This is a genomic window from Fructilactobacillus myrtifloralis (assembly GCF_024029335.1).
Classification (GTDB): domain Bacteria; phylum Bacillota; class Bacilli; order Lactobacillales; family Lactobacillaceae; genus Fructilactobacillus; species Fructilactobacillus myrtifloralis.
In genome coordinates this window covers 1,210,368-1,268,038 of record NZ_CP097116.1, presented here as the reverse complement: position 1 = coordinate 1,268,038, position 57,671 = coordinate 1,210,368, and the positions used below count along the sequence as shown (strand labels likewise).

General features: G+C 49.2%; 50 protein-coding genes, 3 tRNA genes and 5 rRNA genes (1 of these 58 only partly in view). 7 read left to right on the top strand and 51 right to left on the bottom strand.

Annotation, left to right across the window (positions count from 1 at the left end):
* Nucleotides 1-6: 6 nt before the first annotated feature.
* The 26 genes from M3M35_RS06260 to M3M35_RS06135 form a co-directional block, all read right to left on the bottom strand.
* Entirely contained in the window at nt 7-1,485 is a 1,479-nt protein-coding gene (locus tag M3M35_RS06260) for a peptide MFS transporter (protein WP_252750711.1), read from the bottom strand.
* An 81-nt stretch (nt 1,486-1,566) separates the two neighbouring features.
* Nucleotides 1,567-2,913: a type I glutamate--ammonia ligase gene (glnA, locus tag M3M35_RS06255; RefSeq protein ID WP_252749797.1), complete on the bottom strand. Its 1,347-nt coding sequence runs from the start codon at nt 2,911-2,913 to the stop codon at nt 1,567-1,569.
* Between the two features lie 13 nt (nt 2,914-2,926).
* Nucleotides 2,927-3,313, bottom strand: coding sequence for a MerR family transcriptional regulator (locus tag M3M35_RS06250; RefSeq protein WP_252749796.1), 387 nt, complete (start codon nt 3,311-3,313; stop codon nt 2,927-2,929).
* 129 nt (nt 3,314-3,442) lie between these two features.
* Nucleotides 3,443-3,515 (bottom strand) — tRNA-Thr (locus tag M3M35_RS06245).
* A gap of 58 nt (nt 3,516-3,573) precedes the next feature.
* Nucleotides 3,574-3,646 (bottom strand) — tRNA-Asn (locus M3M35_RS06240).
* A 7-nt stretch (nt 3,647-3,653) separates the two neighbouring features.
* Nucleotides 3,654-3,770 (bottom strand): 5S ribosomal RNA (gene rrf, locus M3M35_RS06235).
* 69 nt (nt 3,771-3,839) lie between these two features.
* Nucleotides 3,840-6,755: ribosomal RNA gene (locus M3M35_RS06230) — 23S ribosomal RNA — on the bottom strand.
* A 212-nt stretch (nt 6,756-6,967) separates the two neighbouring features.
* Nucleotides 6,968-8,543, bottom strand: a 16S ribosomal RNA gene (locus tag M3M35_RS06225).
* Together the 16S, 23S and 5S rRNA genes with 2 tRNA genes alongside form the textbook arrangement of a ribosomal RNA operon.
* Before the next feature lie 244 nt (nt 8,544-8,787).
* Complete coding sequence (gene pnuC / locus M3M35_RS06220; RefSeq protein ID WP_252749795.1) at nt 8,788-9,525, bottom strand: nicotinamide riboside transporter PnuC; 738 nt, start codon at nt 9,523-9,525, stop codon at nt 8,788-8,790.
* Nucleotides 9,526-9,607: 82 nt separating this feature from the next.
* The gene (lysS, locus tag M3M35_RS06215) at nt 9,608-11,092 is read right to left on the bottom strand and encodes a lysine--tRNA ligase (RefSeq protein WP_252750710.1); all 1,485 of its coding nucleotides are present in this window, start codon (nt 11,090-11,092) and stop codon (nt 9,608-9,610) included.
* Nucleotides 11,093-11,189: 97 nt separating this feature from the next.
* The gene (dusB, locus tag M3M35_RS06210) at nt 11,190-12,206 is read right to left on the bottom strand and encodes a tRNA dihydrouridine synthase DusB (protein ID WP_252749794.1); all 1,017 of its coding nucleotides are present in this window, start codon (nt 12,204-12,206) and stop codon (nt 11,190-11,192) included.
* On the bottom strand, nt 12,199-13,110 hold the full coding sequence (gene hslO / locus M3M35_RS06205; RefSeq protein WP_252749793.1) for an Hsp33 family molecular chaperone HslO: 912 nt from the start codon (nt 13,108-13,110) through the stop codon (nt 12,199-12,201). The genes dusB and hslO overlap by 8 nt, the downstream gene beginning before the upstream one ends.
* 72 nt (nt 13,111-13,182) lie before the next feature.
* Entirely contained in the window at nt 13,183-15,261 is a 2,079-nt protein-coding gene (ftsH, locus tag M3M35_RS06200; RefSeq protein WP_252749792.1) for an ATP-dependent zinc metalloprotease FtsH, read from the bottom strand.
* 68 nt (nt 15,262-15,329) lie between these two features.
* Nucleotides 15,330-15,872: a hypoxanthine phosphoribosyltransferase gene (hpt, locus tag M3M35_RS06195; RefSeq protein ID WP_252749791.1), complete on the bottom strand. Its 543-nt coding sequence runs from the start codon at nt 15,870-15,872 to the stop codon at nt 15,330-15,332.
* A complete protein-coding gene (tilS, locus tag M3M35_RS06190) occupies nt 15,841-17,238 on the bottom strand; it encodes a tRNA lysidine(34) synthetase TilS (RefSeq protein ID WP_252749790.1) in 1,398 nt (465 codons plus the stop codon). The genes hpt and tilS overlap by 32 nt, the downstream gene beginning before the upstream one ends.
* Before the next feature lie 56 nt (nt 17,239-17,294).
* Complete coding sequence (locus tag M3M35_RS06185) at nt 17,295-17,750, bottom strand: S1 domain-containing RNA-binding protein (RefSeq protein WP_252749789.1); 456 nt, start codon at nt 17,748-17,750, stop codon at nt 17,295-17,297.
* 92 nt (nt 17,751-17,842) lie between these two features.
* Nucleotides 17,843-18,208, bottom strand: coding sequence for an FtsB family cell division protein (locus M3M35_RS06180; protein WP_252749788.1), 366 nt, complete (start codon nt 18,206-18,208; stop codon nt 17,843-17,845).
* A 63-nt stretch (nt 18,209-18,271) separates the two neighbouring features.
* Entirely contained in the window at nt 18,272-18,559 is a 288-nt protein-coding gene (locus tag M3M35_RS06175) for an RNA-binding S4 domain-containing protein (RefSeq protein ID WP_252749787.1), read from the bottom strand.
* Nucleotides 18,549-22,085 carry a transcription-repair coupling factor gene (gene mfd, locus M3M35_RS06170; RefSeq protein ID WP_476729705.1) on the bottom strand — a complete coding sequence of 1,179 codons (3,537 nt, stop codon included), beginning with the start codon at nt 22,083-22,085 and terminating at the stop codon, nt 18,549-18,551. Before mfd ends, M3M35_RS06175 begins: the two co-directional genes overlap by 11 nt.
* 25 nt (nt 22,086-22,110) lie before the next feature.
* The gene (gene pth, locus M3M35_RS06165; protein ID WP_252749786.1) at nt 22,111-22,668 is read right to left on the bottom strand and encodes an aminoacyl-tRNA hydrolase; all 558 of its coding nucleotides are present in this window, start codon (nt 22,666-22,668) and stop codon (nt 22,111-22,113) included.
* An 82-nt stretch (nt 22,669-22,750) separates the two neighbouring features.
* On the bottom strand, nt 22,751-23,104 hold the full coding sequence (locus tag M3M35_RS06160; protein WP_252749785.1) for a type II toxin-antitoxin system PemK/MazF family toxin: 354 nt from the start codon (nt 23,102-23,104) through the stop codon (nt 22,751-22,753).
* A gap of 32 nt (nt 23,105-23,136) precedes the next feature.
* Complete coding sequence (locus tag M3M35_RS06155; protein ID WP_252749784.1) at nt 23,137-23,373, bottom strand: hypothetical protein; 237 nt, start codon at nt 23,371-23,373, stop codon at nt 23,137-23,139.
* 6 nt (nt 23,374-23,379) lie between these two features.
* Entirely contained in the window at nt 23,380-24,534 is a 1,155-nt protein-coding gene (alr, locus tag M3M35_RS06150) for an alanine racemase (protein ID WP_252749783.1), read from the bottom strand.
* Between the two features lie 162 nt (nt 24,535-24,696).
* Nucleotides 24,697-26,169 (bottom strand): degradosome RNA helicase CshA, encoded by a 1,473-nt coding sequence (cshA, locus tag M3M35_RS06145; protein ID WP_252749782.1) that lies wholly within the window; start codon nt 26,167-26,169, stop codon nt 24,697-24,699.
* A 170-nt stretch (nt 26,170-26,339) separates the two neighbouring features.
* Nucleotides 26,340-27,740 (bottom strand): UDP-N-acetylmuramoyl-tripeptide--D-alanyl-D-alanine ligase, encoded by a 1,401-nt coding sequence (locus M3M35_RS06140; RefSeq protein ID WP_252749781.1) that lies wholly within the window; start codon nt 27,738-27,740, stop codon nt 26,340-26,342.
* A gap of 85 nt (nt 27,741-27,825) precedes the next feature.
* Nucleotides 27,826-28,623, bottom strand: coding sequence for a hypothetical protein (locus M3M35_RS06135; protein ID WP_252749780.1), 798 nt, complete (start codon nt 28,621-28,623; stop codon nt 27,826-27,828).
* 180 nt (nt 28,624-28,803) lie between these two features.
* Here M3M35_RS06135 and M3M35_RS06130 point away from each other — a divergent pair, with 180 nt between their 5' ends.
* Together M3M35_RS06130 and M3M35_RS06125 are read left to right on the top strand one after the other, a co-directional pair.
* Complete coding sequence (locus tag M3M35_RS06130; RefSeq protein ID WP_274706350.1) at nt 28,804-29,289, top strand: low molecular weight protein-tyrosine-phosphatase; 486 nt, start codon at nt 28,804-28,806, stop codon at nt 29,287-29,289.
* The gene (locus M3M35_RS06125) at nt 29,286-30,536 is read left to right on the top strand and encodes a multidrug efflux MFS transporter (protein WP_252749778.1); all 1,251 of its coding nucleotides are present in this window, start codon (nt 29,286-29,288) and stop codon (nt 30,534-30,536) included. The genes M3M35_RS06130 and M3M35_RS06125 overlap by 4 nt, the downstream gene beginning before the upstream one ends.
* 55 nt (nt 30,537-30,591) lie before the next feature.
* Here M3M35_RS06125 and M3M35_RS06120 read toward each other — a convergent pair whose 3' ends face one another.
* The 5 genes from M3M35_RS06120 to M3M35_RS06100 form a co-directional block, all read right to left on the bottom strand.
* Nucleotides 30,592-30,840 (bottom strand): type B 50S ribosomal protein L31, encoded by a 249-nt coding sequence (locus tag M3M35_RS06120; RefSeq protein ID WP_252749777.1) that lies wholly within the window; start codon nt 30,838-30,840, stop codon nt 30,592-30,594.
* Nucleotides 30,841-30,943: 103 nt separating this feature from the next.
* Nucleotides 30,944-32,215 (bottom strand): UDP-N-acetylglucosamine 1-carboxyvinyltransferase, encoded by a 1,272-nt coding sequence (locus tag M3M35_RS06115; RefSeq protein ID WP_252749776.1) that lies wholly within the window; start codon nt 32,213-32,215, stop codon nt 30,944-30,946.
* A 98-nt stretch (nt 32,216-32,313) separates the two neighbouring features.
* Nucleotides 32,314-33,933, bottom strand: a complete 1,620-nt coding sequence (locus tag M3M35_RS06110) for a CTP synthase (RefSeq protein ID WP_252749775.1) — start codon at nt 33,931-33,933, stop codon at nt 32,314-32,316.
* Nucleotides 33,934-34,082: 149 nt separating this feature from the next.
* Nucleotides 34,083-34,640: a DNA-directed RNA polymerase subunit delta gene (gene rpoE, locus M3M35_RS06105; RefSeq protein WP_420842381.1), complete on the bottom strand. Its 558-nt coding sequence runs from the start codon at nt 34,638-34,640 to the stop codon at nt 34,083-34,085.
* Between the two features lie 48 nt (nt 34,641-34,688).
* Nucleotides 34,689-35,123, bottom strand: a complete 435-nt coding sequence (locus tag M3M35_RS06100; protein ID WP_252749773.1) for a YwiB family protein — start codon at nt 35,121-35,123, stop codon at nt 34,689-34,691.
* A 121-nt stretch (nt 35,124-35,244) separates the two neighbouring features.
* On the opposite strand from M3M35_RS06100, the gene M3M35_RS06095 reads away from it, so the two are divergent.
* Nucleotides 35,245-36,621: an HD domain-containing protein gene (locus M3M35_RS06095; RefSeq protein WP_252749772.1), complete on the top strand. Its 1,377-nt coding sequence runs from the start codon at nt 35,245-35,247 to the stop codon at nt 36,619-36,621.
* Nucleotides 36,614-37,432: a sugar-phosphatase gene (gene yidA / locus M3M35_RS06090; protein ID WP_252749771.1), complete on the top strand. Its 819-nt coding sequence runs from the start codon at nt 36,614-36,616 to the stop codon at nt 37,430-37,432. Before M3M35_RS06095 ends, yidA begins: the two co-directional genes overlap by 8 nt.
* Before the next feature lie 48 nt (nt 37,433-37,480).
* Here yidA and M3M35_RS06085 read toward each other — a convergent pair whose 3' ends face one another.
* From M3M35_RS06085 to purR, 3 genes are all read right to left on the bottom strand, one after another.
* Nucleotides 37,481-38,476 (bottom strand): ribose-phosphate diphosphokinase, encoded by a 996-nt coding sequence (locus M3M35_RS06085; protein ID WP_252750708.1) that lies wholly within the window; start codon nt 38,474-38,476, stop codon nt 37,481-37,483.
* 67 nt (nt 38,477-38,543) lie between these two features.
* Nucleotides 38,544-39,923 carry a bifunctional UDP-N-acetylglucosamine diphosphorylase/glucosamine-1-phosphate N-acetyltransferase GlmU gene (gene glmU, locus M3M35_RS06080; protein ID WP_252749770.1) on the bottom strand — a complete coding sequence of 460 codons (1,380 nt, stop codon included), beginning with the start codon at nt 39,921-39,923 and terminating at the stop codon, nt 38,544-38,546.
* Nucleotides 39,924-39,935: 12 nt separating this feature from the next.
* Nucleotides 39,936-40,766, bottom strand: coding sequence for a pur operon repressor (purR, locus tag M3M35_RS06075; protein ID WP_252749769.1), 831 nt, complete (start codon nt 40,764-40,766; stop codon nt 39,936-39,938).
* 205 nt (nt 40,767-40,971) lie between these two features.
* On the opposite strand from purR, the gene M3M35_RS06070 reads away from it, so the two are divergent.
* Nucleotides 40,972-41,181, top strand: coding sequence for a DUF3923 family protein (locus M3M35_RS06070; protein WP_252749768.1), 210 nt, complete (start codon nt 40,972-40,974; stop codon nt 41,179-41,181).
* A gap of 45 nt (nt 41,182-41,226) precedes the next feature.
* On the opposite strand, the gene M3M35_RS06065 is transcribed toward M3M35_RS06070, so the two are convergent.
* The 13 genes from M3M35_RS06065 to trpS all read right to left on the bottom strand — a co-directional run bounded on the left by M3M35_RS06065 (nt 41,227) and on the right by trpS (nt 53,271).
* Complete coding sequence (locus M3M35_RS06065) at nt 41,227-42,021, bottom strand: metal ABC transporter permease (protein ID WP_252749767.1); 795 nt, start codon at nt 42,019-42,021, stop codon at nt 41,227-41,229.
* Nucleotides 42,014-42,712 (bottom strand): metal ABC transporter ATP-binding protein, encoded by a 699-nt coding sequence (locus M3M35_RS06060; RefSeq protein WP_252749766.1) that lies wholly within the window; start codon nt 42,710-42,712, stop codon nt 42,014-42,016. Before M3M35_RS06060 ends, M3M35_RS06065 begins: the two co-directional genes overlap by 8 nt.
* 101 nt (nt 42,713-42,813) lie before the next feature.
* The gene (locus M3M35_RS06055) at nt 42,814-43,044 is read right to left on the bottom strand and encodes a Veg family protein (RefSeq protein WP_252749765.1); all 231 of its coding nucleotides are present in this window, start codon (nt 43,042-43,044) and stop codon (nt 42,814-42,816) included.
* A 60-nt stretch (nt 43,045-43,104) separates the two neighbouring features.
* Nucleotides 43,105-43,992 carry a 16S rRNA (adenine(1518)-N(6)/adenine(1519)-N(6))-dimethyltransferase RsmA gene (gene rsmA, locus M3M35_RS06050; RefSeq protein WP_252749764.1) on the bottom strand — a complete coding sequence of 296 codons (888 nt, stop codon included), beginning with the start codon at nt 43,990-43,992 and terminating at the stop codon, nt 43,105-43,107.
* Nucleotides 43,967-44,551, bottom strand: a complete 585-nt coding sequence (gene rnmV, locus M3M35_RS06045; RefSeq protein ID WP_252749763.1) for a ribonuclease M5 — start codon at nt 44,549-44,551, stop codon at nt 43,967-43,969. Before rnmV ends, rsmA begins: the two co-directional genes overlap by 26 nt.
* Complete coding sequence (locus M3M35_RS06040) at nt 44,552-45,325, bottom strand: TatD family hydrolase (RefSeq protein WP_252749762.1); 774 nt, start codon at nt 45,323-45,325, stop codon at nt 44,552-44,554.
* 72 nt (nt 45,326-45,397) lie between these two features.
* Nucleotides 45,398-47,434 (bottom strand): methionine--tRNA ligase, encoded by a 2,037-nt coding sequence (gene metG / locus M3M35_RS06035; protein WP_252749761.1) that lies wholly within the window; start codon nt 47,432-47,434, stop codon nt 45,398-45,400.
* 48 nt (nt 47,435-47,482) lie between these two features.
* Nucleotides 47,483-48,319, bottom strand: a complete 837-nt coding sequence (locus M3M35_RS06030; RefSeq protein WP_252749760.1) for a DUF72 domain-containing protein — start codon at nt 48,317-48,319, stop codon at nt 47,483-47,485.
* Entirely contained in the window at nt 48,312-49,040 is a 729-nt protein-coding gene (locus M3M35_RS06025) for an NAD-dependent protein deacylase (RefSeq protein ID WP_274706349.1), read from the bottom strand. The genes M3M35_RS06030 and M3M35_RS06025 overlap by 8 nt, the downstream gene beginning before the upstream one ends.
* Before the next feature lie 17 nt (nt 49,041-49,057).
* Entirely contained in the window at nt 49,058-50,020 is a 963-nt protein-coding gene (locus tag M3M35_RS06020) for an IpaB/EvcA family protein (RefSeq protein ID WP_252749759.1), read from the bottom strand.
* Nucleotides 50,010-51,278 (bottom strand): hydroxymethylglutaryl-CoA reductase, degradative, encoded by a 1,269-nt coding sequence (locus M3M35_RS06015; RefSeq protein WP_252749758.1) that lies wholly within the window; start codon nt 51,276-51,278, stop codon nt 50,010-50,012. Before M3M35_RS06015 ends, M3M35_RS06020 begins: the two co-directional genes overlap by 11 nt.
* A gap of 19 nt (nt 51,279-51,297) precedes the next feature.
* Complete coding sequence (locus tag M3M35_RS06010) at nt 51,298-52,227, bottom strand: Ppx/GppA family phosphatase (protein ID WP_252749757.1); 930 nt, start codon at nt 52,225-52,227, stop codon at nt 51,298-51,300.
* A 27-nt stretch (nt 52,228-52,254) separates the two neighbouring features.
* Entirely contained in the window at nt 52,255-53,271 is a 1,017-nt protein-coding gene (gene trpS, locus M3M35_RS06005; protein WP_252749756.1) for a tryptophan--tRNA ligase, read from the bottom strand.
* A 293-nt stretch (nt 53,272-53,564) separates the two neighbouring features.
* On the opposite strand from trpS, the gene helD reads away from it, so the two are divergent.
* Nucleotides 53,565-55,856: an RNA polymerase recycling motor HelD gene (gene helD / locus M3M35_RS06000; RefSeq protein WP_252749755.1), complete on the top strand. Its 2,292-nt coding sequence runs from the start codon at nt 53,565-53,567 to the stop codon at nt 55,854-55,856.
* A 218-nt stretch (nt 55,857-56,074) separates the two neighbouring features.
* On the opposite strand, the gene mscL is transcribed toward helD, so the two are convergent.
* Both mscL and M3M35_RS05990 read right to left on the bottom strand, forming a co-directional pair.
* Nucleotides 56,075-56,482 (bottom strand): large-conductance mechanosensitive channel protein MscL, encoded by a 408-nt coding sequence (gene mscL, locus M3M35_RS05995; protein WP_252749754.1) that lies wholly within the window; start codon nt 56,480-56,482, stop codon nt 56,075-56,077.
* A 28-nt stretch (nt 56,483-56,510) separates the two neighbouring features.
* Nucleotides 56,511-56,583, bottom strand: a tRNA-Thr gene (locus M3M35_RS05990).
* Between the two features lie 99 nt (nt 56,584-56,682).
* Here M3M35_RS05990 and M3M35_RS05985 point away from each other — a divergent pair.
* On the top strand, nt 56,683-56,823 hold the full coding sequence (locus M3M35_RS05985) for a hypothetical protein (RefSeq protein ID WP_252749753.1): 141 nt from the start codon (nt 56,683-56,685) through the stop codon (nt 56,821-56,823).
* Between the two features lie 90 nt (nt 56,824-56,913).
* On the opposite strand, the gene rrf (M3M35_RS05980) is transcribed toward M3M35_RS05985, so the two are convergent.
* Both rrf (M3M35_RS05980) and M3M35_RS05975 read right to left on the bottom strand, forming a co-directional pair.
* Nucleotides 56,914-57,030: ribosomal RNA gene (gene rrf / locus M3M35_RS05980) — 5S ribosomal RNA — on the bottom strand.
* A 69-nt stretch (nt 57,031-57,099) separates the two neighbouring features.
* Nucleotides 57,100-57,671, bottom strand: a 23S ribosomal RNA gene (locus M3M35_RS05975) (it continues 2,344 nt past the right edge of the window).

The following is a 57,671-nucleotide window of genomic DNA, read 5'->3' as shown; positions in this document are numbered from 1 at the left end:
TCATCATTATCGTACTCCATCCATGAGTTTTTCAACGGGATTTACGAAGAACAGCAGAATAATACTTGCCAGTACTGCCACTGCTCCCACCACCGCAAAGTATCCAATTTCGTTCCCTGGAGTATAGAAACGAGCAATTTGCGAGTTCACAGCCTGCCCCGCGGCATCAGCCAGGAACCACAAACTAAGCATCTGGGAGGCAAAGGCCTTCGGTGCTAACCGGGTCGTTACCGATAACCCAATCGGAGAAATTAACATTTCCCCAATTTCGATGATGGCCCAACTGCCGACCAACCAGAGGGGGTTGATCTTGGCGTGGGTGCCAAACAAAAGCAACGGAATTACCATGAAAAGGAAGGAAGCTCCGGCAAAGAAGAGACCGTACGCAAACTTCTTCGGTGTACTAGGTTGCCGGGTCCCTAGTTTGGTCCATAACCAGACAAACAAGGGCGTGTACAGCATGATGAAGAGTGGGTTTAACGATTGGTACCAACTCGGGTCAATTTTCAACCATCCAAGGTTATTGTTCGTTTGCTGTAAGGCAAAACTAGCTAAGATACTCGAGCCTGACTCTTCAATGGCCCAAAAGATTAACGCCCCGATAAAGAGCGGGATGTAGGCCCACACCCGTGAGCGTTCCACCTTCGTGATTTTGGTGCTCCGTAACATCACTACGAAGTATACAACCGGCGTTACCAGCGCAATGATACTAAGAACACTCACAAAACTATCTAGGGTTAAGGCGTGCAAGACGTGCATTACGATTAAAACAATCACAAATGCCCCTAAGCCCAATCCGACCCAGGTCAAAATCCGGTTTAATTCCGTCCGCTGAATTGGATCGGTTGGCAACAATCCATCGTTGCCAAGGTACTTCTTGCCACCGTAGTAGTAGAAGATTAATCCAATTAACATTCCTACCGCTGCAAACGAAAAGCCTAAGTGGTAGCTAAACGAATTGGCTCCCCAACCACACACAAACGGAGCAATAAAGGCCCCAAAGTTAATGGCAAAGGTAAAAATCGTAAAGGCACTTTCCCGCCGCGGATCAGTTTCTGAATAGAGGTTCCCCACCATATCAGAGATGTTCGGCTTTAAAAATCCAGTTCCCGTGGTAATGAGGGCAATTGAAGTAAACAGCCCAACGATTCCAATTGGGAGCGCCAGAGCGATGTGCCCAAGCATGATGAGCACTCCACCCCAGAAAACCGTTTTCCGACTCCCTAACAGGCGGTCACTAATGTAACCACCCGAGACCGAGGCCAGATATACCAGCGCCCCGTAGATCGACATGATGGATAAACCCGTGGTTTGCGATAAGCCTAACCCACCGTGGGTCGCGGCAGAAACCATGTAGTACAAGAGAATGGCTCGCATCCCGTAGTAACTAAATCTTTCCCAAAATTCAGTTCCCGCTAGATACTGCAATCCCTTTGGTTGACCAAAGAATGCATGGTCAACGTCACGTTGCTTTTCCAAATTGATAACCTCCTCATTAGTAACTTATTGTAAGTGCTAATTAAGAGAAAATTATACGCTAACCCAATTTAATTTTCAACGAGCAGTTTACAACATGTCTAAGTAACGGTTCCGTTCCCACTGCGATACATTTTGACTGTAAGCCGACCATTCCATGTTCTTAGCATCTAAGAAGTTTTGGTAGATGTGGGGACCCATGGCGTCTTTCATCAGGTCATCGGCAGCGTAACTTTGCAAGGCATCGTGCAAGGTAGAAGGAAGCTTCTGAATGTGATCCAGCTTCAATTCTTCCCCATCCATACTGTAGATGTTGCGATCAATCGGATCGTCTGGCGTGATCTTGTTTTTAATTCCGTCTAAGCCGGCAGCTAGAATGGCCGCAATTGCTAGGTACGGGTTAGCTGACGGGTCAACGCTTCGTAACTCCAACCGCGTCCCTTTGCCTCGAGCAATTGGAACCCGGACCATTGGGGACCGGTTTGCTCCAGACCATGCAATGTATACGGGGGCTTCAAACCCAGGAACAAGTCGTTTGTAAGAGTTAACCGTTGGATCACAAACGGCGGTGAGGGCCTTCGCGTGCTTCAATAGCCCCCCTAAGAAGTAGTAAGCCGTTTGGGATAGTTGTTCCGGACCATTTTCGTCAAAGAAGGCGTTCTTTCCGTCTTGATCAAAGAGCGACATGTTCATGTGCATCCCCGATCCATTAACTCCATTCAACGGTTTTGGCATGAAAGTAGCGTATAAGCCGTACCGCCGTGCTACTGTTTTTACCACCATTTTGAAGGTTTGAATGTGATCGGCAGCCCGAATGGCGTCATCGTATTCAAAGTCAATTTCATGTTGACCAGGTGCAACTTCGTGGTGGGAAGCTTCGACGTTAAAGCCCATTTTTTCTAACTCAAGTACCATGTCCCGCCGCACGTTAGCCGCTAAGTCCATGGGAGCAAGGTCAAAGTAACTCCCGTGGTCATTCAGTTTTTTCGTTGGTTGGCCGTTTTCGTCCATTTCAAACAAGAAGAATTCTGGTTCCGGTCCAATGTTAAAGTCGCTAAATCCGAGTTCTTTCATTTCGTCTAAGACCCGCATTAAATTGTTCCGGGGATCACCAGCAAACTGTTCACCATCAGCGGTGTGCACACTACAAGTTAGGCGTGCGACTTTACCGTGCTCATCTCCCCAGGGAAAGACCATCCACGTAGATAAATCAGGTTGAAGGTACATATCACTCTCTTCAATTCGCACGAATCCATCGATTGAAGAGCCATCAAACATTAACTTACCGGCAAGGAGTTGGTCTAACTGACTAATCGGCACTTCAACATTCTTGACCGTTCCTAATAAATCGGTAAACATCAACCGTAAAAAGCGGACGTCTTCGTCCTTAACCATTTTGCGAATGTCATCCGGGGTGTATTCTGTTGTCTTATCCATACCTTACTCCTTCTTATAATTGTCCTGGTCTAAATTGTGAATCGCTGTTTGAATCTAAGCCACCAGCTTTTAAAATGTCTTTGCGCAAATACTGTCGAACCTTTTGGTCGCTGACACTTTGCTGCTTGGCCGCCCTCTTTTTCAATGACCGTTGGCGTTGCTTCTCGTAGACTCGTTTCACCTGTTCAAGGTTCATCCCTTCATCTAGGTAATCTTTAACCTCTAGAATCCGGTCAATATCATTTAACGAGTATAGCCGGCGATTACTTTCCGTCCGCTGCGAGTTAACTAAGCCACTGTCATCATAATAGCGAATCTGACGAGCCGTGAGCGAAGTCAGCTTCATAACCGTTCCCATCGGTAGGACCGCTAAAGATCGTCTTAATTCCTTTTCACTCATATCCAACAGCTCCTCATTGTCTGTTATCTTAAGCGTTAATTCCAACCTGGTCAACGACTGATGTTACATTTCGTAACACAAAGTAAAAAAGCAGCCTAACAATAACTGTTAGACTGCTTTTTAGAAAAATGCCGACTAGAGGATTCGAACCTCCGACCTCCGGTTTACGATGCCGATGCTCTACCAACTGAGCTAAGTCGGCGCAATTAAAATTGCTCATTTAATTATAATAGCACTAACCAACTGGTTAGTCCTAATAACTCCGACAGGCGGGCTCGAACCGTCGACAACCTGATTAACAGTCAGGTGCTCTACCAACTGAGCTATGTCGGAATAATTGGCGTGGCAACGTCCTATCCTCGCAGGGGGCGATCCCCCAACTACTTTTGGCGTGCTAAAGCTTAACTGCTGTGTTCGGCATGGGAACAGGTGTATCCTTTAGGCTATCGCCACCACACTTCTGAGTGAACTTCGTTCCCTCAAAACTAGCTAATATTATTTTCTGCTGAGTCACCATTGTTCTTCCTTGGTTAAGTCCTCGACTGATTAGTATTAGTCCGCTTCACGTATCACTACGCTTCCACTTCTAACCTATCGACCTGATCATCTTTCAGGAGTCTTACTTCCATATAGGAATGGGAAATCTCATCTTGAGGCGAGTTTCACACTTAGATGCTTTCAGCGTTTATCTCATCCATACATAGCTACTCAGCAATGCGCCTGGCGGCGCAACTGATACACCAGCGGTATGTCCATCCCGGTCCTCTCGTACTAGGGACAGCTCCTCTCAAATTTCCTGCGCCCGCGACGGATAGGGACCGAACTGTCTCACGACGTTCTGAACCCAGCTCGCGTACCGCTTTAATGGGCGAACAGCCCAACCCTTGGGACCAACTACAGCCCCAGGATGCGATGAGCCGACATCGAGGTGCCAAACCTCCCCGTCGATGTGAACTCTTGGGGGAGATAAGCCTGTTATCCCCAGGGTAGCTTTTATCCGTTGAGCGATGGCCCTTCCATACGGTACCACCGGATCACTAAGTCCGACTTTCGTCCCTGCTCGACTAGTCAGTCTCGCAGTCAAGCTTGCTTCTGCCTTTACACTTACAGAATGATTTCCAACCATTCTAAGCAAACCTTTGAGCGCCTCCGTTACTATTTAGGAGGCGACCGCCCCAGTCAAACTGCCAACCAGACACTGTCTCCGAGCACGCTAAGTGCTCAGGGTTAGAGTGTTCACATAGCAAGGGTAGTATCCCACGGGTGCCTCCACCGAGACTAGCGTCCCGGTTTCAATGGCTCCTACCTATCCTGTACAAGCTATGTAAACACCCAATATCAAGCTACAGTAAAGCTCCATGGGGTCTTTCCGTCCTGTCGCGGGTAACCTGCTTCTTCACAGGTATCTTAATTTCACCGAGTCTCTCGTTGAGACAGTACTCAAATCGTTACGCCTTTCGTGCGGGTCGGAACTTACCCGACAAGGAATTTCGCTACCTTAGGACCGTTATAGTTACGGCCGCCGTTTACTGGGGCTTCATTTCGAGGCGTCGCCGAAGCTAACCTTTCCACTTAACCTTCCAGCACCGGGCAGGCGTCAGCCCATATACTTCATCTTACGATTTTGCATAAACCTGTGTTTTTGATAAACAGTCGTTTGAGTCTCTTCACTGCGGCTGACCTGACGGTCAGCACCCCTTCTTCCGAAGTTACGGGGTCATTTTGCCGAGTTCCTTAACGAGAGTTCTCTCGCTCACCTGAGGATACTCTCCTCGACTACCTGTGTCGGTTTGCGGTACGGGTAGTTAATTACTAACTAGAAGCTTTTCTCGGCAGCGTGACATCGGTTCCTTCTCTACTTTAATTTCGATCCTCATCATCGCTTGTCAACCCGGTGAGAAGCATTTCACTCCTTACCTGACTTACGATTTGAACATACTTTTCCAATCGTATGCTAAACCTAGCCTTCTGCGTCCCTCCATCGTTCAAACATAATTAACTAGTACAGGAATCTCAACCTGTTATCCATCGCCTACGCTTCTCAGCCTCGGCTTAGGTCCCGACTAACCCTGGGAGGACGAGCCTTCCCCAGGAAACCTTAGTCATTCGGTGGATCAGATTCTCACTGATCTTTCGCTACTCATACCGGCATTCTCACTTCTAAGCGCTCCAACAGTCCTTCCGGTCTGCCTTCATTGCCCTTAGAACGCTCTCCTATCACGCAACGTAGTTGCGTCCGCAGTCTCGGTAATATGCTTAGCCCCGGTAAATTTTCGGCGCAGAATCACTCGACTAGTGAGCTATTACGCACTCTTTAAATGGTGGCTGCTTCTGAGCCAACATCCTAGTTGTCTAAGCAACTCCACTTCCTTTTCCACTTAGCATATATTTAGGGACCTTAACTGGCGGTCTGGGCTGTTCCCCTTTCGACGATGGATCTTATCACTCATCGTCTGACTCCCGGACATAAATCAATGGTATTCGGAGTTTATCTGAACTCAGTAATCCAAGACGGACCCCTCGCTCAAACAGTGGCTCTACCTCCATGATTCTAATTCCGAGGCTAGCCCTAAAGCTATTTCGGAGAGAACCAGCTATCTCCAAGTTCGTTTGGAATTTCACCGCTATCCACACCTCATCCCAGCACTTTTCAACGTACACGGGTTCGGACCTCCGGTGCGTATTACCGCACTTTCATCCTGGACATGGATAGATCACCTGGTTTCGGGTCTACGGCAACATACTAATTCGCCCTCTTAAGACTCGCTTTCGCTACGGCTCCGCTTCTTCGGCTTAACCTTGCATGCAACTGTAACTCGCCGGTTCATTCTACAAGAGGCACGCTATCACCCCTTAACGGGCTCTAACTGCTTGTAGGCACATGGTTGCAGGAACTATTTCACTCCCCTTCCGGGGTGCTTTTCACCTTTCCCTCACGGTACTGGTTCACTATCGGTCACTAGGGAGTATTTAGCCTTGGGAGATGGTCCTCCCGGATTCCGACGCCGTTTCACGTGTGGCGCCGTACTCAGGATCCTGAACTGAGGGAATTCAATTTCGCTTACGAGACTATCACTCTCTTTGGTGCAGCTTCCCAACTGCTTCAGCTATCAAATTCTTTTGTAACTCAAATGTTCAGTCCTACAACCCCGAACCACGAAGGTTCGGTTTGGGCTATTCCCAGTTCGCTCGCCGCTACTATGGGAATCGAAATTTCTTTATCTTCCTGTGGGTACTTAGATGTTTCAGTTCCCCACGTCTACCTCTCCGCAGCTATGAATTCACTACGCAGTGATTAGTCATGACACTAATCGAGTTTCCTCATTCGGAAATCTCCGGATCAAAGCTTACTTACAGCTCCCCGAAGCATATCGGTGTTAGTTCCGTCCTTCATCGGCTCCTAGTACCAAGGCATTCACCATGCGCCCTTCTTAACTTAACCTATAATCCTGCGGATTATAAATCATTGAGTTTAGCGATCAAACTATTAAAAAACTCAAATTACACAATGGTTGTTCTCGGTTGAAATTATATTAACAATATAATTCTTACAGAAAATAATATTATCTAGTTTTCAAAGAACGAAAGTTGAGAGTAATCCTCTCAAAACTAAACAAGACTTTGATCGGTGTAAGGTTCCGTATTATTCCTTAGAAAGGAGGTGATCCAGCCGCAGGTTCTCCTACGGCTACCTTGTTACGACTTCACCCTAATCATCTGTCCCACCTTAGGCGGCGGACTCCTAACGGTTATCCAACCGACTTTGGGTGTTACAAACTCTCATGGTGTGACGGGCGGTGTGTACAAGACCCGGGAACGTATTCACCGTGGCATGCTGATCCACGATTACTAGCGATTCCAACTTCATGCAGGCGAGTTGCAGCCTGCAATCCGAACTGAGAACGGCTTTAAGAGATTAGCTTGACCTCGCGGTTTCGCGACTCGTTGTACCGTCCATTGTAGCACGTGTGTAGCCCAGGTCATAAGGGGCATGATGATTTGACGTCATCCCCACCTTCCTCCGGTTTATCACCGGCAGTCTCTCTAGAGTGCCCAACTGAATGCTGGCAACTAAAGACAAGGGTTGCGCTCGTTGCGGGACTTAACCCAACATCTCACGACACGAGCTGACGACAACCATGCACCACCTGTCATTCTGCCCCCGAAGGGGACACCTAATCTCTTAGGCTAACAGAAGATGTCAAGACCTGGTAAGGTTCTTCGCGTAGCATCGAATTAAACCACATGCTCCACCGCTTGTGCGGGTCCCCGTCAATTCCTTTGAGTTTCAACCTTGCGGTCGTACTCCCCAGGCGGAATGCTTAATGCGTTAGCTCCGGCACTGAGAGGCGGAAACCTCCCAACACCTAGCATTCATCGTTTACGGCATGGACTACCAGGGTATCTAATCCTGTTTGCTACCCATGCTTTCGAGCCTCAGCGTCAGATGCAGACTAGACAGCCGCCTTCGCCACTGGTGTTCCTTCATATATCTACGCATTTCACCGCTACACATGAAGTTCCACTGTCCTCTTCTGCACTCAAGTTTCCCAGTTTCCGATGCACTTCTTCGGTTAAGCCGAAGGCTTTCACATCAGACTTAAAAAACCGCCTGCGCTCGCTTTACGCCCAATAAATCCGGACAACGTTTGCCACCTACGTATTACCGCGGCTGCTGGCACGTAGTTAGCCGTGACTTTCTGGTTAGATACCGTCACGCCGTGAGCAGTTACTCTCACAGTCGTTCTTCTCTAACAACAGAGTTTTACGAGCCGAAACCCTTCTTCACTCACGCGGCGTTGCTCCATCAGACTTTCGTCCATTGTGGAAGATTCCCTACTGCTGCCTCCCGTAGGAGTATGGGCCGTGTCTCAGTCCCATTGTGGCAGATTACCCTCTCAGGTCTGCTACGTATCATCGCCTTGGTGAGCTATTATCTCACCAACTAGCTAATACGCCGCGGGTCCATCCAAAAGCACTAGCACCAAGGCCAGCTTTCAAACTAAAACCATGTGGTTTTAGTTGTTATACGGTATTAGCATCTGTTTCCAGGTGTTATCCCCTACTTCTGGGCAGGTTACCCACGTGTTACTCACCAGTTCGCCACTCGGTCCGATCTAAAATCCAACCCGTGCAAGCACGGTTTTTCAATTAGGAGACCGCGTTCGACTTGCATGTATTAGGCACGCCGCCAACGTTCGTCCTGAGCCAGGATCAAACTCTCATTTTAAATGAGAACTTTACTAGCTCTACTTGATTTGTTTCTTTAAGCGAATTGACTTCGCAATTGTTTAATTTTTAAACTTACGTTTAAAAATTCCTTACACTTTTGTAATCAAAATCTTGTTCAGTTTTCAAAGAACTACTTTCGCACTGCTCTTCAGCGCATTTACTATAATAAGACCTTTCCCCAAAATTGTCAACGGATTAAATCATTTTTTTCAATTTTAGTGGAAGTGCGCCGGTGAAGCCATTTAACTAGCTACCAATTGATTTTTAAAGAACCACCGGTAAGCACCGTACAAACCGTTGAACAGTTTAATCACTTCGAGGGCCAGCATCGAAGCTGACGCCGGACTCAGCACTTGAAACTGCCGATACCAGATCACTAAACTAACCACGTCCCAAGTAATCCACACGATCCATTGGGACCGGTAACCCCCGAGCATTAATAACATTCCGATGATACTGAGAGGAAGGAGCGTGGCATCCAAGTAAACTTGGGTCCCATGAAAATGCTGGCTAAACCGTAAGACAATCAGATACAAAAGACCTAAGCCAACCACCACGGCGACCAATTGCCACTTTTTTAATTTCCGGGGTTGGAGGACCGCTTGCTGGGACTGGTCCTGTAACTCCCGATTCCACCAAAAAATTCCTGCGGTCTGCGTTACTAAATAGTATAGATTCGTGGCAATGTCTCCAATTAATCGATTTTGCCAATCGATGATTAAAAACAATAATGACTCAAAAATTCCCCAACTGTAATTCGTAATTTTACCCTCATCACAAAGCATCAGGTTTATAACGCTAAAGATGCTGGCCGTTACCGAAAGCCACCCAATCAAACTGGTGAACTCCCGACTAATCGCAAACACCGTGATGATGACAACTAGATTAATAGTTAACAACGTCTTGGTCGCTGGTTGTAACGCCCGTAAATCCGTAACGTTTGCCCGCCAGCCAAAGGTTTTTTGCACTGCCTGCCACATCCCTGATTCCTCCCGATTCTTGCCAAAATAAAAAAGCCCTTTAAGTGTACCTTAAAGTGGCTTTCTTGCCTAACGATGTAACTTATTCTGGATCTTCTTCTGGGCGCATCGTCGGGAACAACAACACATCACGAATCGATGGTGCATCAGTCAATAACATGACGAGCCGATCAATTCCGATTCCAAGTCCTCCCGTTGGAGGCATCCCGTATTCAAGCGCTTTGACGTAGTCTTCGTCAATCCCCTGTGCTTCGTCATTCCCATTTTCGCGTTCCTTGACCTGAGCTTCAAATCGTTGCCGCTGGTCAATTGGATCGTTTAGTTCAGAAAAGGCATTAGCATACTCATTCCCTAAAATGTATAACTCAAAGCGGTCCGTAAACCGGGGATCGTCAGCATTTTTCTTTGCTAGGGGTGAAATCTCAATCGGGTGTCCATACACAAAGGTTGGATCCGTAATCGTTGGTTCCACAAAGGTTTCAAAGAAGGCGTTAATGATGTGACCAACCTTCCAGTAGGATTCGTACTTCACGTGATGCTCATCCGCCAACTGCTTCGCTGCTTCGTCCGTCATTTCGGGCCAAAAATCAACGCCAGTGGCTTCTTTAATCGCATCCACCATGTGAATCCGCTTAAACGGTTTATTAAGATCAACCGCCTGCCCTTGGTATTCAATTTGTCCGTTATCACTTACCACCTGAGCAGCATGCCGGAAGATGCCTTCCGTTTCATCCATCACGTCATGAAAGTCAAAATAAGCTGCGTAACTTTCTAGTTCCGTGAATTCCGGATTGTGTTCCTTGTCCATTCCTTCGTTTCGAAAGACCCGACCAATTTCATATACCCGGCCCATGCCACCGACAATCAACCGCTTCAGGTGCAGTTCCAGCGCAATGCGCAGGTATAAATCAATGTCTAAGGCGTTGTGGTGGGTAATAAACGGGCGCGCCGAAGCACCACCAGCGGATTGGTGTAAGACAGGAGTTTCGACTTCCGTAAAGTCGAGGTCATTATCCAGGTAATTCCGAATCGCTTTAATAATCTGGGCCCGCTTTTGGAACCGGTCAAAACTATCGCGGTTTGAAATTAAATCCAAGTAGCGTTGCCGGTACTTTTGTTCCTTATTTTGTAACCCATGGTACTTATCGGGAAGCGGGCGAAGCGCTTTGGATAAAAAGGTAACACTGGTTGGTTTCACAGTTAACTGACCCATGTCAGTCTTGATTAGTTCTCCACTAAAGCCTAAAAAATCACCAATGTCAGCTCGTTTAAATAACTGATACTGTTCATCACCCACGACGTCTTTACGTACGTACACCTGGATGCGGCCAGTGCGGTCTAAAATATCTGCAAAACCGACTTTTCCGCTACCTCGTTTGGCCACCATGCGGCCAGCAATCGTCACTTGCACGTCCTTAGCTTCTAATTCAGCCTTCGAATATTGATCGTACTGATCGGTCAGGGGCTGTGCTAACGCAGTTACTTTAAACCCATGTCCGAACGGATCAATCCCGGCCTCGCGCAGTTCGTTCATTTTTTCGCGACGAACCCGCATTTGGTCGTTCATTTGTCGTTCTTGTTTTCTTTTTTGCTTTGGATCTTGAGCCACACTAATTCCTCCAAACTAAATAATTAGCCTCATTTTACCATATAACTAATTGGCCTTATATAGCGGCTTGGTGTTTTTTCTGGCGGGCTTCCGTTTTAGCAACAAAGTCATCCATGATGCGAATCATTTCCGCTTCATTTTCCGCACTCGTCAACGCCACTTTCGTCCGTGCCGAATGTGAGAGTCCCTTTAGATAATACGGAGCATGCCCCCGGAATTGGTGGGAGCCCACGTATTCACCCTTTAAATCCACTAGGCGGCGTAGGTGTTCTTTGGCGACCTGCATCTGATCTGCCACACTCGGTTGTGGGAGGATTTCACCGGTTTCCAAGTAGTGATTAATCTGGGTTAAAATCCACGGATTCCCTTCGACGGCCCGGGCCATCATCACTGCAGTGGCCCCCACTTCATCCAACATTTGTTTGGCCATTTCCGGCGTTGTCACGTCCCCGTTTCCAATGAACGGAATTGTCAGTGCATCGGAAACTTCTTTCAAAATTTCCCAGTTGGCGTGCCCACGATACATCTGTTCGCGGGTCCGACCGTGCATTGCAACGGCCGCTGCCCCAGCTTTTTCAGCAGCCAACGCGTTTTGGACGGCATAGATGTGGTCATCATCCCAACCAGTCCGCATCTTAACGGTGACCGGCTTTTCAACGGCCGCCGTAACGGCGGATACCATTTCATAGACTTTATCAGGATTCAACAACCACCGGGCGCCAGCTTCACACTTGACCACCTTGTTAACGGGGCAGCCCATGTTGATATCAATGATATCAGCCGCCGTTTTTTGATCAATGAACTGGGCCGCTGCAACTAACGTTTCCTGCGTGCCCCCAAAAATCTGAATGCTCATCGGATGCTCTTCCGCTTCGACATTCGTCATGTCTAACGTCTTTTGATTGTTAAACATGATTCCCTTATCAGAAATCATTTCACAAACCACTAGCCCCGCACCGAATTTTTTACAAATCACCCGAAAGGCGGAGTTAGTTACTCCCGCCATTGGAGCCACTACCAGCGGATTATCAATGGTAACGTTCCCAATTTTCCAACTCCGGTCCTTACTCATCGTTTTCATCATCCTTTGCTTGGTCGTTTAGAATTTGCACGAGGTCTGCTTCCGAAAAGTCATACTTCTGACCACAGAAATTGCAAACCACTTCTGCACCATGGTCTTCATCAATCAACTGTTGCAAGTCTTTGCGCCCAATGCCAGCTAGGCTGTGCGCAAACTTTTCCTTGGAACAATCACAGTAAAATGAAACCGGCAGGTGGTCTAAAATCTTGACGTGCTCGGCCCCAAAAATGGTGTTAATCAGCTGAGCCGGATCCGGATTTTCCTGCAGGCTAGTTGCAATGCTTGGCAAGGTTTGTAACCGTTTTTCTAACTCCGTGATAGCAGTTTCGTCCGCACCAGGGAGCGTTTGAATCAAGTAACCGCCAGCAACCGCAACGTGATCGTCAGTCGTAAAGGCCACGGAAACCCCTAAGGCTGACGGAATTTGTTCCGATTTTGCTAGGTAGTAGGTAAAGTCATCTCCGATTTTACCACTCACTAACGGAACACTACTGGCATAGGGTTGGGCTCCACCCTGATTTTTCAAAACCTCTAAAAAACCATCAGTGCCCACGGCCGTGGCCACGTCCTCTTCCTGCTTATCAGTCTGGGGCAAGTCGACGTCTGGATGCTGCACGTACCCCTTCACGTGGCCCGCTGCATCAGCATCAACAATCATGCCTCCCAAGGGTCCTTGTCCGTTTAAACGGACCGTCAGGCCCTCTTTTCCCTTTAGCGTTGAGTTTGCTAATAACAAGCTCGCAACTAAGGTCCGTCCGAGGGCTGCGGTGGCCGTCCGATGCAGGTCGTGATTCTGCTGGGCGGTTTGGACCACGCCCGTCGCGTTGACCGCTAACACCCGAAAATTATTGTCGGTGGTCAGGGCTTTAACTAATTGATCATTTGTCTTTGTCATTGTGACTCCCTTCCAGTTCAATCGCTTCATTCGAAAAGAGCGTAAGCATTTCTGCTCACGTTCTCTTGACTGTTATTCATCGTCATCACTATCGTCACCAGCTGTGACGTCCTTGTGATCTTTAATTTCAGTTTCCAGATGTTCAGCAGTTTCGTTTTCCTGCTTCGTCGCCTTTTGTTCGGCTTCAGAAAAACTTTCGTGCTCGTTCTCATCGGAAGCTGACTCATCTTCAGCGGGCATCTTCCCCGTTTTGTAAAGACTCAAAATTTGCTTTTCGTCTAACGTTTCATATTGCAACAGCGCATCCGCAATTGCCTTGTGTTGCTCTCTGTGTTCCGCAATAATCTGCTTAGCCATCCGGTGACCTTCATCGGTAAAGTGCTTAACTTCTTCATCAATGGCGTTTGCCGTTGCTTGTGAGTACTTCGGAGCAGCGTATGGATCCGCGTTTGGATCTTCTAAGGCAACCGTTCCCAATTTATCGGTCATTCCGTATTGGGTAACCATTGCCCGGGCAATTTGCGTGGCTTGCTGGAAGTCGTTTGAAGCTCCGGAGGATTGCGAATCAAAAATAATTTCTTCGGCACTCCGGCCCCCCATCATTCCAGCAATTTGTTCCATGGCGTCTTTCTTCGAGAGCAGTTGTTGATCTTCCTTCGGTAACATGATGGCGTATCCGCCCGCACGCCCCCGGGGAACAATCGTAACCTTGTGCACAACCCGTGCGTCATTTAGAACCAGTCCCACGATCGTATGTCCCGCTTCGTGGTTCGCAACCACTTCACGTTCGTGCTGACTAATTACCCGATTCCGCTTAGCGGGACCAGCAATTACCCGGTCCTCCGCCTCATCTAAATCGGCTGCAGTAATTACCTTGCTATCTCGACGGGCTGCCAATAACGCCGCTTCGTTTAAGAGGTTGGCTAAGTCCGCCCCCACAAAGCCAGGGGTTTGCTTAGCAATTTCCTTTAAATCAACGTCTGGACCCATTGGTTTGTCCTTGGAATGGACTTTCAAAATGGCTTCTCGACCCCGGACGTCTGGTTGACCAACCAAAATTTTCCGGTCAAATCGACCCGGACGCGTTAACGCCGGATCCAGCACGTCAGCCCGGTTGGTAGCGGCCATCACGATGACCCCTTCGTTACCAGAGAAACCATCCATTTCAACCAGCAACTGGTTCAAAGTTTGTTCTCGTTCGTCGTGGCCACCGCCCATGCCAGCACCCCGACGCCGTCCAACGGCATCAATTTCATCAATAAAGATAATTGCTGGTGCCGACTTCTTTGCTTCTGAGAAGAGGTCTCGTACCCGACTAGCTCCAACTCCGACAAACATTTCCACGAAGTCAGATCCAGATAGAGAATAGAACGGTACGCCGGCTTCTCCAGCAACGGCTTTTGCTAGTAAGGTTTTCCCAGTTCCGGGAGGTCCCTCAAGTAAGACCCCTTTGGGAATGGTCGCCCCGAGGCTCGTAAATTTCTGCGGATCCTTTAAAAACTCAACGACTTCGACCAGTTCTTGCTTTTCTTCGTCTTCACCGGCCACGTCTTTAAACCGAACGTTACTTTCAACTGGTTTGGCTTTGCTCTTTCCAACCTTCATGACCCCACCAGGGCCACCAGCTCCACCACCAGCTTGCTTCATCATCATGTAAAACAAGTAGATGAAGATCAGGAGCGGTAGGACGGAAACTAAAAGGTTAATCCAAAAGCCGTTGGATTGGGTTGGCTTCGCGTTGACCTTAACATTGTGTTGTTGAGCCGCTTCATTAACCTGTTTAACCGTGGTGTCACTCTTCACCAACGTGGTTGTGAAGCTCTTGACCTTCGTATTAGCGCTGCCGGATTTTTCGAGTCCCTTTTTCGTTAAGGTAAAGGATGGCAAGTTGGTTTGCTGCTGTCCCTTGACCTTCTGTGGGGTCCGGTATTGTCCGGTAATCTTATAAACTCCCTCGGCCGATTCAATGCTAAAGTCCTTGACGCGGTTAGCATTTAAATCCTTCATAAACTGGCTCGATTGAATTTTTTGGGATTTGGTTCCATTACTGTTGCTGCCACCGGTAGCAAACAGGACAATTCCCATCGCTAACACAAAAGCAATGATATAAAATAGACTACTTTTAAAAAGTCCATTTTTATTATTTTTCATTTGTGTCCTCCAATTTGATTAAATTAACATACAAGATTTTATCACTTTTAGCCCGTTGAAACGACTGATTAACCTTGATAGATTTCGGGCTTTAAGATTCCTACGTATGGAAGATTCCGATACTTACCTTGGTAGTCTAACCCATAACCCACCAAAAATTCATTGGGAACGTTAAAGCCAACGTAATCAGCCTGCATTTCGGCCATCTGCCGGGCCTCTGGTTTATCCATCAACATGCAGACCCGTACGGAGGACGCCCCCCGGTCTTGAAACAGATCCTTCAGGTAGGCCAACGTGCGTCCGGTATCAACAATATCATCTACGAGCAGAATCTCGCGACCACTGACGTCTTGATCGACGTCCTTCACTAATTCAATTGCGCCGGTCGATTGGGTCCCACCGTGATAACTAGAAACGTCAATAAAATCGATATCCATATAAATATCCATTTGCTTAATCAAATCAGCCATAAAGGGAACGGCCCCCTTCAACACACAGATTACCAGCGGATTTTTCCCGCGATAAACCTGAGTTAGTTGCTTGCCTAGTCGTTCACAAGCGGCTTGGATGGTTGCTTCGCTATACAGTACTGTTTGGATATCGTCGTTCATCGTTCTTCCTTTCGTTTTTGACCGCTAACATATATGGTTGCCGCCCCGCTTGCGCTGGTTGCACGCTTTCTTTTAACCCCAGTAAGGCTAACGTCTCGCCCGTCGCCGTTTGTAACGTGTAATACTGGGCCCGCTTTTCGCTTGGAACCTTGTGATTAATTAAGATTCGGCGCGCCCGTTGGTGCTGGTTTTCCTGCAACCGCAGCCGGTCCGTTGCCTGCCAAGGTCGGGCACGTAATGGGAACGCTGCGGTCGGTAACCATAAACGGTGAAACCGGGTGACTGGTCCGACAGGGTAATCCGGCGTGAACACCCCAAACATAAGGTGGTGCGATAACCGATACCAGTGATTTAATACTACCATAAACGGCCGCGGGAGCTGTGAACTTTCTTTGGGATTCGCCGCTTTTTTTTGCCAACGAATCAGTTGATACCGTTTCACGAACTGCCAGCCCTGGCCGACATCAATTTCTCCCTGAGGCCTGTGGTGGTTTTGCATGAGGTGCACAATCTGAGCCAGTTGCCCGGTGGTTAAGGGTTCAGGAACGGCCCCTCGCTCTGCTAGGACCCGAATCAGGGGTTCTAAAACCGCCTGGTCAGCTGGGCTGAGTTGGTACTCCAGCCAGTTGGGTCCCGTAGTTAAACGACGTTCGTCAATTAAGCGGGTGGCTAAGGTGTGGTACTGGGCGAAGAAGTGCTGCAGGTTTTTGGCAAAGTTTGCGAGATGCGGGACCGCTTGGGAATTTTCGCGTTCCAGCTGGGGGATGACCGCATGGCGAATCCGGTTTCTTGTGACATCATCAAGTTGGTTCGTCTGGTCTTCACACCACTGTAACTGATGCTGGTCCGCATAAGCTCGTAGCGTCGCCTTAGAAACCGACAGGAGCGGGCGGAGCAGCCGGCCACCCGCAAAGGGTCGATCCGGTTGAATTCCGGTGGCAGCCCCCACGTCTTCAGAGCGCGCCAGGCGCATTAAAACCGTTTCCGCCTGGTCATTTTGGTGATGCGCTGTTATAAGGACCGCTGCGTGGTACTGTTGCATTAGTTCCGCAAAAAAATGGTAGCGAAACGTGCGGGCCTGGGCTTCCATCCCATGGGTTAACTGTGGATGTTCCCAGCGCCGGATGACCAAGCGCAACTGGTGCTGGTCACAATACCGCTGTAAAAACTGGGCTTCTGCCTGACTAGCGGTTCGCAGTTGGTGGTTAACGTGGGCGACCACCAGGGTACGTGGTGCAACCACCTGTTGCAAAAGATCCAGCAGCACCATTGAATCAACGCCGGTTGATACCGCCACAATGATTGGTGCTGATGTTGGAAGCTGCGCTCGTTGTAAGGCTTGTGCGACCGTTTCGCGAAGTTGCACCAGTTATCCCCCCCTTAAATTAAAAAAGCCGAGCCCCAGAGCTCTGCTTTGCCTTTTTAACTGCGCCGACCGCCACGGCCACCGCGTTTTCCTTCGGTATTTTTGCGAATTGATGACAGCCGACTTTCACTTTCCTTTAAAAAGCTCGATAATAGGTCATCAAACTTGTCACTCCGTGCGCCGGTATGCGGATTCGACCGGTGCTTAGACTGCGCCCGGGGATGCGGGTTGGCTGCCTGGTGGGACGATGACGCTTGCTCCTGTGGCTGTGCTGCTTGCGCCGTAGCCTTGCGAATGGATAACCCAATTTTGCCATCCGAACCAATCTTTGTCACTTTTACCTGCACCTGATCACCAACGGCTAGCTGGTCGTGAATGTCCTTCACATAGCCATCCGCTACTTCACTAATATGGACCAGGCCCGTTTGGTGATTACCTAAATCAACAAAGGCCCCAAATCCAGTAATTCCGGAAACTTTGCCCGTGAGAATCTCTCCAACTTCAAACGCCAAAAACTCGTTCCTCCTCGGTTAAATTAGTCTTATTATAGCATATAATTGCCCAGACGAAAAAAGCGGCAACTCCAAGGAGTTACCGCCATTCGTTATTTCTTTACAAAGTGATAGTTAGTTTCACCCGGTTTCGCATAGTCGTACTTAGAGTGCGCGAGTGCCTTCACGTAATCGGGATTATTCAAGAGTTTTTCCCGGTGCTTGAGCTGCTTTTGCTCCTGTTCCCGTTTTTGTAACCGGGCTTGTTCTTGCTGCGTATCGGCATGCATGGAGCGCACCTGCGCGTTGGTTGTCACCAGTTGAAGCCCCAAAAATACTAGAATGACTCCAAACACCCCCAGTAACACGGCCGCTCTGCGTTGCCGGCGTTTTGACAGCAAGCGATTCCGGCGGGGCTTTTGGGGTTGCGACCCAATTGCAGCATGCAACTGTGCGACATTACTTCTTTCTTTCTCCACCAACTATCACCTCTGCGTTCAATCGTTATCCTTGTTAGTCATGATACAACAAGAAATTGTACTTTACAATAACTCATCGGCTTCTTTTTGGTAATCCCGTTGGTATTCTTCGCTGACCATTTCGTACATCGAACTAGCATCCGCCTTCTTGGTGGTTTGCAAAACCTGCCGAACCCGAACGGTCAACGTCTTGTTCCCAAACTTAATCGTCAGCTCATCGCCAACCCCAACCTGACTTGAAGACTTTGCGGGTTTGCCGTTAATGAGGACCCGCCCCTGGTCGGTAATCTGTTTGGCAACCGAACGTCGTTTAATAATTCGGGCTAACTTTAAAAATTTATCAATTCGCATTCATCTCATCCTTTCGAGTTGCTGCTTCTGGTTGATCCTGAGTCACTAAGGCCTGCACAAACTGGTTAAGTTCCGCCAGCCACTCTTCTTCCGTCATCGTTGGTTGAATGACGAGGTTAACTTGAAACCGGCCGTTAACCTGTTTAATTGTCGACCGAAACTTGGTGGTGGCCAGTGCTCGTAAAATCGTCTGACTCTCCGACGCGTCTGAAACCTGGCGGCTAAAGGTCACGGTCAGGGTCTGCCCCGTCCGCTTAATTTGTTCAATAAACGCTTCATCCGCCAAGGACTTGATTAAATCAATCGTAAGTAAGCGGGCTACGGCCACCGGATACTCACCGAACCGGTCAATTAAATCACTCTGTAATTCGGTAAACTGGTCGCGATTTTCCAACTGGCGCATCCGCTTGTAAATTTCAATTTTTTGTTGTTGGTCTGGAATATACGTATCAGGAAGATAGGCTTCAACGCCCAAATCAACACTCGCATCTGGATGAGTTGGTTGGGTCGCCTTCCCCTGTTTGCGAGCCACCGCATCATTTAACATCTTGGTATACATATCATAACCAACCGAATCAATGAAGCCGTGCTGGGCCCGGCCTAACACGTTTCCAGCGCCACGGATGGACAGATCCCGCATGGCAACCTTAAAGCCGGATCCTAACTCCGTAAAGTCCTTAATGGCCTCTAACCGGTTTTCACCCGCTTCGGTCAACACCTTGTCGGGTTGATACATGAAGTACGCCTGGCCGACCCGATTGCTACGCCCAATCCGACCCCGAATTTGGTACAACTGGGCAAGCCCCATCCGATCGGCATCTTCAACGAATAACGTGTTGACGTTCGGCATATCGATCCCCGTTTCAATAATGGTGGTCGTTACCAATACGTCATACTGACCGTTCATAAAGTCGTACAAAATCTGTTCCATCTGCCGTTCGGTCATTTGCCCGTGAATGTAACCAATTCGCGCATCCGGCAGTAATGTTTGTAACTTGTCCACCTTTTGCTCGATGTCTTTCACCCGATTGTGCAGGTAAAAAACCTGGCCGTCGCGTTGGAGTTCACGCCGAATTCCATCGACGATTGCCGCATCATTTTGTTCCATCACGTAGGTTTGAATCGGATACCGGTTCGCAGGCGGTGTTTCAATCACGGATAAATCCCGCACCCCCATCATCGACATGTTTAAAGTCCGTGGAATGGGGGTGGCAGTGAGCGTTAGGACGTCGACATTTTGCTTTAGTTCTTTTAGTTTTTCCTTGTGCTTGACCCCAAACCGTTGCTCTTCATCCACAATTAACAGCCCTAAATCATGGTACTGCACATCATTGGATAATAAGCGGTGGGTTCCCACTAAAATATCGAGGCGTCCGGACTTTAAATCCGCCAGGGTTTGTTTGGTTTGTTGCGCACTGTTAAACCGTGATAAAACACCAATCTCAACCGGAAAATCCTCAAACCGACTGGTCAAGGTTTCATAATGTTGCTGCGCTAACACGGTCGTTGGGACCAAGAAGGCCACCTGTTTTCCCGCTTCCACGGCTTTAAACGCCGCCCGCATGGCCACTTCCGTTTTCCCGTAACCCACGTCGCCGACTAACAACCGATCCATCGGATGGGGTTGTTCCATGTCATGTTTAATTTCAGCGGTACTTCGAATTTGATCGGGGGTCGGTTGATAGGGAAACGCCGCCTCAAATTCGGCCTGGTAAGCATCATCATCGGGAAAGGCAAATCCAGGCGTCTGGGATCGTTGGGCGTATAAGTCAACGAGTTCATCCGCCATATCATCAACTTTTTCCGCTACCCGACTTTTGGTTTTGGCCCATTCGTTCCCGCCGAGCTTATTCAACCGGGGAGCTTGGCCTTCCGCCGCCACGTACTTTTGAATTAAATTCAGTTGGGTCACGGGAATAAAAATTTGGGCGTTTTTTTGGTAAGTGATGGTGAGATAATCCTGGTGTTTCCCATCCACTTCCATGGTTTGCATGCCATCGTAACGCCCAATTCCGTGGTTAACGTGTACGACATAGTCCCCGGGCTTTAAGTCCGTGTAACTTTTAATCCGTTCCGCATTAGTAAAACGTTGGTGCCGGATTCTGTGGGGTTTAGCGCGTTCTGTAACCCGCTGAAACAGTTCGTGTTCCGTCAACACCGCAAAGTTCGCGGCTGGCAGTTCAAACCCCTCCGGCAGCGTTCCCGTTACAATTTGGATACGACTCGGCACCAACTTGGAAATGGTGGTGGCTACTGCTTCGATCCCAAAATCCTGGAGCGTTTGTTGCACCTTTGCTAGGCGGTCCTGACTGCCTACCATAATCACAACGGTCGTCTGTTCGGACTGATAGCGCTCCATTTCGGTTTTAAGCATGGGCATCTGCCCGAAAAACCGTTGCATGGGGCGGACCTTAATCTCACTGATGTAATCTAAGCGCATCCGCCCCAGCCCCTTTTGAAATAGGGACAAGAGTAACCACGGTTGCTGGCTTGCTTTTAAAACCGTGGTGAGGTTTAAACTCACCTTTTGGTCCGCTAACCCAGGATGATTTACAGAAACCGAGGTCCGCCAGTTTGTTTCATCACGTTCTAGCTGCTGATTGGCATCCCGAATTCGTTGATAATCATCGAAGGCAACCACGCCCGTAGCTGGTAAGTACGCTAAAATTGACGTTTCTTTGCGAAACAATAACGAGGCATAGGCCTGCCAAGCGGGATCCGTAACCTTTGTCGTCACTTCCTGGGCGAGTTGGGCTAATTCGGTCCGCGCTTGCTCATTAGTAAGCGTGGCTAACTGCTTGTGAATCGCATGGTTAGCGTGTTCCCGGTCAGCAGCCGTGGGCAAGAAATCCGTCGCCGGGAGAATCGTAACTGTCGTTAAATTTTCAATGCTCCGTTGGGTCGCTGCGTCAAAACTACGCAGGGAATCGACCTCCGTATCAAAAAAATCTAAGCGGACCGGATTGGAGGCATTTAACGGATAAATATCGACAATGGAACCACGAATCGCAAATTCCCCGGGGACTGCGACTAGATTCTTGCGCACGTATCCCATTTCCACCAACTGGTTTTGGAGGGCCTCGCGTTCCCAGTCAGCGCCGAGTTTCACGGTCAAGGCCGCTGCCTGAAAATCAGCGGGTTCTGGTAAATAACGTTTCAAACCCGCCGTGGTCGCAACCACGACCACCGGCTTACCAGCTACCAGGGCCTGCATCGCCTGCACCCGTTCCGCTCGAAACTCTGGAGAACTGGTGGCTACTTCAGCGGCCACTAACTCCTCGGCTGGAAAGAGTAGTACGGGCACGTCCGTCAGACCGGTACTAAAGGTTTTAACGGCCTGCTCAGCGTGTTCTAACGTATCGGTTACGTAGAGGAGTGGTTGCTGGCGCTGTTGGACCATGGTTTGTAACAGTAATTTCTGTGCGCTACCACCGGTCCCAGTTACCAATTGCCGTGATCCCGGCTGAAGCTGATCCATGATCGTTTGGTACTGGGGGAGCGCTTCAAAAACTTCGGTTAATTTCACGATAATCCTTTCTGGTCGTTAGCGACTAGTTAAATTCATTTTCTAACTTAGGAAAATCAGTACCGGCCACCCATTCGTCGAGCGCCTGGGTCGTGTGGTCAAGCGCTTCTGCAAGGGGGCCTTGTTGTTCTAAACTAAACCGGCTTAACACGTACTTCACCACGCTTTCGCGCTTAGGATGATCCGTTCCGACCTTAATCCGGTTAAATTGATCCGTCCCTAAGTGGGCAATCAGACTCTTAATTCCGTTGTGACCACCTGCCGAACCATGCGTGCGCAACCGAATCCGCCCGACGTGCAGGTCCATATCATCATACACGACCACCAAATCAGCAAGGCTGAGCTTATAAAAAGCCAGCAGTGGTTGAACCGCTCGACCGGATTCGTTCATGTAGGTAACTGGTTTTACCAGCAAAACCTTTTCGCCGTCAATTACCCCAGAGCCGACTAAGGCCCCCAGTTTTTGCTGGGTAATTGCAATTTGGTGCTCACTTGCAAACTGATCGACCGCCATAAACCCAGTATTATGCCGTGTTCCCGCGTACTTTTCTCCCACGTTTCCTAACCCAACAATCATTTTCATCTGTTCCATCCTTCTTTCCGTTAAGTTAATGCAAAAAAGAGACTGGTTGCCCACCCTCTGGTTTTCATATGTAGTCTAACGACTAATCAATCCCCACGCTCAAGGCGAGTGCCTGATCAACCCGGGCCATGATGCCATCAGGGAGGTGGGTAACTTGATCCCGTAGTCGTTGCTTATCAATCGTTCTAATTTGTTCTAGTAAAATAACCGAATCCCGTTCAATTCCGGTTTGACGTGCCGCAATGGCAATGTGAGTTGGCATCCGTGGTTTACTAATTTTAGCCGTAATCGCCGCCACAATTACCGTGGGACTGTAATGGTTTCCAATGTCGTTTTGAATGATCAAAACGGGGCGTAACCCCCCTTGTTCCGAACCAACTACTGGCGATAAATCGGCAAAAAAAACGTCGCCACGCTTGATCGGTGTTTCACTCATTAAATCTAACCTTTCATTCTAAAAGTTCGTGGTTACAGCTTTTCATCGTAATATTTTAGGAGGTTAAAAATCGCTTCGTACTGACAAGCAGAATATTCATCCACAATTTGTTGGTTTAAGCCCGCCATTAATTGGTAGCCGTACGCCAGCTGATTTTGAACGGCACTCCCAGCAAATTGCTCCCCACTAGGTTGCACCTTAGTGGTTGCTAAAGCAGGTGCCAGTGGTTGGCGAATTCGCGTTGCCTGTTGAAGTTGATAGTGTAACATGTCAAATCACCTCAAACCCTTTGTCTGGGCATCCCCTGCGTAATAAAGCCGGGGGACGCGGGTTGAAAATCCACACGCTAATTCATAGTGAATCGTGTGACAATACTCGGCCATCTCCTGAAGGGAAATGGTTTGCTCCTGATCTGATCCAATGATTGTCACTTTAGTTCCAACCGGAAGGTGCTTTGGTAGTTTTACCATCAACTGGTCCATGCAAACGCGCCCCACGATTGGACACCGTTGGCCGTTAATTAGAACAAAAAAACCCTGCAAATCGCGCCGCAGTCCATCGGCATACCCCATCGGCACCGTTCCAATCCACTGGGGAGTGTCAACTTGATAGGTCGCCCCGTAGCCAATGGAACGGCCGGACTGTACCTGTTTTACATAGACCAACTCCGAGGTTAAACTGAGCGCTGGAACCAGCGGAAATGGCGGGGTCAGGGCAGTTCCCGCGGGATTTAACCCGTACATCGCCACCCCATATCGGACTAAATTAGCCTCTGGAATGGAGTGCCATAAATCGGTGGCAGAGTTAGCTACGGAAACATAGCGCGGTCGGTGCGGAAACTGGGCCAATAATTCTCGAAAATTAGCCACTTGAAAGTCGAAGTACTCTTGATCAGGACTGTCGGCCGTTGCAAAGTGGGTATACACCCCCTGCCACTCAAAATCAGGATGTAGCGTGGCGTAATCCCGGACAAAGGTGTCTACCTCGGCTGGTGTCTGCAGCCCAATCCGCCCCATTCCACTGTCTAAAGCGAGGAAAAACTTGATGGGGGTGGTAAGCCCCAGCGCCTGTTTCACCCGTTGCGCGTCGTGCAGCCACGCAACGTCCGCCACCGTCACCGTAATTTGGTACTTCGCAATCAACGCGAGTTGCGCTACATCGGTCAATCCGAGCACTAAAATTGGTTCCGTGACGAACCCAGCCTCACGTAACTGAATGGCTTCGTCTAAAATGGCCACGCAAAAGCCAGTGGCCCCGGCTTGTTTCGCGAGCCGGGCCGCAACCACCGCACCATGTCCGTAGCCATCCGCCTTCACGACCGCAAACAGTTCCGTTCCGCGTGGTAAGCGGTCCACGGCCTGCTGGACGTTGTGGCGAATCGCAGTTTCATTGATGAGAATTTGTCCGTTTCGATTTTTTCCAATTACCATCATGTTCTCCCCGTGCGTGAATTGTTCTCATTATATCATTTTAGCCCAATTCTAAAAATCCGACCGGTTCGAAGCTTCCCCACCGCTTTTTGCCTCTAATCGTTTGGAAAAAGCCAGTAAAAAAGTCCTTTAGTCAGATGACTAAAAGACTTGGGTAATTGTTTAGTGTTTATCTTTAATAACAAAGTTGTTCTTGCGGGAACGCTTACGATCGCCACCCCGGTCGTGATGATCAGTGCGCCGATTCCCACGGTAGTTACTCCCACCGTTGCGACGGTTCCCGCGGTAATTACCGCGCCGGCCGTTTCCATGACCGCCCCGATTTTTCAGGGGGCGTTCTGGGGTAATGTGAACCTGCACCTGATCTCCCGATAGCTCGTTTAAGAACGCCGCCACGATGTCAACACTATCGTACTGGGCCAATAAATCGTTGGCTACGTCTGCAAACCGACTAGTGTCCGTCTTTTTCACCAGTTTAGCCACATCCGCCTCGGCAAATTGTAATTGTCCGGCCAATGCTTCATCAGCTGTAGGTGGCTTCAATGGTAACATCCGCACCTTCGTTAGTTTTTCGATGCCGCGCAGGTAGCTCATTTCACTCGGCGTTACGAACGTAACTGACACCCCGTGGTGTCCGGCCCGGCCAGTCCGGCCAATCCGGTGCACGTAGCTCTCTGGATCCTGAGGCACGTCAAAGTTATAAACGTGGGTAACTCCTGATACATCAATTCCCCGGGCTGCTACATCGGTTGCAACGAGGTAATTAATCTGGTCACGTTTAAACTCATTCATAATCTGCGTCCGCCGGTTCTGGGTTAAATCCCCATGCAACCCGGCTGCTTGATAACCCCGGGCTACTAACCCCTTTGCAACTTCATCAACCCGGCGCTTGGTCCGACAGAAAATGATGGTGACCTTGGGCTGGTTAACGTCAAATAACCGCGTCATGGTATCGAACTTCTCGTTATCCCGAACCTTCACGTAGTATTGATCAACTAAGTCAGTCGTTAACTCTTTCGCCTTCACCTTCACCTGTTTGGGATCGGTCATAAACTGAACTCCCACCCGTTTAATCGGATCGGGCATCGTTGCTGAGAACAGCATCGTTTGGCGATCGGATGGCGTTTGCTTAATGATTTTTTCGATGTCTTCCAAAAAGCCCATGTTCAGCATTTCGTCAGCTTCATCTAAGACCAAAAAGCGGACGTGGTCTAATTTCAACGTCCGGCGTTGGATGTGATCCAACAGCCGTCCCGGAGTTCCCACGATAATCTGGGGTTTCTTCTTCAAATCATAAATTTGTTTCCGAATGTCCGAACCCCCGTAAACAACCTGAGCCCGGGCGCCCTCAGCTTTCCCGAGCTTCTGGATCTCGCGTTGCGTTTGGATCGCTAATTCCCGCGTCGGCGAAATGACTAAGGCCTGCACGTTCGGATCGTTTACGTCAATTCCCTGTAAAATGGGGAGGGCAAAGGCGGCGGTTTTTCCCGTTCCCGTTTGGGCCTGACCCAAGACATCGTCCCCGTTTAAAGTTAACGGGATGGTTTGGGCCTGGATGGCAGTTGGTTCTGTATAACCATTGGCTGCCACTGCTGCTAACAGACTATCTGATAGTCCTAAATCTTGAAAATTCAAATGTGTTCCTCCTAATTGAAACATCATCATAAACTCAATCCCAGGCTTGAAAAAAATCCGTTTTTCGTGTTGCGCCCGTAATCTGGCTTATGAATTACTAGTTTGGTGCGTTCGCTAATGTCGTACTTTGTGAAAAAAACAACTTCTCCATCGTACAACAAAAGTCAGAATTAATCAATCGTGGTAGTTGGGGGCGTAGTCAATGCGTGCAGTACTTTTTCTAAGTGCATGCCGTGGCTTCCCTTTAGTAACACTTCGTCACCGGGGGCAATGTGCTGCTGTAACGTCGTAATTAACTCCGGCAGTTGCGTGGAAGTATAGTGAAAGAGCGTTGTTTCTGGTTGATACCGGTCCATTAACGCAGTGAAAAGGTGCGCCATGTTCGTGCCCACCAAAAAGACCATCGCGATCTGCTCGGGATCAAAATCAGCCGCTAATTCTGCGTGCATCGCGGGAGCATCCTTCCCTAATTCCAGCATGTCGCCTAACACTACGATCCGCTTTCCGCTTGTCTTGGTGGTTTCAAACGCCTTTAACACCGCGGTGACCGCCGTCGGGTTCGAGTTGTACACATCACTAAGAATGCGTTCCCCTTGGGTTCCCTCGTACCATTCGGCCCGGTTGGAAGTTAACGCTGGATTGGCTAAGCCTTCCCGCATTTTGGCCGGGGTAATCTTTAATAGTTCTCCGACACTTAACGCTGCGAGGGCATTATTGACGTTGTAACTGCCAATCAACGGGAGCACAAACTCAAAATCTTGCCAGCGATTCGTTTCAAAGCGCGTTGATTCGTCGCCCTCCGTAATCGTGGTGGGATAAATATCGTTAGTGCCCTGGCGCCCAAAGGTAAATCGTTGGGGATTTGTGGCTAACTGTTGGTTCGCTAAGAGTGGTTCATCGCCATCGTAAACAAAGAACCCGTCGTCTTGAAGCCCGTCGGTAATTTCCAACTTAGCCTCGGCAATTTTGGCCCGCGTGCCAAAAAACTCAATGTGCGCCTCCCCAATCATCGTAATCACCGCAATGTCTGGGGTTACCAGTTCACTTAGCCGGTGTAATTGGCCGGGACGATCCATTCCCATCTCAATCACTAGGACCTCGGTGTTCGAGTTCATCGCTAGAATGGTAATTGGAACCCCAATTTCATTATTAAAATTATCCTGGGTCTTTGTCACGTTAAAACTCGTTTTAACAATCGAGGCAATTAAATCCTTGGTAGTGGTCTTCCCGTTACTCCCCGTGACCGCAACGACCTTCGGGTTAATCTTTGCCAGGTAATACTGCGCTAACTGCTGTAACGCGGTCAACGGATCGGCAACTAGGATGACTGGAAAATCAGCGGGGGCGCTTTGCGCCCGCGTCGTTGCCCACAAAGCAGCCACTGCCCCGTGGTCAATTGCGCTTGGCAAGTAATCATGTCCGTCGCGATCGCCCTGGAGGGGAACAAAGAGCGCCCCAGCACTTAGCTTTCGACTATCAAAAGCCACCGAGGTAACTTCAAGGGTCGCTGCCGTGGCCGGTTGGAGCGTTCCATCCACCGCCCGGGCGATTTCATCCAGTTTCATTCTCATAAATTAATACTCCTATTTGGTGCAAGTGTTCTGCACAAAATGCAATCTGTTTCATTATAACATGAATCTCGAACTGCCGAATTGGCTAGACAAAATCATTCAGATCGGTGGCTTCACGCACCTGGTCCACGCCGATGGTCCACTTGTTGCTAATCGTATTATAGGTCAGTGTGCCGACTTGATCCGTTTCGGCTTGGAGTTGTTCGGCACTCCCCCAGACGACCTTATCTTGTTCCGTTTTCTTACTTAACAACGGGATTTCAAAATGCCGATGCTGTTCCTTGGTAAGCTCAAAGGCCAAGATAATCCCCCGGCGGCTTAATTGGACCAGTTGAGTTAGAATCGGTTGTTCCAAATCTTTAATGGGCAAGGGCCGGGCAAATAGGCGTTTCGCATTCCGAAATTCCCGGAGATGGCGCTTGATGCTCAACGCTAAAATGTGATCCTGATCGGTTAAGTTTAAAAAGTAGACCCGTTTAAACCCATTGTTGCCACCCACGTATACGATTTCATTGCGTAACTTCCCTAAAAAGGGCGTGCGCCGGTAGGTCGGGATTCCCATGTGACCGAGGTACAACAGGTCCGCAATCTCACCATCCGTTAGGGAGTCAATTCCATCTTCCGTTTGGTAGTTCAGCCACTGGTTACGAATTCCCTGAGGTTGGTCACCCAGAATGTACTCTCGAACCTGGCTCCGGCCCACGACCAACGGAAACTTAGCATGTGAATTGTAACGATTGGAACGTTCAAAATCATCGTTTAACAGCAGGATACTGTGCGGAATTTCTCGAATCCCGTTAATGAAGTCCGCAGCGTTAATTCCCCACGCAATGCCAAATTGTTCCGTCAGACTCACACGCAGATAAATGAGATTGTGTAACATGGTTTCACCCCTTTAATTAGATTCAATCGTTACCAATTATACGCCCTCGCAGTAATTAAAAAACAATAAATTGGTAAGTTTCCCTAATAAATTAGGCCTTAATCAAATCAATGCCGTTTTTCCCCTGAATTTGCTATGATAGATGATACTAAGTTATTTTTTAGATTGGAGTGAATTAATTTGCAACCAACGAACGTCTTATTCGTCTGTTTGGGTAACATTTGCCGTTCCCCAATGGCAGAAGCCATGTTTACCCAGCTGGTTGCCGACCACGACCTCAGTGATGATTACGTTATCACCTCGGCCGCCACGAGCACCGAGGAGGTTGGTAATCCACCTCATCCGGGCGCCCTGGCCGCGTTACGACACCATCACTTAGATGCTAGTGACCACCGGGCGCACCAGATTACGCAGCCGGATTGTCAAAACGCTGATTACATCATTACCATGGATACCGCTAACCTGGCTGCCGTCCAACGGTTACTGCCCGCTAGTGAGCGTAGTAAGGTTCACCTGTGTATGGACATTGTGCCGGGAAAACAAGGGGTTAGCATTGCCGATCCCTGGTATACGCACAAGTTTGAAACCACCTACGAGATGCTAAATACGGCCCTGCCACTGTGGTTAACCACCATGCAACAATCACGACAGGAGGCATCTGTATGAGTGAAGCTGAATCAGAACCAGCTGAACAACCCGCCTTTACGGTGCCCAAGAAGATTTGGCACCAAAACCTAATCGCCCTGTGGGTCGGTTTATTTCTAACCAGTATGGGGTTTAGTGAGTTGATGCCCTTTCTTTCCTTATACATTGAAACTTTGGGAAACTACACGCACAGTGAACTAAGCATTTACAGTGGCCTGGCCTTTTCGGCCTCCTTTATCATGGCAGCCATCGTCTCCCCGCTCTGGGGCAGTCTCGCTGATCGCTATGGGCGGCGCGTAATGCTCCTAAGAGCATCGTTAGGGATGGCGATTTGTGTCTTATTAATGGGACTCGCCACCAACGTGTGGATGATCATTGGCCTTCGTTTCATTCAGGGGATTTTTTCCGGTTACATGCCGAACTCAAACGCCCTCCTGGCCATTCAGGTCCCCAAAAAGGAAAGTGGAAAGGCCCTCGGAATTTTAGCTACGGGAGGGGTGTCTGGCGCCCTCTTTGGTCCCTTTCTAGGGGGAATTTTAGCCTCCATCTTCAGCTACCGGGTTACCTTTTTCATCACTGGTACCCTGATGTTAGTCGTTTTCTTCGTGACCCTCTTTTTTGTTAAGGAAAAATTCCAGCCGGTAGCGAAGGAAGATAATTTACACACCAAGGAAGTGATTCACGTTCTGCCCTATCCCAAGTTGATTTTTGGGATGTTCATTACCACTATGATCATTCAGGCCTCCAACAATTCGATCTCGCCGATTCTCTCCCTCTACGTTAAGCAAATTATGCATGGGAGCCCGGCGGTCACGTTCTTTAGTGGGATTGTTGCCGCGGTGCCCGGGATTTCAACACTCGTCGCGGCGCCCCGCTTGGGTGGCATTGGTGATCGCATTGGGTCGGAAAAAATCATGATCTTTGGCTTTATCCTAGCGATTTTACTCTACATTCCCATGGCCTTTGTGACGAACGTCTGGGAACTAATGGCTCTGCGGTTTTTGCTCGGGGTTTCAAATGCTTGTATGCTCCCCGCCGTGCAGGCCATCATCGCTAAAAACACCCCGGCCCAAGTAACCGGACGGATCTTCAGCTGGAACCAATCATTTCAAGCCGTCGGTAACTTTACCGGCCCCATGATTGGCTCGCTCGTGTCGTCCCTCTTTGGTTACTCCGGTGTATTTCTATCCACGGCCCTCTTGGTCTTTATCAATTTGTGCCTCGTCTTAAACGAAACCAAGACGTTACGGCAAACTAACCAAGCTTAACCAACAAAAAAAGCTTCTTCCGGCTGGAAGAAGCTTTTTTTGTTGAGCATGATCATTAGTTGGCAAAGCCATACTTTTTGTTGAAACGGTCCACAGCCCCATCGGCTTGAGCAGTCTTTTGCTTCCCAGTGTAGAAGGGGTGCGAATCAGATGAAATTTCAACCCGGATCAATGGGTACGTCTTTCCATCTTCCATTTCGATCGTTTGGTCTGAAGTAGCAGTTGACCCCGTGATGAACTTAAAGCCCGTCCCGGAATCTTGGAAAACTACTTCATGAAAATCTGGATGAATTCCTTTTTTCATAATAATTTCGCTCCTTTGCCCTGAATTTATAAAACCCAGAGATTGATTTTGCATAATTCAACTGTTGTAGTGTATCACTAATCTAACTGACGTGCAACCTTCGCTAGTCTGAACTCGGTAGTACCTCCACGTCGGCATGTAAGTCGGTTAACTTCCGGGCAATGTTATCGTAACCCCGTAAAATGTTATCCGTTTCTTCAATGACGGTCTCGCCGTCAGCCATTAATCCGGCAATCATAAGTGCGGCACCCGCCCGAATCTCGCCGGCCGCCACCACGGCCCCGTGTAAGTGCGGCGTGGGATCAATAACAATTTGGCTCTGCTCGTTCACCCGAATCTGCGCTCCCATTTTTTGTAATTGCCCCACGTGTTTTTGCCGTTGCGGATAAATCGTATCAGTAATGACACTTTCACTCTGTGCGGTCAGTAACAGGGGCGTAATTGGTTGCTGCCAATCGGTGGCAAACGCTGGAAACGGCGCCGTTTTAATCTGTACGCCCCGTAACTGATGGGGCTTTTTGACGTAAATGTCATGGTCGTTGATGGTCAAATCAACCCCCATTTCCTGGAGCTTTTGGGTAAACGGTTCCAAGTGCTGCGGAATCACATTTTTAATCAGAATGCCATCTCCCGCGGCGGCAGCCAGGGATAGGTAGGTCCCGGCCTCAATCCGGTCCGGAATCACCATGTGGGTTTGCTTAGCTTCTAAATGATCTACCCCTTCAATCCGAATCACGTCCGTCCCAGCTCCCGTTATGTGGGCCCCCATTTCGTTTAAAAAGGCTACAATGTCCACAATTTCTGGTTCACGAGCTACATTATGAATCGTAGTGATCCCCCGGGCCCGGGTTGCTGCCAAAATGGCATTAATCGTAGCGCCGACAGAAACCATCTCAAAGAAAATCGGCGCACCAATTAACCCGTTTTCGGTGGCGTCAATGTAGACGGTGTCCCCGCTCTCAGTGACGTGCGCCCCGAGGGCTTCAAAGGCCCGAATGTGTTGGTCAATTGGTCGAGGTCCAATGTTATCACCCCCGGGGAAACTAATCACCGCGCGGTGAAACTTTCCTAACAGGGCCCCCATGAAGTAGTAGGAGGCACGCAGTTTTTTAATGGCCTTGCTTGGTAAGTGGCCGGTTTGAATTTTAGTTGGATCGATTTGTAATACGCCATCCGCAAAGTAGGATGATACATTCATTGATTGGAGAATTAACATCAAATTATGAACATCTAAAATGTCGGGAACCATATCAAATTTTACTGGGCTGTCAGCTAGAACGGCGGCTGGAATTAACGCAACCACACTGTTCTTTGCACCACCAATGGTCACTTCTCCGTGAAGCGAGCGGCCCCCGTGGATTTTCATAATACTCATTTTTTCTAATCCTCGCTATCTTACTTAATTATCACGACTTCAATCATAAGTAAAAAACAGCCAGATTACAATACATTACCTAGATTGAGCTTGAAAATCTATGCGGTGGTAGCGGCTTGATGGTGGCGAGCAGCGGCAGCAATAAAGGCTTTAAACAGGCCTTCTGGACGGTTCGGTCGCGACAGAAATTCTGGATGGTACTGCGCAGCTACAAAAAATTGTTTGTTGGGCACTTCCACCACTTCTACCAACCGGTCGTCAGGAGAGGTCCCCGCAATGACTAAGCCGGCGTCTTCCAACTCCTGTCGGAATTTGTTATTAAATTCATACCGGTGGCGGTGCCGTTCGGAAATTTCCGGTTGATTATCGTAGGCCGCCGCCGTTTGGGTCCCTGGTTTTAGCTTAGCTGGGTAGGCCCCGAGTCGTTGGGTTCCCCCCATTCCGGACACGTCGTTTTGGTCAGCCATGAGGTCAATCACATTGTGCTTCGTATCATGGTCAAATTCCGTTGAGTTCGCGTCCTGATAACCTAACACGTCTCTAGCGTATTCAATCGTCGTAACCTGCATCCCCAGGCAGACCCCCAGGAACGGAATGTCGTTTTCCCGCACGTAGCGAATCGCAGTAATCATTCCTTCGATGCCCCGACTACCAAAGCCCCCGGGCACAATCACCCCGTCAAAGCCAGCTAATACGTCGGCTACGTTCTCATCCGTGATTTTTTCGGCGTCAATGTTCGTAATCTTAACATCGACGTCGGCCGCATATCCAGCGTGCCGCAGGGCTTCATCCACTGAGATGTACGCATCCTTCAGTTTCACGTATTTTCCGACTAACGCAATGTTTACCGTTCCGCTGAGGTGGCGAATGTGGTTCTCAAGCTTTTTCCAGTCTTCCATGTCAGCTTCGGGAGCCTTAATTTTAAAGTGGTCGAGGATTTGATCATCCATCCCCTGACTTTGGAAGCTTAATGGCAACTGGTAGAGGTTCGGCGCATTAATTGATTCGATAATGCTCTTTTCGTTAACGTCACAGAACATGGCAATCTTTTTCTTCATACTTTCTGGGATTTCCTTTTCCGACCGTAACACTAACATATCGGGTTGAATCCCTACGCTCCGTAGTTCCTTCACGCTGTGTTGGGTTGGCTTAGACTTCATTTCCCCCGCTGCTTCTAGGTAAGGAACCAAGGTCGTGTGAATGTAGTAACTACTATCAAAGCCCACTTCGTTACGCATTTCCCGAATGGCTTCTAGGAACGGCAGTGATTCAATGTCACCAACCGTCCCCCCAATTTCGGTGATCACGATGTCAGCATCCGTTGTCGTAGCGGCCCGCATGATCTTTTCTTTAATCATTCCGGTAATGTGAGGAATCACCTGTACGGTGGCCCCTAGATAGTCTCCGTGCCGTTCTTTATCGAGAACTTCTTGGTAAATTTTTCCCGTCGTGACGTTGGAATACTTGTTCAAGTTGTTATCAATAAACCGTTCGTAGTGGCCCAAATCAAGGTCCGTTTCGGTCCCATCTTCCGTCACAAACACCTCACCGTGTTGGTACGGATTCATCGTTCCTGGATCCACGTTAATGTAAGGATCAAACTTTTGCACCGTCACACTCAAGCCCCGGTTTTTCAATAACCGTCCGAGTGAAGCAGACACAATTCCCTTTCCTAGTGAGGATACCACGCCACCAGTTACAAAAATGTACTTTGTCATGTTTTTCGACTCCCATCTAAATTAACTTGTTCCAACCATAAAAAAAGCTCCCCATTCTCAAACAGAAAGGGGAGCCTTGGATTCGTATGCTTTACAATTTGTAAAGTGCCCAAGAACGATACTAATAAAAATCAAGCACTCCGTCAAGTTTAATCTTCTAAATCATCATCATCGTGGTCGTCTTGATCATCATCGTCATCAACTTCGACATCGTCAATTTCATCATGGAAGTCTTCGTCTTCCGGATCATCGTGATCATAATCAATGTCTGTGTCGTCATCGGTGGTATCATCATCGTAGTCAACCACGTCATCTTCGTCTTCAGGGTCATCATTTTCGTAGTCAATCACGTCGTCTTCGTCAGAAGCATCTGCCAAAAAGGCGTTAATTTTGTGCCGTTTTTTGGTTTTCGGTTGGTCGTCACCTTCACTCGCCGTTGCTTCATCAACGGATTCAAAGGGATACCAGGTCCGCAAGCCCCACACGTTGTTACCGAGGGAGATGAAACTTCCGTCTACGTTCAGATCGGAATAAAATTGGACTAACTTGTCCTTAATTTCTTTGTCACTAAAACCCGTGTATGCTTGAATGGCATTCACTAGATCTGGAAACTGCATCGTTTTCCCGTGATCAGCCAAAATCGCATGAGCAACTTCAATCATTGATAATTCATTTTTGTTTGCTTCATCAAGCTTTTTAAGTTCCAAATTAGACACACGCCTTTCTAGTTTACCGTTATACTTCATGATACTAATTTATGGGTAAAAATGCAATCGAATCTGGTGGTTCCCCACTTCCGTACCATCCGTAAAGATTTGGTAATCAGCCGCGATGCTCCCGGTCCGTTGTTCCAGGTCGATTGCTAGTTGGAGCGACGTTGTTTCGGCCGCTAACTCTAATTTGCCGTACGGCGTTACGTCCACATTATTCGTCCGCCGTCCCGGCTCGAGGTGCAGCGTCAGGTGACTCTCGCCTCGGCGACTAATCCGTAAGGACTCGTCACCGTCAATTTTATAGGTCACTGGAACCGCCGGGCTTTCATTTTGTTCGTTAAAGCGCAGGTAAATGGTCTCTCCCAGTTGCACAAGTTGTCCGGTGCCTGTGAAGTTGTATTCCTCCTGCTCTCCCGCTTGATGGAGGATGGTGTGCCCCTCGATGTGAACCGGGTGACCTGGTTGTGATTGTGCCATTAATAATCTTCCTTTCTAATTAATTGCTTAGTGCGTCTTCGTCATTCTTCCTCCGCCCCCCTAGAGCGTCTGACGAATTGGGTTTAGTACGGTATAATGGTAAAGAAACGGAGGTGGAGCGATGAACTCCCAAACAGAAAAACTAAAGCAGGAAAAGGTGATTCGGGATCCGGTGCATAGTCATATTTACATCCAGGATCAGATTATCATGGATTTGATTAACACCGCCGAATTTCAGCGGCTCCGCCGAATTCATCAATTGGGGACTACGTCGCTGACCTTCCCTGGTGCCGAGCATACCCGCTTTGCCCATTCCCTAGGCGTTTATGAAATTGTCCGCCGCATCTGTAACCATTTTCAACGAAATTATCCCACCCAGGCGCCCAATGATGGCCTGTGGGACGATCACGAACGACTCGTCGCAGAGTGTGCCGGCTTGTTACATGACATCGGTCATGGAACCTACTCGCATACCTTTGAACACATCTTTAAAACTAACCACGAAGCCATTACGCAAGCCATTATCACCTCTGAACAGACGGAGGTCAATCAAGTCCTCCGCAAACTGGGGCCGAACTTTCCGAACCAGGTGGCCAGCGTAATTAATAAGACCTATCCCAACCAACAGGTGGTCCAGATGATCTCCAGTCAGTGTGATGCAGACCGGATGGACTACCTGCTGCGGGATTCGTACTTTACGGGAGCCCAGTACGGTAACTTTGACCTCGACCGCATCTTACAGGTCATGCGTCCTTATCACAATGGGATTTGTTTTAAAAAGAGTGGGCTCCACGCCATCGAATACTACATTGTTTCCCGGTACCAAATGTACCTGCAGGTCTACTTTCATCCGACCTCTCGTTCCATGGAAGTGATTCTCGCTCACCTGTTAAAACGGGCCCAGTTAATTGCGCAGGATCCGGCCGCCCCCGCTGATTTTCAGCCCGGACTGTTACGACCGTTTTTAACCGGGACCTTTGACATTCAACGCGATTTAACCCAGTATCTGCGCCTTGACGACGGCGTGTTAACCACCTACTTCGCTACCTGGCAGGACTTTCCCGATCGGATTCTGGCCGATCTAGCGACCCGCTTTTTAGACCGGAAACCGTTTAAATCCGCTAAGTTCACGCAGCAGACGGAACCCCTGCTTCCTCGCTTGCAACGGCTGGTTGCCGACGTGGGCTTTGACCCCGCCTATTACACGGCGACTGATAATAGTTATAACCAACCTTACGACGTCTATGATCCGTCTGATCCCCATCCCAACGCGCAAATTGAGCTCATGGAGCGGGACGGCAGTTTGATCGAACTGTCTCAGGCCAGTTTGCTGGTTCAAACCATTACCGGTCGTGACATGGGTGACAGCCGGTTCTTCTTTCCCAAGGAACTGTTTCAACCGGAAGCCGCGGGCTTGTTTGCAGACACGGCAACCCAGTTTCAAAGTTACATTCACAATGATCAGATTATCAATCCAAAGGAGTCGACTAATGACTGAAATTAAACTGATTGCCATCGATATTGACGGCACCCTCTTAAACGAACAAAATGAACTAGCTCCGGCCACGATTAAGGCGATTAAGGCCGCGCATGCCCAGGGCGTTAAGATTGTGCTCTGCTCAGGCCGCCCGTTAGCCGGAATTCGTCCCTACCTCAAACCACTCGGGTTAAGTGGGGAACACGAATACGCCATCGCCTTTAACGGAGCCATTGCTGAGGATCTCACCGGCCAGATTATCTTTGCCACCAACGTCCACTACCAAGACTACTTGGAAGTGGAAATGATGGCTCGCGAAATGGGCGTTCACTTTCAAATTGAAACGAACGACGGCATTTATACTACCAACCGTGACATCAGCAAGTACAGTGTCTATGAAAGCCAGTTGGTTAACCTGTCCATTCACTACCGCACTCCCGAAGAAATTACCCCGGACTTCAAGATTGCTAAGTTGATGTTTATCGACGAACCCGACCAAATTGACCTAGCCAACCATAACCTGCCCGACTCGCTTAAACAGCGAATGAGCGTGGTTAAGAGTACGCCGGTCTTTCTGGAATTCATGAACGCAAAAGCTGGGAAGGGACCAGCGGTCAAACAGCTCGCGGAAAAATTAGGCCTAACGGCTGCCAACGTGATGGCGATTGGCGATCAAGAAAACGACCTTAGTATGATTAAGTACGCGCACACGGGCGTGGCCATGGGAAATGCCATCGCCGACGTGAAGGAGCAGGCGCAGTTTGTTACAAAACCCAATAGTCAGGATGGGGTTGCCTACGCGATTAACCAGTTCGTTTTAAATGCCAACTAATTAGAGGTTAAAAAGAGTGGTTTAGCATAATGCTAAACCACTCTTTTTTTAGTTGTGTTTCATTTCATCGGTTTCATAGTTAAACCGGGAATTAAACAAGGGACTAACTGGTCGATTCTGGTCAATCCGCAGGATGGCATCACCCACCAGCGGGGCCACCGAAATCTGCTTAATCTTAGCAATTTTCTTTGCTTCTGGGAGTTGAATCGAATCCGTGACCACCACTTGCTTAATTGGTGCAGCGGCTAACCGCTCCGTAGCGGGCCCGGACAAGACCGGATGCGTACAGCACACGTACACTTCGCGCGCTCCGGCATCAATTAGCGCTTGCGCGCCTTGTGTGATTGTTCCTCCGGTATCAATCATGTCATCAATCATGATTGCCCGTTTGCCCTGCACATCACCAATGATGTTCATAATCTTTGCAACGTTCGCTTTGGGCCGGCGTTTATCAATAATTGCGATTGGAGCGCCCAGGAATTCCGCTAGGGCCCGGGCCCGTGAAACGCCCCCGTGATCGGGTGACACGACAACCGCATCCTCAGCCAGCTGATTTTGAATGAAGTAGTCCGCTAGTAACGGAGCTCCCATCAGGTGATCGACCGGAACATCGAAAAATCCTTGAATCTGGGCCGCATGTAAATCTAAGGCCACCACCCGGGTAATCCCGGCCGTTTGCAACATGTCAGCCACTAATTTAGCCGTAATTGGTTCCCGTGACCGGGCCTTGCGATCCTGGCGGGCATAGCCGTAGTACGGGATTACCACGTTAATCGTGGCCGCGCTAGCCCGGCGTAAAGCATCAACCATGATCAGGAGTTCCATTAGGTTATCGTTCACCGGATCAGACGTTGATTGAATGATGTAGACGTCATCCCCACGGACACTTTCATCAATTGTGATTTTAATCTCACCATCACTAAAATGGGAGACTGATGCCTTTCCAAGCTGGATCCCAATGTGAGCAGCCACCTTTTCGGCGAGCGGCCGATTGGAATCAAGCGCAAAAATTTTCATATTGGATTCAGTTGTTTTGGTGTCCATAAGTAGCCCCCGTTTGTAGTTTATCATCTCAACTAAATTATATTATGCTTCGCTTGTTTCGGCAAACTTAGTCGGCTCCGTTAAACGGTAAGCGTTGGTAATAATCAGGCTTATTCGTTTGCCGGTTCCGGGCAATTGCCATGTCGTACTGGTCAATGTCATCCGTAATCGTTGATCCCGCTGCGATAAAACTGTGATCCGCAATCGTAAGGGGAGCAATTAAGTTTGCATTGCTACCAATGAAGACGTCGTCCCCCACCGTGGTTTCGTGCTTGTGCTTGCCATCGTAGTTTGCAAAAATCACTCCACAACCAATGTTGATGTTTTTCCCTAACTTAGCGTTGCCAACGTACGTCAGGTGCCCCAACTTCGTGCCGGCGCCAATCTCTGCCTGTTTAACCTCACAAAAGTTTCCGATGTGCACGTGTTCGCCAATGTGAGCCCCCGGCCGGAGATGACTGTTCGGACCAATGTCTGAATGGGAGCGCATTTCGGCCCCTTCAAGGGTGGACGAAGTGATCGTTACGTCATCATGAATTACGGAATTAACTAGTTTCGAGTGGGCCCCAATCACGCAATCGCGCCCAATTTTCGTTCCCTTTTTTAACTGTACTCCCGGTTCAATAATGGTATCAGGACCAATTTCGATGTCTGCATCAATGTAGGTAGAAGCTGGGTCAATAATCGTCACCCCGTTACGCATGTGAGCTTCGTTAATGCGTTGTTGCATGACTTTGGTGGCTGCGGCCTGGGCAACGCGGTTGTTAACCCCCATTGATTCGGAAAAATCAGCCATCTTGTAGGCAGCAATCGTATCGCCCTGCTGTTTGAGCACTTCAATCGCGTCCGTCAGGTAGTATTCCCCTTGAGCATTATCATTATTCGTGCGGTGCAGCGCTTCAAATAACTTCTGGTTATCAAAAACGTACACCCCGGTGTTGATTTCACGAATCGCCTTTTCTTCCACGTCCGCGTCTTTTTCTTCCACAATCTTTTCAACGATGCCCAAGTCATTGCGCACAATCCGACCGTAGCCAGTTGGATCCGGTGCCATTGAGGTTAAAATCGTGGCCGTCGCCTTTTTATCTTCGTGATAAGCAAACAGGTTCTTCAGGGTCGTAGCCGTAAAGAGGGGCGTGTCCCCACTGATTACGAGGGTGGTTCCCTCGGCGTTCTTTAGTAACGGTTCCGCCCGTAATACGGCGTCCCCCGTCCCTAGTTGTTGATCTTGCACGACGTATTCCGTCCGCTTACCGAGTTCTGCTTCAACGGCTTCGGCGCCAAAGCCAACAACCGTCACAATCTGATCCATATCCAACTGACTTACTTGGGTTAAGACGTGATCAACCATCGACTTCCCACAGATTTGGTGTAACACCTTGTATAATTTTGATTTCATTCTAGTTCCCTTACCGGCTGCTAGAATGATTGTATTTCTCGTCGCCATGCGTTTGTACTCCTACTTATTTCCAAAAATTTTTTCGTCATAATTACCCTTGGTAATGCGCATCTCACCGTCAGCCTCATTTTCCATTTTAACCAACGACGTATAGTTTCCGACCGTTTGGGTTCCACTCTTGGAGGCCCCTTCGGCAAAGAAGGTACTCCCCACTAGATTACAGTCAAATTCTTCGATTAGGGAAGTAAGCCCGTTAATCGTGCCCCCACCGTGAATGAAGTCGTCTACGATCAACACGTTCGCACCCTCATCTAAACTCCGTTTGGAAATCGTCATCCGTTTGATTTTCTTACTGGAGCCCGAAACGTAGTTAACGCTGACGGTGGAGCCTTCCGTAATATTCGTATCGTGTCTAGCAATTACTAAGGGCACGTTTAAATAAGACGAGGCGGCTTGGGCAATCGGAATCCCCCGGGTGGCAACGGTTAAAACCGCGTCCACACGCTGGTTCAGATACTGCGTAGCAATCATCCGGCCTAGGTACCGCAGCTTCTCGGGATCGCCCAGAATATCTGACATATAAACGTAGCCACCGGGCAGTAACCGGTGGGAATTATTCAAAATGGCAATCACGTCATCCATAAAGTGGTCGGCGGCTTCCTTTAAAATGTAAGGAATGTACTTGGCCCCACCGGCTGCGCCTGGAACGGTTTCCACTAATCCAATCCCCCGGGCTTGAAACGTCCGTTTTAAAATGGTCAGGTCTTCACTAATGGAGGACTTGGCTGAGTCATAGCGCTGTGCAAAAAACGTTAACGGAATTAACGCGTGCGGGCGATTTAACAGGTAATCAGTCATGTCTACCAATCGTTCACTTCGCTTAATTTTCATAATTTCACCTCATTGTAGTTTGGCCATACTGAAATTTTAGCATAATTGTTCGGTTTTTACGTTAAAATCCCGAAATTCTTAAAATAAAATCAACTAAACATCGAAATTGCTAACGTTCGTCAAAAACTCGAACCGGAATTAAGTTTGGGTCCAGTCAGGCTCCGTGTTACGATAGAACAAACGGTCACAAGGTGGTGAAGTTACAATGAAACTCTGGAAAGCGACCCTCGTTTTGGAAATTCTCAGCTTCTTGGTGTTAGCAACGGCCCTGTTCATGCGCCACAAAGACGGAGCGGGCGTGGTCCAAACCCTGTCCGCGCGCCTCATTGCGCTGGCCGTCCTCATTATTTTTTATCTACTCATCTTCGGACTTCAAGCCTGCTGGTACGCCTGGTTACACAAAAAAACACACTAAAAAGCACAAAAGAGCTCCATTAGCTAATCGCTAATGGAGCTCTTTTTACCGTTCTCGTAGATAATTATACCCAAGCGCCGTAAAGTACAGGCCACACTCGATGGTGGCAATGAAAAAGCTGACCGGCAGGTTCGTAACGTAGCCGAGGTATAAACCACCCCACACTCCGATTAACCCGCACAAAATCGCCACCACGATCATCCCACTTACCGAGTGGGCAAAGTACTTCGCGCTGGCCGCTGGTAACGTTAACAGGATAAAGATCAATAACGATCCCACAATCTGGGCGGCCACCGAAACACTAAGCGCTAACAGCAGTAAAAAGACAACTGAAATTAATCCACTCTTCACGTGCTGGGCCTTCGCCCCGACCGGATCAAACGAATCAAACTTTAAACTCCGATAGATTAAAAACAAAATGATTAAGACAATGACGGCTAAGACCACCATCTGGTACACGTCCGCTTGACTGATGCCCACGACGCTCCCAAATAAAATGTTGGTGGCATAGCTAGCACTCTTATTGGACAGAGCTAAAAACAAAACCCCTAGTCCAATAAACAACCCAGAAATTGCACTAATCGAATCTTCCCGTCGGGCTGCCTTCGTACTCATCCTTCCGACCAGCACGGAACTAACCATGGTAAAGAGCAACATTCCGTTTAACGGCGTTAGCCCCACAAACATTCCAAAGGCCGCGCCCGCAAACCCGATTTCTGACAAAGTATGGGTCAAAAACGACATGTTCCGGGCAACCACAAAGACCCCGATAAAGCCACACACAATTGCAATCATCGTACTAGCAAGGTAAGCATTCCGCATGAAATCAAAACTAAACATGGTGTTCTCCTCCCTGGTATTCACTGACCTGCAGTTGGTCAATTGGGCCAAATTGGTACCCATCGGGCTGCAACAAGAGGTAGTCATCTGAAAACTGCTTGGCTAACGGCACATCATGGGTCACGGAGATCACCGTGATTCCCGTGGTCTGATTCAGGTGCCGAACGAGGCGGAGAAGTTGTTCCTTCGCAATTGGATCCAAACTCGCCGTGGATTCATCCAAAATTAACAGGTCCGGCTTGATTACGAGGGCCTGCGCTAGATACGTTCGTTGCTTTTCGCCCCCGGACGTCCGCCCGAGAGGTTCATTTTTAATGTCTAACAACTTGGTTTCTTGCAACACCGCCGTTAACCGGGCTCGTTCCGCAGCGGTTAGCCACGGCCAGTGGTGTTGCGTAAAGTTCAAAGCGACAAAGTTTTTGACCGCTAACGGATATTCATCATCAATGTTACGAAACTGGGGCACATAGCCAATCTTCACGGCCTTGCGATTCGGATAGAACGTCACACTACCGTGGGTCGGTTTTAACTGCCCAAGGATAATCCGGAGGAGCGTAGTCTTCCCCACTCCATTTTCACCAACGATGCTTAAAAACCGCCCCCGTCGGAGTTGAAACGTCAGGTTATTTAAAACGCGTTTTTCGGTAAATTGTTCTTGCAAATCTTTCGTTGCCAAAATTAGATCGTCCATACATCCTCCATGGCCAAATCAGTGCACTCAACGTCAATTCATTATAAGCTACCTAAAAATGAAAATAAAAAAAAGACCCTTGCAGTCCTTTAATTGGTTATTTACATAAATGTAACTTGAATATCCTTAGTTAAGATCTTGGTGTAGGTAAATGAAGCGTGTGCAGGTTGCTCACTTGAATCAAGATCAACAATAAATACGGCAGGAAAGACCTCTACGAGGACGCCATCGTATTCGTTCGTACGTTTTCGCCCAGCTTGTTCAACAACTTTAATGTCACTGCCAAGGTGGTCTTGAATCCAACTTCTGATATCCGGCAAATTCATTTGCATTACAAATCACCTCACAAAGGTAATTTTAGCACAAAAACGCCGAAATGTAAAGCTTCAAGCCTACTGAAGCAGTCCGACTTTGTGAAATTCATTGGTCAGCGTGATGAATTGCTCCACCCCTAACGCCTGGGGACGCACGCTGGGGGCAATCCCCACCGTTGCTAGGACCTGCTGCATGGTAGTCTTCGTCGCTGGTTGCTTGTCAAAGATGGACTGTAAGTTATTCCAAAGGGTCTTGCGACGGTGCATGAAGCAACCATGCACAAACGAGAAGAAGGCCGTCTGACTGTACGCCGCTTCCGGACGCTCACCCTGTGGTGTTAATTTAACCACCGCGGAATCCACCTTAGGCGCAGGAATAAAGGAGTGCTTGTTCACCTCTAAGGCAATTTCCACTCGATAAAGATACTGCGTCATCACGCTGAGGGCTCCATAGTCGTGGGAGTTCGGTTGCGCCACCAGTCGGTTTGCGACCTCCTTTTGCATCATCAAAACGATCGTTTCAAACCGCACCGCCCCCTTTAAAAAATTCATCAAAATTGGTTTGGTGATGTAGTAAGGGAGATTGGCAACGGCTTTTAACTGGTGCTGGCCGTCTAACTCGTGCTGTAAGATCGCTGGCACGTTCGCCTGTAAAAAGTCCTGGTTGATGATCGTCACGTTCTGATAATCAGCGAGGGTCTCGGCCAACACCGGGATCAGATTTTGGTCAATCTCAAACGCGAGGACCTGGTGGGCCCGTTGGGCAAGCTGTTCGGTCAGAGCCCCGATTCCTGGCCCGATTTCGACCACATCGTCCTGGTCCGTCACGTCCGCAGCGTTAACAATCCCCTCTAAGACTTGGAGATCATCCAAAAAGTTTTGTCCCAGGCTTTTTTTGGCACTCAAGTGATACTGATTTAAAATCCCGAGCGTTCGAGTTCTAGTTCCGATGGCTGGTTGCTGCATGTGTTGTTCCTCCTTCTAGGTGGTTCAGCGCTTCGTGAAACTGCTCCTTGGTGATCCCAAACATTCGCAACCGCCGCTGAAGCTGCTTCGCATTCACGTACCCTAAATGCAGATATTCACCCAGTTCTAAGCGCCGTTGTTTGGCCGCGTGATTGCCCATTAAATTCGCAGCCATTAGTTCCTCCCGAGTAATGACCTCGGGGTTACTCTCACTTTCCGTGTATACCTGCGCCAGCGCCTGGCGAATCGCCGCTGGGGAAGCGTGCTCAACTCCTAACGAACCATGCGCTTTCTCGGGAGCGGCAGCCCGCTTAGCCAAAAACGCATGCTTAGCTTCGGGGATTTCGTCAGCGATGATCCGCCGAATCTTTTCGCCCGAAAAATCCGGATCAGTAAACACAATCACACCCCGGGTTTGCGCCAACCGATCAATTAAGGCGAGGGTTTCGTCACTGAGGGCCGAGCCCCGGGTTTCAATCGTATCGGCATCCACGGCCTGTTGAATCCGTTCGGTATCTGATTTTCCCTCGACAATCAACACTTCTTTAATTCGTTTCATTTAACCTTCCAATCCAAAAATCCGGTTCGTGTTGGCATAGGTTGCTTGCGCAATCTGATCCGGGTCCACGTCTTTGTACCGAGCCACTGCTTCTAACGTATAGAGGGTATAGCCTGGTTCGTTTTCATGGCCCCGCAGTGGTTCGGGCGCTAAGTACGGCGCATCCGTTTCGACTAACAACCGGTCCAGCGGCGTCTGCCGCACCGCTTCGTGGACCTCCTTCGTCTTCTTAAAACTTGCCACCCCACTGTATGACAACATCATTCCCAGGTCTAAAAAGCGTTGCATCCACTCCACGTCCCCATTAAAGCTGTGGATGATGCCGCCGATCCTTTCGACGTGTTCTTCGCGCAAAATTTGATAGGTATCCGCAAAGGCGTCCCGGTTGTGGACCGAGATTGGCAGTCCCAGGTCCTGCGCCAATCGAATTTGCTGGCGAAAGACGGCCTGCTGGGTCTTACGATCCACCCGGGTCTGGTGGTAGTCTAAGCCAATTTCTCCCAGCGCGACGACCTGCTCATCCTGCAGTTGCGCGCGTAACGTCGCCGCTGCGGCTTCATCGTAGCCATCCGCATCCTCTGGGTGCCAACCGACAATCGCTACTAGGCCTGGATACTGGTGGGCCAATTCCAGCGCCCGCTGGTTTAAGGCCGCATTCGAGCCCACGTTTGCCATTCGGACAACTCCTAGTCGCTGGGCATGCTCAATTAGAGCGGCTTCCCGCCCCGCAAAGGCCGGATCGTTTAAATGAGTATGAGAATCAAAAATTTGCATTGCCAACCTCCTGTGCATCATGATTTGCTGAAACGCAAAAAAGTTTCACGCATTCGTGAAACTAATCGCAATTTATGCCAATGTACTTCCATTTGGCAGGGAATCATCAACCGTTACCAGTTGGACGTTCCCATCCGCTTTTTCCACAGATAACAGCATGCCCTGGCTCAATTCTCCCCGCAGTTTAATTGGTTTTAAGTTGGCCACGATGATGACCTTTTTCCCAACGAGAGACGTAAAATCGGGATACCATTTCGCAATTCCCGACACGATCTGGCGGTCACCGTCGTCACCGGCAGCGAGTTGAAATTGGAGTAGCTTGTCTGCCTTAGGAACCTTGTTAACCGCTTTGATCTCTGCCACCCGCAGTTCGACTGCATCAAACTGGTCGATGGAAATTTGTTCCTTAATCTGTTTGAGCGTAGTTACGCCAGCCGGTTGGTCGGCCGTGCGTTGTTTCATCGCGGACCGGCCCTTGGTCTTCTCACTGGCCGTCATCTGGTCCTTGATGTAGGCAATTTCTTCATCGCGATCTACCCGCGGAAAAATTGGTTCACCACTCGCAATGACCTTTTTACCCTGTGGCAGGGCACTTAATTGGGCGGTCTGTAAGTCAAACACCCCGTCATTTTCTAAGCCCAGTTGGTTTTGAATCAGGTTCGCTGCATTGGGCATGGCTGGACTAATCAGTAACGAAATCAAGCGTAAACTAGCGGCTAAGTGCGCCATCACGTTGGCTAATTGGGCTTTAGCAGCGTCATCATCGGCCTTGGCTAGCACCCATGGTTCCGTTTGATCAATGTACTTGTTGGTTTGACTGATTAACTTCCAAACCGCAGACAGCGCATCGGAGAGGTGCACGGTCTGCATTAACTCGTGATATTCCGTAGTAACGGCTTGCGCAGTGTCCTGCAGTTCTTGACTCGGCGCATCGTCCGTCGCGTGATAATCCGGCGTAACCCCGTCTTCGTACTTGTTAATCATAGCCACGGTCCGGTTTAAGAGGTTCCCGAGGTCGTTGGCAAGGTCATAGTTTACCCGATCCACGAAGTCTTCTGGAGTAAAGACCCCGTCTCCCGCAAACGGTACCGCCTTCAGCAGGTAGTAGCGGGTCGCATCCAGCCCGTACCGGTCAATCAAGTCCTCTGGATAAATGGCGTTCCCCTTCGACTTCGACATCTTGCCGTCTTTCATCGTAATCCAGCCGTGACCATAGATTTCTTTGGGTAATGGTAAGCCTAATGCGTGCAGAATAATCGGCCAGTAGATGCAGTGGAACCGAACGATTTCTTTTCCAATCATTTGCAGGTTGGCGGGCCAGAACTTCTTAAATAGTGCATCCTGATCGGTCCCATAACCCAACGCCGTGATGTAGTTGGTCAACGCATCAATCCACACGTACACCACGTGCTTCGGATTAGCCGTTACTGGAATTCCCCAGGAGAAGGTCGTTCTGGAAACGGCCAAGTCTTCAAGTCCCGGTTCCAAGAAGTTTTTTACCATTTCGTGCATCCGCGAGCTGGGTTGAATGAAGTCGGGATGATCCTGGTAGTACTGCATTAACCAGTCAGCGTACTTACTCATCTTAAAGAAGTACGATTCTTCGTTAACGAGTTGCACTTCGTTGCCAGTCGGTGCCTTACCACCGATCACGTTGCCATCTGCATCCCGATAAACCTCGGCGAGTTGTGATTCCGTAAAGTATTCTTCGTCAGAAACTGAGTACCAACCGGTGTATTGGCCGAGGTAAATGTCGCCCTGATCAAGCAGGAGTTGGAAAATCCGTTGCACCGCTTGCACGTGCCGGTCGTCGGTGGTGCGGATAAAATCGTCGTTTGAAACGTCAAGATTCATCCAGAGGTCCTTAATCTGTTGGGCCATCTTATCAACGTACGCCTGCGGTTCTAACCCGAGTTTCTCCGCCTTCTGTTCAATTTTTAGCCCGTGTTCGTCGGTTCCCGTGAGGTAAAACACGTCTTCTCCCAAAGACCGGTGGTACCGGGCTACCATGTCAGCCGCTACCGTCGTGTAGGAGTTCCCGATGTGCAGCCGTCCCGACGGATAGTAAATCGGCGTCGTTACGTAAAATGTCCCTTGTTGGTCAGCCATGAAAATTCTCCTTTATCGTGTTGTTTACACTTATTATACATATCCTCGTTAAAATAAATCTAGTTGTTGCGCCGGTAACTCGGTCCCCGGCTGGTGAAGCATGCGCTGTAAGCTTAGGGCATTGGGCGCTGCATCGTGACCCGTATTGTTATTAAAAATTACTACGACGGTCTGGGCCTGATCCGCTAACGTCATCGCCGTCTCAGCAAAGCGCGCTAGTTCAGCGTCTGAATACTGATACCGGTAGCGTTCCCGGGTTCCTTTCGCCCATTCCGTGGCATTTTGTCCGTGCAAGCGCAAAAACGCCAGCTGCGGATTGGTAACCACCGGTTGAAAGGGAATCCCGTTGGCAGTCGCGTGGGGTTCATCTACCACCACTTCACTCATCTGCAAGCTCTGTAAAAAGGCGGCGGTGTCGCGACTCAGTTCTGCCCCGTCCAGCCACGAACGGTTGCGAAATTCCACTGCAAGGGGAAGCTTGCCCATGTGCTGGCGAACCGCACGGAGATATTGCAAACTATCTGGATTACACCGAAAGGACGGCGGAAATTGAAAGAGGATCGTTGCCAATTTATGGGCCGTAAGCAGTGGTTTCACCGCCACGCGCAGTTCATTAAAGCGGGCCGCGCGCGCCTCTGCCGTGACCGGTCCCAACTGGGGCATGGGCGTTTTCGTCATCATGTAGTTTGCTTTCACCACAAATTGAAAGTTCGCAGGCGTCTCTCGCACCCATTTTTCCACCCACTCCACCTTCGGGATACTGTAAAAAGTACTATCTACCTCTACAATCGGAAAATTGGCCACGTAGTCTGGTAAGGTCGCTTGTTTTTTCCCATTACTCAAATCCGGGTGATCGGTCCAGGTCGTTAAGCCGACTTTAATCATGACTAGCCCCCACCTGTAAGCGGTCAAAGACTTCAGTAGCATCCAGTTCGTACTGGGCTGTGACCCCCGGCAACTCCAGGCGTTCCTGGTTAATAACCACAACGGGAACGTGCGGCTGGCGATAATCTAACAACCCGGCAAAGGGATACACCCGCATCGAAGTTCCGACAATCAAAATTAGGTCAGCAGTGTGGACCGCGTTGACGCTCGCCTGCGCCACCGCCGGGTCAATGCCTTCGCCGTACAAAACGACATCGGGCCGTAAAATCCCCCCGTCGGGTTCGTGGTACATGCTGTGGGCGTAGGTGGAATAATCAACCACGGCCCCACATTTTTGACAGTAAATCCGGTAGAGGTTCCCGTGAAATTCGTGCAGGTGCCGCGCGCCCGCTTGTTCGTACAAATTATCGATGTTTTGGGTTACAATTGCCGCCCGATCTGCCTGCGTGAAGGCAGCTTGCTTGGTCTGAATAACGTTTGGCTGCGCCGCCGGGTAGTACAGATTCTTCATTACAAACTGGTAAAACACCGCTGGCTCATTAACCAGACAGTCATGACTAAGATAGTACTCCGTGGGACGCTTGGTCTGCCCGGTGGTGTATAAACCCGTTTTCGACCGATAGTCCGGGATCCCAGAGGGGGTTGACACCCCCGCACCGGTTAAAAAGACCATCCGCTGGGCCTGGTCAACCTGAGCTTGTAACGCTGCAAAATTTGGCACGTTTACTTCCTCCTCGCCTACCGTTCCAAGTATGGAATGTGGAGTTCGTTAAATAGTTCCTGAACCGTTTTTTGGTAAAGTTCTTGAATGTAATCGGCACTCACTTTTTCGCCGACCGGTCCATCCAGTACTACCGAGTTTTGGTCATCACTAATGGTAAAACCAACGTAAGCGCGCTGGCCGGTTTCTCGGTTGCGCAGTTCTGAATAGTAAAGTTTAAAGACCTGTTTGACCTGTAATCCTAATTGGCGCTTCGAAAAGACCGAGGTCAGCATTGCAAAGTCGTTGAGGTGCAAAGCCGGTAATTTCCAGTCTTCCAATTGGCGATCAAAGGCCCGAAACAGCTTCACCACGTTTCGCCGTAGTGCAAACGGACTGTTCGTTGGTTTGGCCGTCAGCAACTGGTAAAGCTGGTCAGCGGCCTGCGTTGCCAGTGGAAAATCGTGCTCAAACAGGTAGCGATAATGATCAAAGTGGTCGCCCAAAAAGACCCGAGCGTCTAGCACCGTCACTAACCGGGTAATCATCTCTGGATCCACCTGGCCCTGTTCGGGGGCAATGGTCTGCCGAACTCCCTTCACGACTTCCGCTTCTACCGTTTCGTCAATTAAGCCGTGTTTGCGTTGTTCTGGGTACACCACGAAGTGACTCACCGTATCAAAGAGATCGGTCCCCACGTACCGGAGTTGTTCGTCGAGCTGGTCGTCACCGGTCGTCAGGGGAAAGTAAACCTGGGGAAAGCCCCGCAGGGTCATCAGAATGTGCACTAATTCGTGACTGGCCAAAAAGTCCGGGTCGGTCACGTCACTTAACTGCACAAACAGATGCTGACCATCTTGCATGGTTTGCACCTGATCGTGCCGTAGGTACCCCGACTTTAAATCCCCAATGATTTGCACCTGAACGTCCCCGTCAAAAAACCGGGCCACCGTGTTTAACAGGTCCTGAACCGCGGGCTTTAATTCCACGTCATTCGCCATCGGTGTCATCCTCCTTCATGTTAGCCACCAACTGGTGGGCGTGCGCTAAATCTTGTTCATGCTTGGGTAACCGCTGCAGGGCGTCAACCACCTGATTCACCTGAGCGGGCGTTGCTCCGGCGGTCAAAGCCAGTGACTTCAGCTGCAAGCGCATGTGACCCTGTTGAATCCCATCGGTCACCAAGGCCTTTAGAGCGGCTAGGTTTTGTGCTAACCCAACTCCGGCAAGCACGTTCATCATCTCTAAGGCGGACTGAATTCCTAAAATCTGGTAGTTAACCTTACTCATCTCGAGCACGTGGGTCGCTCCGCCCACAATCCCCGTGGGAATTGGAAGTCGAATCCGACCCTCCAGGCCGGCATCCGTCACGCGCCACTTGCTCAAGCCCTTGTAGGTGCCCTTGCGAGCTGCAAATGAGTGTGCCGCACTTTCCACGGCCCGCCAGTCGTTGCCAGTTGCCACCACGACGGCGTCAATGCCGTTCATGATGCCCTTGTTATGGGTGGCAGCTCGCTTCGGGTAGATGTTAGCCACGTCTGCGGCTTCCGCAATGCGGGCGGCCACGGTTTCTCCTGACAATTCGCCCCGTTGTAAGGCCGCAAACGGAACCATTCCGGTCGCAATAACCACGTTATGGTCCCCAAAGTTTGACAAAATGCTCATCAGCACCTGTTGGCCCAGTTCCGATTCAATTTGCTCGGCCACTGCTTCTAACATCGAGTTCAACGTGTTAGCTCCCATGGCATCGCCCACGTCCACGAAGAGCTCTAACGACACGTGGGCTTCGTCAATGATGTTAAACTCCACGTCTTGAACACCGCCGTACTTGGTAATGCTTGGATGCGCCTGTAAGGCCGTTTCCATGATGGCGGCTTTCTGGTTGGTAAACCAGTCCTGAATGGCTAACACGTTGTCAGCTTTAATAATTACTTCCCCAGTCAGCACCCGGCTCTCCGCGTGCGCAGTAATTCCGCCCCCGCGTTTTAACATGGCGGCACCGTTACTGGCTGCGGCAATCACGGAAGGCTCCTCAACGACCATTGGCACTAAATACTCCCGGCCGTTGACCACCAGGTTCGTAGCAATCCCCTCTGGTAGCCCGTAATCCGTGAGGTAGTTTTCAATTAAATCCCCACTCACTGCATTATAGTGGCGGTTGATCACGTCAAGTGCTGCTGATGATAACGGGACCACCTCCGTTAAGGTCGCCAGCCGGTCAGCATATGATTTGCGGTGAAAGCCGTGCATTTTCTCCATCGCGCGTTCCTCCTCTCCTTTAAACTTTGGTTCGTTGTTCTAAGTATTCGTTAATTACCCCTTCGCGGACTCCACCGTCTGAAAAGATGACCCGTTTGGAATCAATGAAATCCATAACGGCCGTTAGGTTAAGTAATCCTCCAATGATCACATCCGCCCGGTCACTCTCGAGGCCGTTAATCAGTTGGCGCTTGGCAAGGGGTTTGCTCAGGAGTTCGCGCATGGTTTGATCCACCTGTTTCCGCGTTAATTGGTAGTTTTGAATTTCATCGACCCGTCGAAAGTGCTGGCGTCGCCGGTTAATCCGTGCTAGGGTCCGAGCTGCCCCGCCAATTAAGACAATCGGGTAGTGCGCTGGATGCCCTAGCCACCCAATCTTACTGAACTGTTCAATAATGTGTTGTTGCGCCGCAAATAAGTCTGCCGCTTGCACCTGATTTTGCAGGTGAAATTGTTCCGTAAGTTTAACGGCTCCGGTCGGGATGCTCACGTAGTTGATTGCCTGGCGGTTCCGCACGTGGACAATTTCCACGCTAGCGCCACCGATGTCCATCAACACAAAGTCACGAGCCTTAATCCGGTTAACAACGCCTTGGTAATCGAAATAAGCCTCTTGTTTCCCGGTTAAAACCCGCACGTCGATTCCGAGCTCCGCTTTAATGCTCTGCAAAAAATCAGTTTGGTTTTGTGCCTGACGCACGGCCGCGGTGGCAATGGCACGGACCACCACGTTCGGTAGTTTTTCGTATTCACTTTGAAACCGGCGCAGGGCTGCAATCGTCCGTTTCATTGCCGAAAATTGGAGAATATTGTGTGGTCCCATTCCCTCTGACAGCCGGGCAGCGCTTTTCATGCGTTTGATTTCTTGGTAATGACCCGCCTCGTCAATGGCGTAAATGGCCATCCGGACCGAATTGGACCCAATATCAATAATTACAAAGTTTTCCATGGGACGCTCCTTTGTCACCTGGACCTGTTAGGCAAAATAGTTAATCCCCATGGCATTGCGAACCTCATCCAGAGTTTGTTCTGCCACTTGGTTAGCTTTCTGACTCCCCGCTTGTAAGATCGCTGCGACCTGAGCTGGATCCTGAGCATACTGTTCCCGACGGGTCCGAATTGGCTCTAAAACCGCTTGGAGGACTTCATTTAAGTATCGCTTAATTTTAACATCTCCCAAACCACCGTGGGCATATTGTTCCTTTAATTCAGCGACGTGTTGTTGATCAGGAGCAAAGATATCTAGGTAGGTAAAGACCGGATTTCCCTCAACCTGACCCGGATCCTCAACGTGAACGTGGTTGGGATCCGTGTACATAGACATCACCTTTTTTTGAATCTCATCGGCGCTGTCCGAGAGGTAAATCGCATTATTGAGCGACTTACTCATCTTGGCGTTCCCATCTAAGCCTGGAATCCGTCCCTCACCTTTGGGGGGGAAATACCCTTCCGGCTCTACTAAGACGTCAGTGTGGTAGGCCCGGTTAAAGCTGCGCACAATTTCTCGGGTTTGTTCCAACATTGGTTCCTGATCGTCACCAACCGGGACCACCGTTGCCTTAAAGGCCGTAATGTCTGCCGCTTGACTCACCGGATACGTTAAAAAGCCCACGGGCACGCTCTCCTTGAAGCTCTTTTGCTGAATCTCATGCTTTACGGTTGGGTTACGTTCCAAGCGGGCTACGCTCACGAGGTTCATGTAAATCATGGTCAGTTCGTTTAAAGCGGGGATTTGGGACTGCACAAAGATCGTTGATTTCTTCGGGTCTATGCCCACGGCTAGGTAGTCCAAAGCAACCTGAAAGAGGCTCTGGCGAATCTTTTCGGGATCTCTAGCGTTATCAGTCAACGCCTGCATGTCAGCAATCATAATGTAGGGATCATACTTCCCCGTGTTCTGTAGTTTAACCCGGTTCTCCAATGACCCAACGTAATGGCCGATATGGAGCTTTCCCGTCGGGCGATCACCCGTTAAAATAATTGGTTTGGTCATGTTAATCTTCCTTTCTAAAAAAGCGCCTATTGATTCAAAATCAATAGGACGCCTCAACGTGGTACCACCTATATTGCAACTTAATGCCACTCAGATTATCAAAAATTAGAATTTCCAGTTCGTGTTGTCCGGTTAGTTTCAGCTAGTCTAACCTCTCTGTTTTAGTGACACCACTACTCAACTTCACTGTTATTTTAGGGTTTTTTGGCCCCCATGTCAAAGGCACAGAAATTGACACGGTCGGGTTTTCCCCTTAGAATGATGAGCGATTGTTAAACGAAGGAGCATCAACCATGAATCCACAAGAAGAGCAGGCCGAACGGCGCCGGGTTACCCACGTGACGGACCTCCTTCACCACAAAATTAAACAGAGTCAAGCAGAGGTGGAAAAGGCCCGGGCGGAATCCGAACGGGTCCAAAAAAACTACGGCATCAACACGTCCGTTAACTACCTAGAAGCCGATGACCGCATTGAAACGAAGGCCGACTTGCAACAGCAACGAAACCTCGTGAACCGGACGGTCGAAAACGAAGCCATTGTTAAAAAACAACTGGCCACCTACCAGCAGCTGGCCCATTCGCCCTACTTCGGACGCATCGACGTTCAGGATCCGGGTGAATCAAGTTCTGAACCGCTCTACATCGGCACGGCCTCCTTCATGGACGACCAAGGGGAGTTTTTAATTCACGACTGGCGGGCTCCAATTTCCAGTGTGTATTACAACGGAACCCTAGGAACGGTGCACTACCAAACGCCCAACGGCGAGCGCACCACCACGTTAACCCACAAGCGCCAGTTTAAAATTAAAGATGGCCAGATTTTGCATATGTTTGATACCAACGAAACCGTGGGTGACGAAATGTTGCAGGAAACGCTGGGAGGCAAAAGTTCCGAGCAACTGCAAAACATCGTGGCCACGATTCAGCGTGAACAAAATGACATTATCCGAGACGTCCGTAGTGATCTGTTGGTCGTTCAAGGGGTTGCCGGCTCGGGAAAAACCTCAGCCCTGCTCCAGCGCATCGCCTTTTTGCTGTACCATAGTCGCGATGACCTAAACGCCAACCAAATCCTGCTCTTTTCTCCCAACCTGTTATTTTCAAACTACATTAAGGACGTTCTCCCGAGCCTTGGGGAACGTAACATGCGCCAAGTTACCTTACAGACTTTCTTTGCCCAACGACTAGAGGGGTTGCAGGTGCAGACACGGTTTGAACGTTATGAACACGACCGCCGCTTTTCCCCTGTAGCTGCCTTTAAAGCAAGTCAACCGTTTATGGATGCAATTAGTAGTTACCTCAAGCAACTCACGCCCGACCAACTGCAGGTGGCGCCGTTGTACTTTCAAGGTGAGATTTTCTTTGAACCGAGTGAAATCCGGGCCATCTATGGCCACCAAAATCCCCGGCTTCCGCTGGCTGATAAATTTCTGCGGACCAAGAATACCCTCATCAAACGGCTCAAGGCCCGCATTAAGGATGAACTGGGCGAAGAGTGGGTATTAGATGCGCTGGACGAACTATCCGAAGAGCAGTACCAGGCTTATCTCGGTGACACGGATCCCAGTGAATTTGCAGACTTTGAAGCAGAACAAACCTATGTCGCCCAAAAACTGGTCAAGGACCGTCTCCGAGTGGTGTATGATGCCATTTATAACGATCAATTTTGGGATGCCACGGCCCAGTACCTGGACTTTTTGCAACAGGTCGACCTCCCACCGGAAGTTACTGCCACTGACTGGACCCAGACCGTTCAGACCTTTCAAAACAACTTAGAGTATCACCGCCTGCAACTGGTGGATGCGGCCCCCTTGCTCTTTTTACGGGATCAATTTACCGGGGAAAATCACAACCACCGGATTAAATACCTTTTTGTTGATGAGGTTCAGGACTACTCCGTTGCAGAACTGATGTATCTAAAGCTCACTTTCACGCGGGCCAAGTTCAACTTGATTGGGGATAGCGAGCAAGCACTGTTTAAGGACGTTGAAACGGCGGACGCCTTGTTAAAACGACTCCAAGCAGCGCTCCCGGTGCGCCATCCCCGGTTAATCAACTTAAACCGGTCCTATCGGTCTACCTATCCAATTACGACCCTGGCTAGTTGCATCCTTCCGGCGGGAGACCACATCGAGGCCTTTAACCGGGCGGGTGACCTGCCAACCTACACGGAGGCTCCAGATGAACAACACCTGTTAGCGACGGCTCAGCATATCATTACCAGGGAGTTGCACCAGCATGAAACGGTCGCCATCATTACCAAAACCCAGGCAGAGGCCGAACACGTCTACCAAGCTCTGCGGCATCAGTTTGACTGTTTGCTAGTTACTGACAAGGCCCGAACACTCAATAAAGCAGTGGTAATTGTGCCGGTCTACCTGGCTAAGGGGTTAGAATTTGACTCCGTCATCGCCTGGGACGTCTCCAACCATAACTTTCCGAATTCCCACGACCTCGGAATTTTATACACTATGATGACCCGGGCCATGCACCATTTGGCGTTATTGAGCATAGGTACTATCACGAACTTGATTCCGGACTCGGCCTTTGCGCAATCATTATTAACAAAAAAAAGCACTTCATAATGAAGTGCTTTTTTAATCAATTGTGCTAGACCGCAGACAGTGGACAAAGGTCACCAGCATTGGGGTTGAATTGAACTTTCCAATCCCGTAACTGAGTCGTATCCGCTTCAAAAATGTTGGTAAATGATGTCGCTGGTTCTGCTGCAAAATAACTTGTACGGATTATAAAACTAAAAAAGTGGCCGGACTCATGCAAACTGAATCCGGCCACTTTTTGCTTATTTAGGATTTTTTGTTTCTGTATCAGTCGGACTAGACTGACCTTGTTCCTGTTTCAATAGGGTTACAATCTCTGCCAAATACTGTTCGCTCTTGGGCGTTGGCTTCTTTTGATCCTGCCGTAAGCGCATTTTCCCTAAGATTTTCACAATCATGAAAACCACAAAGGCAATGATAAAGAAGTTAATGACCGCATTTAAGAACACTCCGTAACGAAAGGTCGCGCCTCCAACTTTAAACGAGAGGGAGGACAAATCGATGTTACCGATGAACAACCCAATTAAAGGATTCAGAATGTTTTTAACTAACGAACTGACGATTCCCGTAAAAGCCGAGCCGATGATAACCCCGACGGCCATGTCAATCACGTTCCCCTTAGAAATGAAGGCTTTGAATTCCTTTAGCATGGTCATGTGCTCCTTTCAACTAATTATAAGCCGCATCCGGGATTCGAACCCGGAGTCTTTTCCTTACCATGGAAGTGCTCTACCTATTGAGCTAAAGCGGCATTCATATTTTAACATATTCAGTACTGAATGCGATTTTAGATTGCAATTAACGCCATTAATGCTTAAAATGATACCAAACCGATAAAGGAGTGATAACCATGGCTGATTTTGACAAATTAAAACAAAGTGCTTCCGAAGCTTTTAGCAAAGTAAAAGATGGCGCTAAAGATGTTGTTGATGACACAAAGAAGGCTTCGAAAGAAGCAGTCGATAAAGTAAAAGACAAAATCGACAAATAAGTACCACCAATGAGGATCTGTATGTACAGATCCTCTTTTTTGTTTAAAAAAAAGGCGCCTTCGAATTGCTTCGAAAGCGTCTTTTAGTTAGCGTGGCAACGTCCTATCCTCGCAGGGGGCGATCCCCCAACTACTTTTGGCGTGCTAAAGCTTAACTTCTGTGTTCGGCATGGGAACAGGTGTATCCTTTAGGCTATCGCCACCACACTTCTGAGTGAACTTCGTTCCCTCAAAACTAGCTAATATTATTTTCTGCTGAGTCACCATTGTTCTTCCTTGGTTAAGTCCTCGACTGATTAGTATTAGTCCGCTTCACGTATCACTACGCTTCCACTTCTAACCTATCGACCTGATCATCTTTCAGGAGTCTTACTTCCATATAGGAATGGGAAATCTCATCTTGAGGCGAGTTTCACACTTAGATGCTTTCAGCGTTTATCTCATCCATACATAGCTACTCAGCAATGCGCCTGGCGGCGCAACTGATACACCAGCGGTATGTCCATCCCGGTCCTCTCGTACTAGGGACAGCTCCTCTCAAATTTCCTGCGCCCGCGACGGATAGGGACCGAACTGTCTCACGACGTTCTGAACCCAGCTCGCGTACCGCTTTAATGGGCGAACAGCCCAACCCTTGGGACCAACTACAGCCCCAGGATGCGATGAGCCGACATCGAGGTGCCAAACCTCCCCGTCGATGTGAACTCTTGGGGGAGATAAGCCTGTTATCCCCAGGGTAGCTTTTATCCGTTGAGCGATGGCCCTTCCATACGGTACCACCGGATCACTAAGTCCGACTTTCGTCCCTGCTCGACTAGTCAGTCTCGCAGTCAAGCTTGCTTCTGCCT

Bases quoted from the DNA above. Each gene is read 5' to 3' on its own strand.
- dusB (WP_252749794.1), bottom strand. From the start codon at position 12,206: ATGAGTAAGGACCGGAGTTGGAAAATTGGGAACGTTACCATTGATAAT.
- M3M35_RS06175 (WP_252749787.1), bottom strand. From the start codon at position 18,559: ATGCGAATTGATAAATTTTTAAAGTTAGCCCGAATTATTAAACGACGT.
- alr (WP_252749783.1), bottom strand. From the start codon at position 24,534: ATGGTAATTGGAAAAAATCGAAACGGACAAATTCTCATCAATGAAACT.
- glnA (WP_252749797.1), bottom strand. From the start codon at position 2,913: ATGGATAAGACAACAGAATACACCCCGGATGACATTCGCAAAATGGTT.
- M3M35_RS06030 (WP_252749760.1), bottom strand. From the start codon at position 48,319: ATGATTAAAGTCGGCTTAACGACCTGGACCGATCACCCGGATTTGAGT.
- ftsH (WP_252749792.1), bottom strand. From the start codon at position 15,261: ATGAAAAATAATAAAAATGGACTTTTTAAAAGTAGTCTATTTTATATC.
- M3M35_RS06055 (WP_252749765.1), bottom strand. From the start codon at position 43,044: ATGCAAATGAATTTGCCGGATATCAGAAGTTGGATTCAAGACCACCTT.
- rsmA (WP_252749764.1), bottom strand. From the start codon at position 43,992: ATGCAGCAACCAGCCATCGGAACTAGAACTCGAACGCTCGGGATTTTA.
- M3M35_RS06120 (WP_252749777.1), bottom strand. From the start codon at position 30,840: ATGAAAAAAGGAATTCATCCAGATTTTCATGAAGTAGTTTTCCAAGAT.
- M3M35_RS06110 (WP_252749775.1), bottom strand. From the start codon at position 33,933: ATGACAAAGTACATTTTTGTAACTGGTGGCGTGGTATCCTCACTAGGA.
- M3M35_RS06250 (WP_252749796.1), bottom strand. From the start codon at position 3,313: ATGAGTGAAAAGGAATTAAGACGATCTTTAGCGGTCCTACCGATGGGA.
- pth (WP_252749786.1), bottom strand. From the start codon at position 22,668: ATGAAAATGATTGTTGGGTTAGGAAACGTGGGAGAAAAGTACGCGGGA.
- M3M35_RS06125 (WP_252749778.1), top strand. From the start codon at position 29,286: ATGAGTGAAGCTGAATCAGAACCAGCTGAACAACCCGCCTTTACGGTG.
- M3M35_RS06085 (WP_252750708.1), bottom strand. From the start codon at position 38,476: ATGGACACCAAAACAACTGAATCCAATATGAAAATTTTTGCGCTTGAT.
- M3M35_RS06100 (WP_252749773.1), bottom strand. From the start codon at position 35,123: ATGGCACAATCACAACCAGGTCACCCGGTTCACATCGAGGGGCACACC.
- M3M35_RS05985 (WP_252749753.1), top strand. From the start codon at position 56,683: ATGGCTGATTTTGACAAATTAAAACAAAGTGCTTCCGAAGCTTTTAGC.
- M3M35_RS06140 (WP_252749781.1), bottom strand. From the start codon at position 27,740: ATGAGAATGAAACTGGATGAAATCGCCCGGGCGGTGGATGGAACGCTC.
- M3M35_RS06095 (WP_252749772.1), top strand. From the start codon at position 35,245: ATGAACTCCCAAACAGAAAAACTAAAGCAGGAAAAGGTGATTCGGGAT.
- M3M35_RS06115 (WP_252749776.1), bottom strand. From the start codon at position 32,215: ATGAGTATTATGAAAATCCACGGGGGCCGCTCGCTTCACGGAGAAGTG.
- hpt (WP_252749791.1), bottom strand. From the start codon at position 15,872: ATGAACGACGATATCCAAACAGTACTGTATAGCGAAGCAACCATCCAA.
- M3M35_RS06010 (WP_252749757.1), bottom strand. From the start codon at position 52,227: ATGGAAAACTTTGTAATTATTGATATTGGGTCCAATTCGGTCCGGATG.
- trpS (WP_252749756.1), bottom strand. From the start codon at position 53,271: ATGACCAAACCAATTATTTTAACGGGTGATCGCCCGACGGGAAAGCTC.
- mscL (WP_252749754.1), bottom strand. From the start codon at position 56,482: ATGCTAAAGGAATTCAAAGCCTTCATTTCTAAGGGGAACGTGATTGAC.
- pnuC (WP_252749795.1), bottom strand. From the start codon at position 9,525: ATGTGGCAGGCAGTGCAAAAAACCTTTGGCTGGCGGGCAAACGTTACG.
- M3M35_RS06060 (WP_252749766.1), bottom strand. From the start codon at position 42,712: ATGGACGATCTAATTTTGGCAACGAAAGATTTGCAAGAACAATTTACC.
- yidA (WP_252749771.1), top strand. From the start codon at position 36,614: ATGACTGAAATTAAACTGATTGCCATCGATATTGACGGCACCCTCTTA.
- metG (WP_252749761.1), bottom strand. From the start codon at position 47,434: ATGGCTGACCAACAAGGGACATTTTACGTAACGACGCCGATTTACTAT.
- helD (WP_252749755.1), top strand. From the start codon at position 53,565: ATGAATCCACAAGAAGAGCAGGCCGAACGGCGCCGGGTTACCCACGTG.
- M3M35_RS06070 (WP_252749768.1), top strand. From the start codon at position 40,972: ATGAAACTCTGGAAAGCGACCCTCGTTTTGGAAATTCTCAGCTTCTTG.
- M3M35_RS06015 (WP_252749758.1), bottom strand. From the start codon at position 51,278: ATGGAGAAAATGCACGGCTTTCACCGCAAATCATATGCTGACCGGCTG.
- glmU (WP_252749770.1), bottom strand. From the start codon at position 39,923: ATGGCGACGAGAAATACAATCATTCTAGCAGCCGGTAAGGGAACTAGA.
- M3M35_RS06040 (WP_252749762.1), bottom strand. From the start codon at position 45,325: ATGCAAATTTTTGATTCTCATACTCATTTAAACGATCCGGCCTTTGCG.
- M3M35_RS06135 (WP_252749780.1), bottom strand. From the start codon at position 28,623: ATGTTACACAATCTCATTTATCTGCGTGTGAGTCTGACGGAACAATTT.
- lysS (WP_252750710.1), bottom strand. From the start codon at position 11,092: ATGAACGACCAAATGCGGGTTCGTCGCGAAAAAATGAACGAACTGCGC.
- purR (WP_252749769.1), bottom strand. From the start codon at position 40,766: ATGAAAATTAAGCGAAGTGAACGATTGGTAGACATGACTGATTACCTG.
- M3M35_RS06065 (WP_252749767.1), bottom strand. From the start codon at position 42,021: ATGTTTAGTTTTGATTTCATGCGGAATGCTTACCTTGCTAGTACGATG.
- rnmV (WP_252749763.1), bottom strand. From the start codon at position 44,551: ATGAAACGAATTAAAGAAGTGTTGATTGTCGAGGGAAAATCAGATACC.
- M3M35_RS06155 (WP_252749784.1), bottom strand. From the start codon at position 23,373: ATGTTACACTATCAACTTCAACAGGCAACGCGAATTCGCCAACCACTG.
- M3M35_RS06020 (WP_252749759.1), bottom strand. From the start codon at position 50,020: ATGGCGAATGACGTGGAATTAAAGCCCGCGGTTCAGGACCTGTTAAAC.
- hslO (WP_252749793.1), bottom strand. From the start codon at position 13,110: ATGACAAAGACAAATGATCAATTAGTTAAAGCCCTGACCACCGACAAT.
- M3M35_RS06160 (WP_252749785.1), bottom strand. From the start codon at position 23,104: ATGAGTGAAACACCGATCAAGCGTGGCGACGTTTTTTTTGCCGATTTA.